This is a genomic window from Gordonia araii NBRC 100433 (assembly GCF_000241265.1).
GTDB lineage: Bacteria > Actinomycetota > Actinomycetes > Mycobacteriales > Mycobacteriaceae > Gordonia > Gordonia araii.
Window position 1 is genome coordinate 111,443 of record NZ_BAEE01000056.1, and the last position, 57,090, is coordinate 168,532.

Consider the following 57,090-nt stretch of genomic DNA (forward strand, 5'->3'; position numbering starts at 1 on the left):
GCTGATGATCTGCCGCGCTTGGGCGGGCGTGATCAGGCCGTCGCGCAAGCACTCGGCCACCTTCGGCAGCCGGTCCCGCAGTGCCAGTCCTTGGCTCAGCAGATTCTCGGCCCAGCTCTGGGAGATGGCCATGCTCATCGCCAACCGGGCCGCGGTTTGGGTGTGGGCGTCGAACAAATCCAACTCGTCGTCGCCGTCGTCGAGCTTTGCCTGGAGTACAGCGTCGAACAACTCCGCGCTGCGCGCGTAGCGCAGCCAGGCGATGAAGGATTCGGCGCGCGCACACGCGCCCGCCCCGACCAGTGTCGCTGTTACGTCCCCGCTTGCTCCCTGGGCGGCGAACGCGGCCATCGCCGCGCTGATGTCGGCCCAATGCGCAGCAGCGTCGTTGGGGCCACCCGCGCCCGCAGCGTCGCCGGCGAGGGCATCGGTGCTGGTGAGGGGGCTCATGAACCGAGTCTATTCGAATATACATACGAATGCAACACATATTGTGAATCAGGTTTGATCTGCGTCGCCGGCACGCCAACAATGTGAAAACGCTGTGAAGTGGATCACGTCTTGGTAACGTCCGCGACGATGTTCGAACGGTGGGGAGCGCGCTAACGCATGTCCCTCACGGGGACGGGGGGAACGAAATGAGATTGCGTCGAAGGCTGCTGTCGGCGGGCGTGTCCGCTCTAGCCCTGGTCGCCGTGCTCGGCACGGGAGCGTCGGTGATCGCCAAGCCGATGCCGAACGAGCCGTTCAACATGGGGCCGGTGCCGAAGGAGGTTCCGGAAGCGGTCAACGGGGTGATTCCGCCGCCTCCGTTCCCCCGGCTCAAGCGTATTCCGCAGCGGGCGAAGACTCCGGGGTTCTCCCATCGCATGCAGGAGCTGCGGGAAGCGGTGCTGCCCGATCCGACCGGCGACCCGTTCTTCGACCGCTGGGCACCCGATCTGGCCAAGCGCAAACCCGGCGAGCTGTTGGCTCGACGGGATGTCACCTGGCCGGCCGGACTGCTTGTCACCGCTCCGATCTCACGGGCGACGCAGGTGAAGTTCGCGACGCGCGACGCCGTCGGTCGCCCGTCGTTCGGGACCGCAACGATCCTGGTGCCGCGTGATGAGTGGCGTGGCAAGGGGCAGCGGCCGATCCTCGTCAACAACCTGCCGATCGACTCGCTCGGCGCCGCCTGTACCGCGGGGATGACGCTGGCCCACGGGATGAGCATCGCGACCGGGTTCACCGACTTCTTCCCGCCCACGACCCAGCTCGCACTCGCCCGGGGCTACACGGTGATCGTCCCCGATCACCAGGGCCCGCGACAGTCCTATGCCGAGCCGGTCGTCGCCGGGCACATCATTCTCGACTCGCTGCGCGCGGCGGCGAACCTGAACACGACGAAGTTCGGGAAGAGCCGGATCGCGATGACCGGATACTCCGGCGGTGCCATCGCGACCAACGGTGCGGCCAAGCTGATCGGCTCCTACGCACCCGAACTGGCACCGCGCATGGTCGGTGCCGCCCTCGGCGGGGTGCCGGCGGACTTCCAGATCCTGGTCGGTTCGATGAACGCCAACCTGGCGACCGGTCTCTTCCACGCCGCGACGCTCGGCATCGCACGTGAACGCCCGGAGATCCTGACGATGGCCAACCATGCGGCGCAATGGTTCGCGACGTCTCCGCTGAAGAACGTGTGCGTGATCCCGGCGGGGATGGCCGGGCAGACCTTCATGCCGATGCAGGTGTTCTCCAACGACCCCGACCCGTTCCACTCGCCGGTCGCGTACAAGATCTACCGCGTCACCAAGATGGCCGACAAGAAGGCCCAGGTGCCGCTCTACATCTACAACGGAACCTACGAGTGGTGGATCCCGGCGGCGGGCGCGCGCAACCTGTACCGCAGCCAGTGCCGCCTCGGTGCCAACGCCGCCTACCGCGAAGTCTTCGGCGAGCACGGGCTCGCGGCGGTCGTCGGCTACCCGGAAGCGGTGATGTGGCTCGACGCGAGGTTGCAGGGACAACCGGCGCGAAACGAGTGTCCGAGAGAACTACGCCCGCGCGGAACGCGGTGACGAGGGGCGTGAGCCGCTACTGCGGGTGATTGCCGCGCACGCCGAGCAGGACTTCTTCCCAGCCGGGCACTTCGGGCTTGCGCTGCTTGCGGCCGCGTTTCGCGGGCTGCTCCGCGGCCGGCTGTTCCGGTGCGGGAGGCTCAGCGGCCGGCTCGGCTGCTGGACGCTTGCGGGCATGCTTGGTGACCGGGGTCGGCTCGTCGCCGCTGGCCCGTTGGGCGCCGATGATCTCGTCGGCGTTCACCGTCACCGACTCGGCGGGGTCGGCGACCGGCTGGAGCTGGTGGCGCGCCCCTGATTCGGGATGCACCAAGTCGTCGGCCGCATTGTCCAGCGGTTCGGCGGTGCCGCCCTGCGAGCCCGGCGCGTAGCGCCAATGGGCGTGATTCTCGGTGTGGCCGACGGTCCACGCGCACTGACCGACCCAGTTTCCGTCATCGCCCTTCCAGGCGTCCCAGGTGGCGACGGCCGGGTTGAGACCGCGGGCGCGCAGCGCGGCGGTGACGACCTCGTCGAGCGTGGCCAATGCCGGGCCGTCCTCGCGCATCGGGTGGCTGGCGCGAATGAGTTCCGCCGCCCGCCCGCGTTCGAGGAGGACCGGGTGGGCGAAGCGCTGGACCCGTTCGGCGGTCGTTCCGGCGGCGGCTGCGACTTCCTCGACGGTCGCTCCGGCCCGGATACGCGCCTGGATCTCGCGCGGGCGCAGTGCCGATTCCATCTCGATCTGGATCTGGCCGAGGCGGGTGACGTCTCCGCGCGCCGCGGCGCGCAGGCGGTCGTCGGCGGGAACGCGGAACTTCTCCCCGGTCTCCGAGTCGACGCAGATCACATAGCTGGCGTCAGCGTCGACGCTGGTGACGCGCAGCTCCCGCATCTGCTGCTCCTCCTCGTCGCTGTCTGCTTGTGCCTCAGGTTAGTGCAATTCCGCGGCACACAGGTGGCGGACACGCAGGTTAGAGGCGTTCGACCACGTACTCGATGCAGGCGATGAGCGCCGAGACGTCGTCGGGATCGATGGCGGGGAACATGCCGATGCGCAGCTGGTTGCGGCCCAGCTTGCGGTACGGCTCGGTGTCGACGACGCCGTTGGCGCGCAGCGCCTTGGCAACGGCTGCGGCATCGACGGAGTCGTCGAAGTCGATGGTCCCGACGACCTGGCTGCGGTGGGCCTCGTCGGCGAACGGCGTTGTGTAGGCGGTCTTCTCGGCCCACGAGTAGAGCCGCGAGCTGGAGTCCGCGGTCCGCGAGACGCACCAGTCCAGACCGCCGTTGGAGTTCATCCACTCGATCTGGTTCGCGAACAGCAGCAGCGATCCGACGGCCGGGGTGTTGTAGGTCTGGTTCTTCCCGCTGTTGTCCACGGCGGTCGCCAGCGACAGGAATTCCGGGATGTAGCGGTCGGTCGCGGCGATCTCGGCGACGCGTTCCAGCGCGGCGGGGCTCATCAGCGCGACCCAGAGGCCGCCGTCGGAGGCGAAGCACTTCTGCGGAGCGAAGTAGTAGACGTCGGTCGTCGACACGTCGACGGGCAGCCCGCCCGCGCCGGAGGTGGCGTCGATGGCGACCAGCGCGTCACCGGCGGCTTCCGGGCGCAACACCGGAACGGCGACGCCGGTCGAGGTCTCGTTGTGCGCCCAGCCGATCACGTCGACGCCGGCGGCCTCGTCGGCGGTGATGGCGGCGGGGTCGGGCGCGGTGCCCGGATCGGTGGAGATCAACTTAGGATCGTCGAGCCACGGCGCCTTCTTGGTGACGGCCGCGAACTTCGACGAGAACTCGCCGTAGGTCAGGTTCAGTGTCTGCTTGCGGACCAGGCCGAAGGCGGCGGCGTCCCAGAAGGCCGTCGTGCCGCCGTTGGACAGGATGACTTCGTATCCGTCGGGCAGCGAGAACAGCTGGCGCAGACCGTCGCGGATCGATCCGACGACGTTCTTGACCGGGGCCTGGCGGTGGCTGGTGCCGAACACCGACGCGCCGGTGTCGACCAGGGACTGGAGCTGCTCCGGGCGCACCTTGGACGGTCCGCAGCCGAAGCGGCCGTCGCCCGGGAGCAGGTCGGCGGGGATGGTGATCTGCGCGGTGTCGGTCATGACCGCCAATCCTAATGCGCGCCGTCCGACGCGGTGTCGGCGCATCCTGTGCCGAGCGTCCGACCTCTTGAATCACGGACTAAACAAGCGTTTAATGAGCTGAACATGGGTTCAATCGGTGATGCACAGGATGACCGGACGACGCGCGCACGCGTGCGCGACGTCGCGATCGACGAGTTCGCGCGGCACGGGTTCGCCACGACCGTGCGCACGATCGCCGACGCGGCCGGCGTCAGCCCCGGCCTGGTCATCCACCACTTCGGGTCGAAGGCAGGTCTGCGCACCGAGTGCGACGACACCGTCCTGGCCGCGCTCGTGAGCAGCAAGCGCTTCCTGATGGACGTCAGCCCGGCCTACGAGGCCTACCTCGACCGGTTGCAGAACGACGACGACAGCCGGACGCACATCGTGTACCTGCTGCGCGCGGTCGCCGAAGGGGGTGACGTCGCGCGTGCGTTCCTCGCCAAGCTCGTCGAACAGACGCGGGAGAGTTTGCGGCTCGGCGTCGACGCCGGGCAGATCCGGCCCTCGGTCGACGAGGACGGCCGCGCGCTCTACCTGGCGTACATCTCGATCGGGGCGCTGCTGCTCGACACGGTGATGCACCCGCCGCCTGACTGGTCGGACCCGGTGGGGATCATCCGCGGCTACATCGATCGAGTCGCGGTCGCCGGAACCGAGGTCGCGGTGCACGGGATCATGACCGACCCGGCCGTGCTCGACGCCGCGCTGGCAATGAAAGACCAAAGCAAGAACCGGGAACGACTGCAAGGAGGAGAAGCCGGATGAGCAACATTATCGAGGTCGAGGGGCTGGTCAAGCGGTTCGGATCGGTTACCGCCGTCGACGGACTGGATCTCGCCGTAGCACAGGGCGAAGTCGCCGGATTCCTCGGACCCAACGGTGCCGGCAAGTCGACGACGATCCGGGTCTTGCTGGGCATGTACCGAAGCAGCGGCGGAACCGCCCGCGTGTTCGGTGCCGACCCGTTCACCGATGCCGTGGCGATCCACTCGCGGCTCGCCTATGTCCCCGGCGACGTGAGCCTGTGGCCGCAGCTCACCGGCGGCGAATGCATCGACGTCCTGCTGCGGCTGCGCGGCGTCGACCCGCGAACCAGCGCTAAGGATGAGGTGATCGAGCGCTTCGAACTCGACCCGACCAAGCGCAGCGGAACCTACTCGAAGGGCAACAGGCAGAAGGTCGCGCTCGTCGCGGCGTTGGCGGCGCCCGCCGAACTGCTGATCTTCGACGAGCCGACGTCGGGCCTCGACCCGTTGATGGCCAAGCAGTTCCAGGACTGCACCCGCGAAGCGGCACAGCGTGGATCGTCGGTGCTGATGTCGAGCCACATCCTGAGCGAGGTCGAGGAGCTGTGCGAGTCGGTGACGATCATCCGGGCGGGTAAGACCGTGCAATCGGGCACGCTCGAACAACTGCGGCACCTGCGCCGCTCACGGGTGCGCGCCACCGTCGCCGGTTCCGACGACAGTGCGCTGCGCGGGATCGACGGGGTGCACGACTTCGAGTCGTCGACGTCCGACGGTGGGGTCGACGTCTCGTTCACCGTCGCCGAAGACGGGCTCGACGCGGTGACGACGGCGCTGGGCAAACTGTCGGTCACGCGGCTGCTCGTCGAACCGCCAAGCCTGGAGGAACTCTTCCTGCACGCCTACGATGCACCCGGCGCCACTGCGGGAGGCGTGAAATGACGGCCGCGACAGTGGCTGCCCGCCCGGGCAACGAGCACTTGGCGTCGACGGGGATCCTCACCCGGCTCAACCTGCGCCGCGAGCGCATCATCGCGCCGGTCACCGTCGGCTTGCTGATCGCCACCAACGCCGCGACCGTCTCGTCGATCCGCACCCTGTACGGCACCGTGGAGGAGCGCCAGGCGCTGGCCGCGGGGGCGGCGGGGAACTCGGCGTTCAAACTGCTGCTCGGGCCGCTCGAGCACGTGCAGTCGGATGCGGCGATCGCGTCGTGGCGCGCGGGTCTGTTCATGATCGCGACCGCCGCCGTATGTGCCGTCCTGATGGTCACGCGTCTGACCCGCAAGGAGGAGGAACTCGGCCGTGTCGAGCTGATCCGCGCCGCGCGCACCGGCCGCCTCGCCCCGATGACCGCGGCCGTTCTGGTCGCGCTCGGGTTCGCCCTCGTCGTCGGCGCCGGTATGGCCGCGCTGATGTCTTCGGGCGGTGCGACCGGCCGGGAGGCGGCCCTGGTCGGCGGACAGTACGCGAGCACCTCGCTGGCCGCGATCGGCCTCGCCGCGCTGACGGCACAGATCGCGACGACGGCCAGGCTGGCCAACCTGCTCGCGGTGTCGGTGGTCCTCGGCGGCTATGTGGTGCGCGGCGCGGGCGACGCGGCCGGATGGGAATGGCTGCATTGGACGAACCCGGTCGGCTGGGCCCAGCGCATGGACCCGTTCGGCGCCGGCAGCTGGTGGCCCGCGCTGCTGAGCGTGGTCGTCTTCGTCGCCGGGGTGGCGGCGGCGACATGGGTCAGCGGGCACCGCGATCTTGAGGGCGGACTGGTCGCCCCGCGCCCCGGACCGCCGTCGTCGGGCATCGCATCGATCGGCGCGCTGACGGCCCGACTCAATCGGGGCGGCTTCTTCGGCTGGATGGCGGGGATCGGCGTGTTCGCCCTGCTCATCGGCATCCTCGTGAACGCGGCGTCCTCGCTCACCGAGGACAACCCGCAGATGGTCGACTATCTGCACAGGCTGGGCGGCCCGGGGGAACTGACCAAGGTGTTCTTCGCCGTGATCATGAGTTACCTCGGCTTCGCCGCGGCGACCTGGGCGGTGACCGCGATGAGCCGGGTGCGCGCCGACGAGAGCGCCGGGCGGACCGAGGTGTTGCTGGCCACGCCGGCGTCCCGCGGCGCCTATCTCGCCAGCCAGCTCGCCCTGGTCATGGTGGGAATCGCGGTTCTGCTGCTCGTGTCGGGCGTGCTCGTCGGGATCGGCGCGGGTGCGGTGACCGGTGACTGGGCGACGATGCTGTCCGATTCCGTCCGCGGTGCCGCCGTCCAGATTCCCGCCGCCCTGGTGATCGGCGTCGGCGTCGTGGCGCTCTACGGGATCGCGCCGCGCCTCGTCGTCGGCGGCGGCTGGGCGATGGTGGTCGGAGCGTTCCTCCTCGGCCCGATGGGAGAGTTGTTCGGTCTGCCGCAGGCGGTGCGCAACCTCTCCCCGTTCACCCACCTGCCCGCGGTGCCGTCGGCACCGATGAGCTGGGGCCCGATCGTGGTGCTGTCGCTGGTCGTGGCGGCATTGGCCGGAGCGGGGTGGTGGTGGTTCCGCCGCCGCGACATCGAGGGAATGTAACCCGGCTCGGCTATTCCGCCGGGATGGCCGCGCGCCGGCGCCCGATCGCCAGAAGCAGGAATCCGGCGAGCACGGCGGCTGCCGTCGAGGCGAAGAGGATCGCGGCCTTGGCATGGGCCAGTTGATCGGCGTCGTCGAAGCTGAGCTCGGCGATCAGCAACGACACGGTGAACCCGATCCCGGCGAGGAGGGAGACCCCGCACAGATCCGACCAGCGGACCGTCGAGTCCAGGCGGCTGCCGGTGAACTTGGTGGTGAGCCAGGTGGCGGACAAGATGCCGATCGGTTTCCCCAGCAACAGGCCCGCGATGATGCCGATGGCGATCGGATCTCGGAAGGCCGCGCCGATCGCCGACGCGTCGCCGACCGTGACGCCGGCCGAGAGGAAGGCGAAGACGGGCACGGCGAACCCCGCCGACAGGGGTCGGAACCGATGCTCGAACTGTTCGGCGAGCCCGCCGTCGCCGCGCCTGAAGGCGCCTCGGTGGACCGGGACGGCGAAGCCCAGCAACACGCCGGCGATGGTGGCGTGGATTCCGGAGGCGTGGACCAGCGCCCAGCACACGATCCCGATCGGCAGCAGGAACACCCAGGCTCCCCACGCGTGCCGGGCGAACCACGAGGCGTACCGGTGCGAGAGGAAGGCGAAGACGGCGAGCGGGATCAGGCTCAGCAGCAGCGGCGCCCAGTCGAGCTTGCTGGTGTAGACGAGCGCGATGATGAGGATCGCGATGAGGTCGTCGACCACCGCGAGCGTGAGCAGAAACAGTCGTAGGGCCACCGGTAGTCGCGATCCGACGACGGCGAGCACGGCTACCGCGAAAGCGATGTCGGTGGCGGTGGGTATCGCCCAGCCGTGGACTCCCGGGCCTTCGCGATTGATCAGGAAATAGATGAGCGCGGGCGCGATCACGCCGCCGCACGCGGCCGCCACGGGGACCAGCGCCGTGCGCGGCGAACGCAACTCGCCCGCGACGATCTCACGCTTGAGTTCGAGGCCGACCAGGAAGAAGAAGATGGCGAGCAGACCGTCGGCCGCCCAGTGGCCCAGTGTCAGGTCCAGGTGCCAGGGCGCATAGCCGACGACGGTGTCGCGCAGCTTCTCGTAGGTCCCGACGAGGGGCGTGTTCGCGGCGATCAGGGCGAGCAGTGCTGCGGCGACGAGCAGAAAGCCGCCGACGGTCTCCTTCCGCAGGATTTCGGTGACCCGCCAGGACTCGGCGGGCGACAGCGGATTGAATGCGTCGTCATCGTCGTCCGGTCGTTCGTAGTAGGCGGGATCGTCCTCCGGCGTAGCCATGGCCCCCAAGGTTAACGTCGGCTGCGGCTACGGCGTCACGCTGTCCCAGCCGGGGACGTCTTCGGGGCGGCGGGGCGGGGGACCGGTGTAGATCGCCGCTGGGCGAACGAGGCGGCCGAGTTTCTTCTGCTCGAGGATGTGGGCGCACCAGCCGGCGGACCGCCCGCAGGTGAACATCGCCGGCATCATCGGCGCCGGCACCTCGGCGAAATCGAGGATCACCGCTGCCCAGAACTCGACGTTCGTCTCGATGGCGCGGTCCGGGCGGCGCTCCCGCAGCTCGGCGAGGGCGGCCTGCTCGAGGGCGGCGGCCACGTCGAAGCGAGGGACGCCGAGGCGGCGGGCCGTTTCGCGGAGCACGCGGGCACGCGGGTCTTCGGCGCGGTAGACGCGGTGCCCGAAGCCCATCAGCTTCTCCTTGCGGTCGAGGATGCCCTTGACCAGGCCGCGCGGGTCGTCGGTCTTCTCCACCTCGGCGATCATCGGCAGCACGCGGGCCGGCGCACCGCCGTGCAGCGGCCCCGACATCGCGCCGATCGCGCCGGACAGCGCGGCGGCAACGTCGGCGCCGGTGGAGGCGATGACGCGCGCGGTGAAGGTCGAGGCGTTCATGCCGTGCTCCGCGGCGCTCACCCAGTACGCGTCGATGGCCTCGGTGTGCTTGGGGTCGGGTTCGCCGCGCCAGCGGGTCATGAAACGCTCGGTCACCGAGGCGCACTCGTCGATCCGGCTTTGCGGGACCGGCGGTGCCTCGCCCCGGGCGGACTGCGCGACGTAGGACAGGGTCATCACCGACGCCTTGGCGAGATCGGCGCGCGCTTGCTCGTCGTCGATGTCCAGGAGCGGCTCGAAGCCCCACAGCGGCGCCAGGGTCGGCAGCGCGGCCTGGACGTCCACGCGGACGTCCCCGGAGCGGGTCACCAACTCCAGCGGAGGCGCCGGGTCGAGCGGTGTGCCGAACCGGCCGTCGACCAGCAGGGCCCACACGTCGCCGAAGGTGACCCGGTTCTCGACGAGATCCTCGATATCGACACCGCGGTAACGCAGGTTACCGCCGTCCTTGTCTGGCTCGGCGATCTCGGTGGTGAATGCGACGACGCCCTCGAGGCCGGGGGTGAAGCCCTCGGGCACGGCTGGGCCGGTTGCGGTCATGCGGGTTCTCCTGAACGTGGGCCGGGTGGCTGAGGCCTGGATCTGATCCTAAGCCGACCGAGAGTAACTTGGGCAGCTATGGAGTCGCCACGTGAAGAGCCGTTCGACCTGGCCGCGATGCGTGTGGGATACGGCCGTCGCGACACGACGGGCGCCGACGGTGTGACCGCCCACCTGGATATCGGCTGGCTGACCGGGACACCGCCGTGGCTGGCGCTCTTCGACCAATGGCTCACCGAGGCGATCGCGGCCGGGATCCCCGAGCCCAACGCGATGGTGCTCGGAACGGTCGACGGGGACGGGCGGCCGGGCACGCGCACGGTCCTGTGCAAGGGGTTCGGCGCGCGCGGTATCACCTTCTTCACCGGCTATGACTCGGTGAAGGGACGGGCGCTGGCGGCCAATCCGTTCGCCGCGCTGACCTTCCCGTGGATCGCGATGGAGCGCCAGGTGCATTTCCGCGGCACCGTCACCAAGGTCGGCATCGACGAGACACAGGCCTACTGGGATTCGCGTCCGCGCGGTTCCCAGATCTCGGCCTACGCGTCGGCGCAGTCGCAGCCGATCGCCGACCGGGCCGAGTTGGAAGCAGCCGCCGCTGCCGTGGCCGAACGGTTCGGCGGGATCGACGGCGCCGAGCCGATTCCCGTTCCGCCTGCGTGGGGCGGATACCTCGTCGAGGTCGACCACGCCGAGTTCTGGCAGGGCCGCGCCGACCGTCTGCACAACCGCGTGCGAGCCGAGTGGACCGAGTCCGGCTGGACCGTCGAGCGGCTGCAGCCGTAGCGCATCATGCGCAGCTTCCTGGCCGATACGCGGCCGTTGGCGAATGACGATTTCCGGCATCTGTGGATCGCGAACATCGTCACGGTCATCGGTGCCCAGCTCACCGTCGTCGCGGTGCCGATGCAGATCTACTCGATCACGCAGAGTTCGGCCTATGTCGGGCTGACCGGCATCTTCGGGTTGGTCCCGCTGATCGGCTTCGGGTTGTGGGGCGGGGCGCTGGCCGATGTCTTCGACCGGCGCAAGATCCTGCTGGTGACGACCCTGGGACTGATCGTCACGGCCTTCCTGTTCTTCGCGCAGGCGGCGGCCGGGCTGAACAACGTGTGGGTGCTGCTCGTGCTGTTCGCCGTGCAGCAGGCATTCTTCGCGGTGAACCAGCCGACCCGCAGCGCGGTCCTACCCCGCATCCTGCCGCTGGCGTATCTGCCGGCGGCGAACTCGCTGAACATGACCGTCATGCAGGCCGGAGCGATCGTCGGGCCGCTGCTCGGCGGGCTGCTGGTCCCGGTCCTCGGCTATTCGATGCTGTACCTGGCCGACAGTCTGTCGTTGCTGACGACGCTGTGGGCAGTGTGGCGGCTGCCCGCGCTGGTGCCCGAGCGCTCCGGCGACGGCGCGCGGCCACGCGCCGGGCTGCGGTCGATTCTGGACGGTTTCAGCTATCTGCGCGGGCACAAGGTGCTGTTGATGTCCTTCGTCGTCGACCTCATCGCGATGGTGTTCGGCATGCCCCGGATTCTGTTCCCCGAGATCGCGCATGAGAACTTCGGCGGGCGCACCGACGGCGGGTGGCAGGTGGCTTTGCTGTTCGCGGCGATCCCGCTCGGCGCGGTGCTCGGCGGCGTCTTCTCCGGATGGGTGTCGCGGGTGCGACGCCAGGGATTGGCGGTGGTGGTGTCGATCCTCGTCTGGGGCGGGTCGATGGCGGTGGCCGGCTTCGCGTTGTTCGGCGCACACGGCACCTGGTTGCCGATGCTGCCCGTGGTGGTCGTCGCGCTGGTGATCGGCGGCGCGGCCGACATGGTGTCCTCGGCGTTCCGGATGACGATGCTGCAGTCGGCGGCCGACGACGCGGTGCGCGGCCGGTTGCAGGGCGTGTTCATCGTCGTCGTGGCCGGCGGGCCGCGCCTGGCCGACGTCGGGCACGGGGCGGCCGCCGCCATGGTCGGGACCGCCGCCGCGACGGCCGGTGGAGGAGTCGCGGTCATCGTCGGAACGGTGATCGCGGCGCTGGCCGTCCCGGCCTTCGTGCGCTACGTCGTCACACCCCGCGTCACCGAGGCTTGACCTCGTTGCTTTGCCAGGGCAGGTTCGCGCGGCGCTCGGCGTGCACCGGGCAGTAGTGGATCGGGTTGTCGCGCTCGGCGCCCGAGGGCAGGTTGCGCAGCGGCGCCTCCAGGACGGGAGCATCCGCGGGCACGCGGCCGGCGAGGCGGTCGTCGGCGTCGCGGGCGCGCGGGTGACGTCGGTAGCGCGGCGGAACGAGTCTCATGCCGGCGTTGACCGCCTTGCCGAACAGGCGGAACAGCTTCTCGTCGCGGGCGGTCCACCGCAGGCCCATCATCTCGCGGATCGGCTCGTCGTAGAGCCCGGTGGTGATCCACATGAACGCCTTCTGGCCCTGCGCCGCCTGGATCCGCCACAGCCACCGCGGCGTCCACGACGGCATGAAGGGCGGTGGCGGGAGCTGGGTGATGTCGAGGACGGTGCGGACCGCCGCGTGGTCGCGCAGCACGTGGCGGCACATGTGGTCCCAGTACTCGAGGAAGTCCTCGTAGGTATCCGGGACCGGGCGCATGGAGACGCCATAGCGCGAATACCAGGTGCGCGACTCCTCGAACAGCCGGCGCTTCTCGGCCTCGCTGATCGGGGGACCGAACGCCTCGGCACAGCGGATGTTGCCGTACCAGAAGGTGGCGTGCGCCCAGTAGAAGACGTCGGGGTCCAGCGCGTGGTACCGGCCGCCGTCGTCCATCCGGCCCTTGATGGTCCGGTGGTAGTCGCGGACCTCCTGGCCGGTCTTCTCCGGATCGGGGTCGAAGACGACGCCGCCGATGGGGTAGATCGATCGCAGGAGCCGTTCCCAGCGTTCACCGAAGAAGTCGGAGTGCTCCCAGACGCCGGCGGCCAGTTTGGGGTGCATGTTCTGCATCGACCCCGACCACAGGCCCATCAGCAGCCCCCGCCAGTCGCCGAAGAAGCGGTAGGTGGCCGAATCCGGGCCGAGGCTCGGAAGGTCGGCGTCGATCCGTTCGGCGGAATCGTCGGTGTCGACGTGGATGGGCTCGAGAACCTCGGTCATGAGACGAAAGTCTAAATTCGTCTCACGAGAGAGTCAATGACCCCGCAACCGAAAGTGTTAGTCGACCCGCCGCAACCGGACCGTCGTTCCCGGAGTGAGCTGCCCGGCACGATCGGCCGCCGACTCGGTCAGCACGGCGACGACCGGGTAGCCGCCGGTGACGGGGTGGTCAGGACCGAACAGGACCGGCTGGCCGCTCGGCGGCACCTGGATCGAGCCGTGCGCGATGCCCTCCGACGCCAACTCGGCCGAACCGGGGCGGTGTTCCACCGGTGGGCCGCTGATCCGGTCGAGTCGCACCCCGACGCGGTTGCTCGCCGGGTTCACTGTCCACAGCCCGACGAACAGCGCGTCCGGGTCGACGAGTCGATCCGCGCGGGGGCCGGGGGAGGCCGCCAGGACGACCGTGGATTCGGTGTCCTCCTTGGCGGGCGCCGACTGCGTGGCCGGCCACGGCGCCGACGACGTGCCGACGTCGAGGAGATCGCCTCGGGCGATGGGCGGCGGGCCGAGCCCGGACAGCGTGTCGGTCGACAGTGAACCGAGAACGGGCTCGGCGACGATGCCGCCGCGCACCGACAGATAGGCGCGGCATCCGTGCCGAGGGGCGCCCACGCGCAGCGTCTGACCGTCGTGGAGCAAGACCGTGGCGTTGCGCCCGGTCGGGCGCTCGTCGACGGCGAGCGACACCGCCGCACCGGTGACCGCGACCCCCGCGTCGCCGATCACTCGCACCGCCAGGCCGCCGTGGGTGATCTCGATGGCGGCCGAGTCCTCCGGGTTTCCCACGAGCCGGTTGGCCAGGCGCAGTGCACCGCGGTCGGCGGCGCCCGAGCGGGGAACGCCGAGGTTGGCGAACCCTTCGCGTCCGAGGTCCTGGATCGTCGCCAACGGTCCCGTGTCCAGCACGGTCAGCGCGGTCACGACCGTTCCTCGCCGAGATCGGCGAATCGCACGATGGTGCCCGCGCGCAGCGGCGTCGGCGGGTCGTCGGCGCTATTCCAGAGGCGGAAGTCTGTGTGGCCCAGCAGGTTCCATCCTCCGGGGCTGGCTCCGGGATAGACGGCGGAGTAGCCGGCGGCGACGGCCACCGACCCGGCTTCCACGCGGGGACGCGATTCGTCGCGACGGGGCAGTTCGCACGGCGGGCAGCGGTCGTCCGGGTCGTCGGGCACGAGGTAGCCGAAGCCGGGGGCGAAGCCCATGAACTCCACCCGCCACCGCGTCTGCACATGGCTCGCGACGACAGCACCGGTCGTCCAGCCGAGGTGCAGCGCGACGTCGTGGAGGTCCGGCCCGTCGTAGCGGACGCCGATGACCACCTGGTCCTCCTCCGCGTCGGAGACGGCCGGGGCCGGGGCCCGCAGTGCCCGGCGCAGTGCCAGCCGGTCGACGCCGACGGGCGGCGAACCCTGAACCAGGATCGTCGTGGCGGCGGGGATCAGATCGACGACACCGGGCAGGCGACCGTCGGCCTTGGCCCGGTGCAGCGCGGCGATCGCGGCACTCGCCGCCGCCGAGGGATCCGGCGTGGACTCGAAATCGAGCAGGACCGCCTCCCGCCCCGCTGCTCGCTCGCGCATGTCGACCACGCTAGTGCTTGGCGGGGTGTCGGCGGGCGGTGAACCGGATCGGTCGGGGGCCGACGGGGACCCCACGTGCGGCCGGGTCGAACCCGGGGCGCTAGTTTGTAGTGGACACTCTCACCTGAGTAAAGGGGTTCTCGTGTCTGCTGAAAACAGCGCAGCGACCGACTCGGCCTCGGCAACGTTCACCTACCCCGGTGGGCAGCTGGAGCTTCCGATCCTCGACGCTACCGAGGGAAGCAATTCGGTGGCGCTGGGGAGTTTCCTGGCACAGACCGGAATGACGACGTACGACGGCGGATTCGTCAACACCGCATCGACGAAGTCGGCGATCACCTACATCGACGGCGACGCGGGGATCCTCCGGTACCGCGGCATCCCGATCGAGCAGCTGGCGGAGCATTCGACGTTCATCGAGGTCAGCTACCTGCTGATCCACGGGGAACTGCCCGACAAGGTTCAGCTCGAGGACTTCACCCAGAAGATCCAGCGGCACACGCTGCTGCACGAGGATCTCAAGCGCTTCTTCGACGGCTTCCCGCGCAACGCGCACCCGATGCCGGTGCTGTCCAGCGCGGTGAACGCCCTCTCGGCCTACTACCAGGACTCGCTGGACCCGAAGGACCCCGACCAGGTCGACCTGTCGACGATCCGACTGCTCGCCAAGCTGCCCACGATTGCCGCCTACGCGTACAAGAAGTCGGTCGGCCAGCCGTTTCTCTACCCGGACAACTCCTTCAACCTGGTGGAGAACTTCCTGCGCATGACCTTCGGCTTCCCCGCCGAGCCGTACGAGGTGAACCCCGAGGTCGCCAAGGCCCTGGACATGCTGTTCATCCTGCACGCCGACCACGAGCAGAACTGTTCGACTTCGACGGTGCGCCTCGTCGGCTCTAGCCAGGCGAACCTCTTCACCTCGATCTCTGGCGGCATCAACGCGCTATGGGGTCCGCTGCACGGCGGCGCCAACCAGGCGGTGCTGGAGATGCTCGACGAGATCCGCGAGTCCGGTGGCGACACCAAGGCGTTCATGACCAAGGTCAAGAACAAGGAAGACGGTGTGAAGCTCATGGGCTTCGGGCACCGCGTCTACAAGAACTACGATCCGCGCGCGGCGATCGTCAAAAAGACCGCCGACCAGATCCTCGAGTCGCTCGGCGTCTCCGACGAGCTGCTCGACATCGCCAAGGGTCTCGAAGAGGTCGCCCTGCACGACGACTACTTCATCGAGCGCAAGCTGTACCCGAACGTCGACTTCTACACCGGCGTCATCTACCGCGCGATGGGCTTCCCCACGCGCATGTTCACCGTGCTCTTCGCGCTGGGACGACTGCCCGGATGGATCGCCCACTGGCGCGAGATGCACAACGACCCGACGACGAAGATCGGTCGCCCGCGGCAGCTGTACACCGGCTACACCGAGCGCGACTACATCGAGATGGGAAAGCGGTAACACCAATGGCCAACCTGGAGAAGCCCGAGATCGAGTTCCCGGAGGGACCGGCGCCCGCCGAGCTGGAGATCAGCGACATCGTCGTCGGCGAAGGCGACGAGGCCCTGCCCGGCTCGACGGTCGACGTGCACTACGTCGGCGTCGAATACGACAGCGGCGAGGAATTCGACTCGTCGTGGGACCGCGGCGAGTCCGCCAACTTCCCGCTGGCGCGGCTCATCCCCGGCTGGCAGCAGGGCATTCCCGGCATGAAGGTCGGCGGACGCCGTCGCCTCGTCGTGCCGCCCGCGCTGGCCTACGGCCCCGAGGGTGCGGGCCACCGCCTCTCCGGAAAGACCCTGATCTTCGTGATCGACCTGCTCGGCGTCAGCTGAGCGGCCGCGGCGGACGGTCGTTCCGCATCGCGCACAGGGCCGAGGCACGTTCGCCGTAGCCGGTCCGCTTGATCTTCAGCTTGTGGTTGACGCTGAGCTTGCAGGTCGCCTTCTTGCCCTCTTGCTGGAGCTTCACCGCGAGAATCTGCTGCGGCACGGCGCTGCGGAACGAGATCTTGCGGTGGTAGCGCCCGTCGGGCAGGCGCTCGCTCTGACGGAAGTTGAAGTGCCGCTGTTCCAGGTGGTTGGTGTGGTTGTAGAACGACACCGTCGCCCAGGTGGTGTCCGAGTACACGTCGAAGATGATCAGATCGCCCTGACCTGGATACCGCCAACTCGCGTCGGCGTCGCCCGCCGTGACGGCACCCGCGCCGACGATCACCCCCAGTCCGACGAAGACGGCGGCTGCTGTGGCTCTCAGGGTCGGCATGCGCATGGGTAGAAAGTGTAACCAGGCGCACAACGGGTGCGGGCGAGACGGTAGGTTATCGGCCATGATCCACAGCTCCTCCCATGATTTCGTCACGACGATCGAGCTGGACCGCGAGGCCAAGCGCAACGCTCTCGATGAGGAAATGGTCGCCGGGCTCGCCGACGCGTTCACCTCCGCGGTAGAGGACGGTGCGCGCGCGATCGTGCTCACCGGTCGCGGTTCGGTGTTCTGCGCGGGCGCGGACCTGTCGGGACCGGTGTACGACCCGCAGTTCCTCGACAAGCTGGTCGCCACGCTGCAGCAGATCGAATCCACGCCGGTGCCGGTGATCGCCGCGCTGAACGGCGCGGCGCTCGGTGCGGGTCTGCAACTGGCGATGGCCGCCGATCTGCGGGTCATGGTGCCCGAGGCGCTGGCGGGCATACCCGCCGCCAAGATCGGCGTCGCCGTCGACGAGTGGACCATCCGGCGCCTGGTCTCGCTCGTCGGCTCCGGGCACGCCCGGGGCATGCTCATCGGCTGCGAGCCGCTCACCGCCGACCGCGCCCTGTCGGTCGGGTTCGCCAACCGCATCGGCGGGCTCGACGAGGCCCAGCAGTGGGCCGCCACGATCGCGTCCCTCGCGCCGCTGACCCTGCAGCACTACAAGATGGTGCTGAACGGCGACGGTGCGCGCGACGAGGCGCCGGCCGAACGCGCCGAGGCGATGATGCGCGCCTGGACCAGCGACGACCTCGCCGAGGGCAGGGCCGCGCGAACCGAGCGCCGGACGCCGGTCTTCCGCGGGCGCTGAGCCCCTCTGGTTCAGTCGCCGAGGACCCGCCGGAGATAGTCGTTGGCGAAGACCCGGTCGGGGTCGTACCGGTCGCGCACGGCCAGAAACTCGTCGAACCGCGGGTACACCGTGCGCAGGTATTCGGCGTCGCGGGTGTGCATCTTGCCCCAGTGCGGACGCCCGGCATGCGCGGTCATGATCTGCTCGACGTCGGCGAAGTACGCGTCCGAGTCGGCCGGATCGTCCTTGAAGTAGCGGTGCACGGCGATGTAGCCGCTGTCGCGCCCGGCTGCGGTCGAGAGCATCAGATCGTCGGCGGCCGCGGCGCGCACCTCGACGGGGAAGCTGACGCGGTAGCCGCGGCGGTCGATCATCGCGCGCACCTCGCGCAGCGCGTCGGGAATCGCCTCGACCGGGATCGCGTATTCCATCTCGCGGAACCGCACCGTGCGCGAGGACACGAAGACGTCGGTCGACGAGTCGACGATGGTGCGGCCCGACAGCGCCCGCCCGCTCAGCTGGTTGATCGTCGGAACGGTGGCGGGAAGCCGCCTGCCGATTGCGCACAGCGCCCCGAAGAGCTTGTTCGACAGCAGTTCGTCGTCGATGTAGCGCCGCACCTTCGACGGGCCGCTGCGTGCGGCCGTGGCGGGCAGCCGGGTGTTCGACTTGATCGAACAGCAGTCGGTGTGGGGAAACCAGTAGAACTCGTAGTGGTCGGTCGAGGCGAGCGACTCGTCCCAGCCGGCCAGGGTCTCGTCGAACTTCCCGGGCGTCTCCACGGCTTCGAGGTGGAAGGCCGGCACGCACTGCAGCGTGACGTCGACCAGCACGCCGAGTGCGCCCAGGCCCAGCGCGACGGCGGACAGGTCGCTGTCGTCGGCTTCCACCCGCACGATCTCGCCGCGGCCGTCGATGACGGTGGCGCCGACGATCTGCGTGCTGATGCCGCCGAACTTCGCGCCGGTGCCGTGTGTTCCGGTCGACGTCGCACCGGAGATGGTCTGTCGGTCGATGTCGCCGAGATTCGGCATCGCCAGGCCCAGCGGCGCCAACAGCGCCGGGATCTCGTGCAGGTGGGTGCCTGCCGCGAGGGTGACCCGATCGGTCGCCGGATCGGACCCGACGAGACCGCGCAACCGGTCGAGCCGCACCTGCACCCCGCCGGGCACGCCGATACCGCTGAAGCTGTGGCCGGCACCGATCGGTTTGACGGTGAGTCCCGCTTCGGCGGCGTCGGCGACGACGGTTCTCAACTCGTCGACGCTGCCGGGCGTGACGACCTTCGACGGAGCGGCCGATTCGGTTCGAGCCCAGTTCTCCCACCGCGGTAGCGCACTGGTCATAGGAAGCATTTCCCTTCTCCACGGTAGGTCGGGACGACGTCGACGACCCGCGGGCCGCCGACGGCCCCGCGGTCGACGATGGCCACCTCGTTCGCGTGCTCGGCGGGTTCGCCCGACTTGGTGTGACGGAACCACACGCGGTCGCCGACATCGAGATGGCGGGCCGCCGCGCCGCGCAGCGGGGTCTGCACCTCGCCGGCGGCCTCGGTGCCGACGAACGAGAGTCCTTGCGGCCACACGGGTTTCGGCAGGCGGTCCGGCGCCGGCACCCCCGAGGCGATCCACCCGCCGCCGAGTGCCGTGACGATGTCGCGGGCCGGCCGGCGCACGATGTCGAGCCCGAAGCCCATCGCGGGGGCCGGCCGGAAATGCGAATAGCCGTCGAACAGGTGCCCGCCGAAGAAGCCGCTGCCCGCGGCGATGTCGGTCACCGACGGATCGGTCGAGGTGACCTCCAGCGACCCGGTGCCGCCGGCGTTGACCATCTCGAGGTCGGCGAACTCGCGGATGGCGCGCACCGCCTTGACGCGGCGCTTGATGAGCTCGTGCATCGACCGCGACTGCACGATCCCGATCGCCTGGTTGCGCAGCGCGCCGGAGGCATCGTTGGCGACGCCGGCGACCTGGGCCTCGTAGGACATCACGCCGACCAGTTCGAAGCCGGGACGCCCGGTGATCGCCTTCGCGAGGTCGCGGGCCTGCGACACCGAATGCACCGGGGAGCGCCGGACGCCGAGATGGACGATCCCGCGCGCATAGCGCAACGACGCGTCGAGGTCGATCGCGACCCGCACCGACTCTCGCTTGGCGGCGGGCACCGCGGCGTCGATGAAGTCGAGGTGATCGGCCGAGTCGACGAGCAACGTCACGCGGGAACGCGCCGTGTCGTCGGCGATCAGTTTGGCGATGGCCGAGGCCGATGTGCACGGGTAGCCGAGCAGCACATCGGGGATTTCGGCGGCGGTCGCCAGCCAATGGGCTTCGTCGACCGTGTAGGCGAGGACGCCGGCGAAACCGTCGCGGCGCAGGATGTCGCTGATCACCGACCGGACGCGCAGCGACTTGGTCGCCACCCGGATCGGCACGCCGCCGGCACGCCGGGCGAGGTCGGCGATGTTGTGCTCAAGGGCGATCGCGTCCAGCGCGAGCACCGGTGCGGGCAGCCGCGCCGCGCGCACGGCGGCGTCGATTCCGGCCCAGTACGCGGGCGGGTCGTCGAACCATACAGCGGGATCGGTACTCATCGGCGCCAATCTATCCGGGTCAGCGGGCCGTCGGCTCGGTGGCCGTCGCATAAGACATCATCCATCGCGCGACGCCGTCGATGACATGCTGGGTCATCTTCTCGTCACCGGTGGTCAGCCAGGTCATGGTGACGGCGTTCGTCGCGGCGATCAGCAGCGGTCCGAGCTCGTCGGGGTCCATGAGCCAGCTCGTCCCGTGTGCTTCGGAGATCGAACGCAACGTGGTCGTCGCCATCCCGCACAGCCGGTCCCACATCTGCCTGCCGGCCTCGCGGAGCTCGGGGTGATTGTGCGAATACAGCGCCAGCGACACGGTCGCCTGTAGCCGGCCGGGGTCGATGACCATCAGGTTGTAGAGGTTCTGCATCGACTCGGTGACCTCCCGCTCGACGCCGCGCAGCCCGTCGGCCGGTGCGTTCTCGCGGATCTCGTCGGCGAGCGACGTCAGGTCGCGGGGCACCGCCTGGTCGATGACGGCGGCGAGCAGTGCCGTTCGCGACTCGAAGGCGTAGTGGAAGCTGGCCAGAGGCATCTGTGCCTGGGCGCAGACTCGTCGCGTAGTGGCGCCCTCCACCCCGTGGTCGCCGATCACCCGATGGGCGGCAGTGATCAGCGCTTCCCGACGCTGATCCACCGTCATACGCGCCATGGGTCACCAACCTTCCACCGGCCCCGACACCGGGGATCGCCAAGTGAATCGATATTAGCCCGCGTCTACTGGCTACATTGGTAACGATGACGACTAACGGCCTGCGCGCACGGGCATCGATGACGGTCCGGGGCGCCGTAATCGCCACCACCGACCGCCTCGCCGGTGCCGGGATGCCCTCGGCGCTGGCGATCGGCGCCACCCCGGCGGAGATCGCCGCCGAGGTCGCTGCCTCGCGGTTCCTCGTCGACGGCCGGTTCGCCAACGCGGATCCACCGTCGCCGATGAAAGGGAATCCGGCGTCGGCGCTGACCGACATGATCCGCCGACCGGGCCGGCCCACCGGCCGGATCATGGTCAGCACCCCGGACTTCGCCCGCGCGTCGCGCGACCTCGCCGTCACCTGGCTGGGACACGCGACCGCCCTGGTCGAGATCGACGGTGCCCGGGTCCTGACCGATCCGGTCTTCTCCCGGCGCTGCTCGCCGTCGCAGCTGGTCGGCCCCGCGCGCATGCATCCGGTGCCGTGCGATGTCGACGAACTGCCTCCCGTGGACGTGGTGCTGATCAGCCACGACCACTACGACCATCTCGACACGGCGACCGTCACCGAACTCGCGCGCGTGCACCCGGCCGCGGTGTTCGTCGCTCCGATCGGCGTCGGCGCCCACCTGCGGGCCTGGGGTATCCCCGCCGAGCGCATTCGCACGGCGCAGTGGCACGACGAGATCCGGGTGACCGGCGCGCACGGCAGCACGATCAGCTTCGTCCCCGTGCCCGCCAGGCATTTCTCCGGCCGCGGGCTCGACCGCGATCTGACGATGTGGGCCAGCTGGGCGATGATCGGCCCGCGCCACCGCGCGTTCTTCTCCGGCGACACCGGGTTCACCGAGTCCTACGAGGACGTGGGTGCCGCGCACGGCCCGTTCCAGCTGACGCTGATCGCGATCGGCGCCTACGACCCGCTGTGGCCCGACATCCACGCGAACCCCGAAGAGGCGCTCACCATCCACCGCATGCTGACCCGCGGCACCGACGCGCTGCTCGTGCCCATTCATTGGGGTACGTTCAACCTCGCGCGACACACGTGGGGCGAGCCCGCCGCGCGGCTGACGCACGCCGCGCAGGGGTCGCCCGGTCAGGCACCGGTCGACATCGTGATCCCCCAACCCGGGGGCGAGCTGGACGTCATCGATCGCACCGGCACCGCCACGGTCGCGCCGGACTGGTGGAAGGAGTCGGCGTGACCGTCGAAGCGCCCGAGAAGACCGACCCGGTCGACCCCGCCCGCGGGTTGACCGCGGCGCAGGTCGCCCAACGCGTGGCCGCCGGCCAGGCGAACGTGTCCGCGGACAAGACCGGCCGCACGGTCGGGCAGATCGTCCGGGCCAACGTGTTCACCCGCATCAATGCGATGCTGGGCGTCCTGTTCTTCCTGGTGATGCTCACAGGTTCGCTCAAGAACGGGCTCTTCGGCCTGATCATCATCGCCAACAGCGGGATCGGCATCATCCAGGAGGTCCGCGCCAAGCGAACCCTCGACCGGCTGTCCATCGTCGGGCAGGCGACGCCGACGGTGCGCCGCGACGGGGTGGCCGTGCAGGTGGCGCCCGAAGACGTGGTGCTCGACGACATCATCGAACTCGGGCCGGGCGACCAGATCGTGGTCGACGGCGAAACCGTCGAATCCGCGTCGCTCGACGTCGACGAGTCGCTGCTCACCGGTGAGGCCGACCCGGTCGACAAGGCGCCCGGCGACCAGATCCTGTCCGGCAGCTTCGTCGTCGCGGGCTCGGGCACGTATCGGGCCACCAAGGTCGGCGCGGAAGCCTACGCGGCGAAACTGGCGGCCGAGGCGTCGAAGTTCACCCTGGTCGACTCCGAGCTGCGCAACGGCATCAACAAGATCCTGCAGGTGATCACCTGGCTGCTGATCCCGGCCGGGATCCTCACGATCATCAACCAGCTGTTCATCGCCGGCGACGGGTCACTCGACTGGGACTCGCTCAAACCGGGGATTCTCGGCATGGTCGCGGCGCTGGTGCCGATGATTCCGGAGGGACTCGTGCTGATGACCTCGATCGCGTTCGCGGTCGGAGTCATCCGTCTGGGCCAGCGCCAATGCCTGGTCAACGAGCTGCCGGCGATCGAGGGCCTGGCCCGCGTGAACATCGTCTGCGCCGACAAGACGGGCACGCTGACCGAAAACGGCATGCGGCTCTCGGAGATCGAGCCGGTCGCCGGTTCCGGCTCCGGGGTCGGGGAGGAGCAGATCCACGCCGTGCTCGCGGCGCTCGCCGCCAACGACCCGCGCCCCAACGCGAGCATCGAGGCCATCGGCGAGGCCTACCCGGATGCGCCGAATTGGCAGACGACCGCGATCCAGCCGTTCTCGTCGGCCCTCAAATGGAGCGGCATGTCGTTCGCCGACGCATCGGGCGCAGACGCGGGCAACTGGCTGATCGGCGCCCCCGACATCCTGCTCGACCCCGCCAGCGACATCTCCGCGCGCGCGACGGCGATCGGCGAGACCGGCCTGCGCGTCCTGCTGCTGGCGCAGGCGTCGGAGGCCGTCGACACCCCGGACGTGCAGGAACGGATGACCCCGGTCGCCCTGGTCGTCCTCGAGCAGCGGGTGCGTCCCGACGCCAAGGACACGCTGGAGTACTTCGCGCGCCAAGACGTCGACGTCAAGGTCATCTCCGGTGACAACGCCCGGTCCGTCGGTGCGGTCGCCGCGTCCCTCGGGCTCGGCTCGGTGGACAACGCGGTGGACGGCCGCGCACTGCCCGGCGACAAGAACGAGCTCGCCGAGGTGGTCACCGACGGCTCGGTGTTCGGCCGGATCCGGCCCGATCAGAAACGCTCGATGGTCAAGGCGCTGCAATCGCGGCACAACACCGTCGCGATGACCGGCGACGGCGTCAACGACGTCCTGGCGCTCAAGGACGCCGACATCGGCGTCGCGATGGGGTCGGGAAGCTCGGCGGCCCGGTCGGTGGCCCAGATCGTCCTGCTGGACAACAAGTTCGCCACCCTGCCGTACGTCGTCGGCGAAGGCCGGCGCGTCATCGGCAACATCGAGCGCGTCGCGAACCTGTTCCTCACCAAGACCGTGTACGCGGTGCTGCTGGCGCTGCTCGTCGGCATCGCCGGGGTGGCGGGCAAGCTCTTCGGCTTCGAATCGCTGGCCTACCCGTTCCAGCCGATCCACATCACCATCTCGGCGTGGTTCACCATCGGCGTCCCGGCCTTCGTGCTCTCGCTCGCACCCAACAACGAACGCGCCCGAACGGGCTTCGTGAAACGCGTCCTGACCCACGCCGTGCCCAACGGCATCATCGTCGGACTGGTCACCTTCATCACCTTCGTGCTGGTCAACCCGGGCGGCCATCAGGGACCGCGCCTCGGCGAGAAGATCGACGTACTGCCGCCCGACGTGGTGCAGGCGTCCACCGCGACGCTGATCGCGCTCATCGCCACCGCCTTCTACGTGCTGGTGGTCGTCGCACGGCCGTACAACTGGTGGAAGCTGCTGCTGCTCGTCGTGTCGGCGCTCGCGTACGTGATCATCTTCTTCTGGCCGCGGGGCGGATGGTTCGACCCCCAGCAGTGGTTCAACCTCGACTCGTCGAACTGGGGCAACATCTCCGTCGCACTGGTGTTGGCCCTGATCGGCATGGTCGCCATCGAGGTCGTCAACCGGGTGCTGCCGCGGTTCGTCCCGGAAGACGCGCCGGCTCCCGAGCCCGAGCACGATCCCGCGGTCGCCGGCTAGGGCACGGTCGGCGGGAAACTGGGCACGGTCGGCGGGAAGCTGGGCACGGTCGGCGGGAAGCTGGGCACGGTCGGCGGAAATCAGGGCACGGTCGGCGCGGCCGCCTTCGGGTGGCGCCGGTAGGCCGACACCGACGGCTCGCCGTCGACCCAGAACCGCCACGGCTCGTCGGCCGCCAGGCGCACGCCCACTCGCGGTCCGCTGCGGATCCGTTCCGGGTCGACCGGATCGTCGCCCGGCCGGTGCAGCGCGACCGGAGCCGGGTCCAGCAGATCGGTGCCGAGATCGTCGATCGTGATGCCCAGCGCTCGCGTGAGGTTGCCCGGGCCGCGCGCCAGCGCATCGTCGTCGGCGGCATTCGGGCGCCGCGAACGCGCCTCGCCGAACCCGTCGACCACGCGCCCGGCGCGGATGAGGACCGCCGACGCCTGCTCGGTCGGCCCGGTGACGACGTTCGCGCAGTGATGCCCGTGGATGCGGTAGACGTACAGCCGCCACGGCGGCCCGTACATGATCTCCGATCGGGGGGTGCGCGTGAACGCGTGCGACGCCGGATCGTTGACCCCGTCGTAGGCCTCGACTTCGGTGATCGCCACGGTGACCCCGTGGCCGACGAGATGGGCGCCCAAGAGTTCGCGGGCGCGCACCGTGACAGTAGGGTTGGCTCTCATGGCGAAGACGAGTGACTCCGTGAATGTCGACATGCCGGTCGAGGAGGCCTGGGAGCACGCCTCGGATCTGTCCCGGTACTCCGAGTGGCTCACCCTGCACGACGGCTGGCGCAGTGAGCTACCCGCCTCCGATGAACTGGCCAAGGGGGTGAAGGTCGCCTCGGTCATCAAGCTTAAGGGAGCGCGCGTCCGGTTCAACTGGACGGTCGAGAAGTACGACCCGCCCAACGAGGTTCGACTCAAGGGCGATGGCAAAGGCGGAGTGAAGGCGAAGCTGGACTTGTCGATCAAGCCCAACGGCGACGGTTCGACGGTAACCTTCCAGGTCGACTTGGGTGGACTGCCGCTCATCGGCCCGGCGGGCAAGGCGGCCGCACTGGCCACCAAGAAGGACCTGCACGCGTCGCTGGAGAACTTTCGCAACGTCTTCGGCGGGGCGAAGGCCTGATCACACTGCGAAGGGGACAAGGCGATGCCTAGCCATGGATCAACGGCCGACGACGATTTCGGCTTCGAGCACAAGGACACCAGCAAGCCGGGACGTGGCGGTCTCCTCTGGGGTCTGGCCGCGGTGCTGGTCGTTCTCGCGCTCGTCGGCGGTTTCGTCGTGCTGCGCGGCGACTCGCTGCTGTGCCGGGCCAAGCCCGTCACGGTCGTCGCCGACGCCGCCCTCGCCGGCCCGCTGAAAGAGATCGCCCAGACCACCGGGCGCTGCTACGAGTTCACCGTCACGCCGGTGGCCGGCCCCGACGTTCCCGCGCAGGTGACCAAGGGCGAGGGCGCGCCCGATCTGTGGGTGGCGGATTCGTCGTCGCAGGTCCGACGGGTCGCGAAGCAGATCCGGCGCCAATTCGACAACGTCGCCGATTCGATCGCGCGCAGCCCCGTGGTCGTTGCGGGTCAGCAGGTTCCACCGCTGAAGAGCTGGGTCGACGTGATGAAGCTGCCGAACCTTCGCATGGGGTCGCCGATCGACACCACGATCGGCGACGCGCCGATCATCGGCGCACTCGCCGAGGTCGACTCCGGCGCCCTCGACCAGAAGCAGCTCATCGACGCGATGACCGTCCTGGCCGTACAGCAGAACAACGTTCGCGGGGTGAAGGAGGCCGAGGGTACCCGCCTGAACATCGCCAACACGACTCCCGATGTTCCGGTGATGACCACCGAACAGCAATTCTCCTACTTCGTCGCGACCCACCAGGGTTCGGCTCTCAAGGCGGCGGTCCCCGAGGACGGAACGGTGATGCTCGACTACCCGCTGGTCAACGTCGCCGGAGCCGACCGGAGCGCGGATGCCGCCAAGGCCGGGCAGGCGCTCGTCGAGGCGGTCAACTCCGACGCGGGGAAACAGGCCCTCGCCCGTGCGTTTCTGCGCGACGCGCAAGGGGCGCCCCTCACAGGTGAAGGAGCCGCGGCCGGCGTCGGCCAGGTGAAGCTGCTGACCCTCAAGGATCCGGCGCAGATCGATCGCGCCCTGCGTCAATGGCAGGTGCTGGCGGTCCCGATCCGGACGCTCGTCGTCGAAGACGTCTCCGGCTCGATGGTGTACCGAGCCGGATCGGGCACGCGTGCCGATCTCCTGCGTGAAGCATCGATCGCGGGTCTGCGGCTCTTTCCCAACAACGCCGAGGTCGGCGCGTGGATATTCAGCATCGACCGGGGCGGACCGGGAGTCGACTACGACGAGCGGGCGCCGATCAGACCGCTCGGCGCCCGGACCGCGGACGGGCGGACCCATCGCGACTTCCTCACCGACGAGGTGAAGCGGGCGATGTCCGACGTCGGCGGCGGGACCGGGCTGTACGATACGACGCTGGCGGCGTTCAAAAAAGTGCAAAGCACCTATAACCCGAACTTCTCCAACTCGGTCATCATCATGACCGATGGTGAGAACGAAGACCCGAACAGTATTAGCCTCGATCAATTGCTGGCCGAGATTAAGCGAATGGAAGATCCGGCCAGGCCGGTGCTCATCCTGACGATCGGCATCTCGGACAGCGCAGACGCCAAGGCGCTCAAAGCGATTGCCGACGCGACCGGGGGAACGTCGTATACGGCGAAGACCCCCGCCGACATCAGAGCGGTGTTCGTGAATGCGATTGCCGCACGTGTGGAGGCGGCTGGTAAGTAGTAGGTAAGCACGGGCGACGTCGCCCGTGGTTAACGCTCCCGTAGCTCAGGGGATAGAGCACGGCTCTCCTAAAGCCGGTGTCGTAGGTTCGAATCCTACCGGGAGCACAGTGAAGTTTTTTTCTGGCGGCTTCTGCGCGGAAATACCAGGTCATCGACGCCGTCGTTTAACCCGTCCCGGGTGAAAATGGTCGTTGATTCTCGCAAGGGTTACGGGGAACCGTCAGCGGCGTTAGGGTAGTTCTGGCTAACGAAGAAGCGGCTTATTCGAGTCAATCCGCCGATTCGGGCTGCGATTGCGCTGCGAGGTCGGCGCTGCTGTAGCAAGCTAAGGAAAGGCATGGATCAGTCGTGCCATGGAGACAAGGAGTTCACGGAGTGAAACCCGTAGGGAAGAAGTCAGGACCCGTGGCCCTGCGCCGCTTGGCCCTTGGCGTAGTGGCCGCCGCAGGCACACTGATGCTTGTTGCGCCACAGGCTTCGGCCGCACCGCAGGACGATGCGCGCGAAGCTATCGACAAAGTCGCCGGACAGATCGAAAGCGGCGAAGCCGACCGTGGTCAACTGAACACCGGTCTCGGTGACAAGGAAGGCGAAGTCACCTCCGCTGGCGACGGCTACGAACAGAAGTACAGCGGCGGCGGGATCTACTGGTCTGAGAAGACCGGTGCGCATTTCCTGTACGGCGCGATCAACGAGAAGTTCGGTGCAGAAGGCGGTCCCGCGGGCAACCTGGGCTTCCCGAAGGCCAGCGAAGGTGTCGCTCAGGCACCGGAAGGCGCTCGCGTCGCCGAGTTCGCCGCCGAGGACAACCCGAAGATCTACTGGACTCCGCAGACGGGTGCATGGGTCGTCCGCGGTCCGTTCGCCGCTGCGCTCGGAGATCCTCAGATCGCCGGCGCGCTCGGCCTTCCGACCGGTGATGCCGTCGTAAACGGCGACATCGTCACGCAGAAGTTCGCCAACGGCGAGCTGTCCTTCGACGCCAAGACCGGCAAGTGGATCAACGTGCCGAACCTCCCGGGCCTCCCGGACCTCGGCGCCAAGCTGGACGGTTTGAAGTGGCCGGCGATCAGCCTGCCCGGTTGGCCGAAGATCAACCTGCCCGGTTTGCCCAACGTGAACGTGCCGGACATCAACGCTCCTAAGGTCGATCTACCGGACGTCAACGCTCCGAACGTCGGCCTGCCGGACGCCCCGAAGGGCTTCAACTGGTGGTGGCTGCTCATTCCGCTGCTGATCGTCGGCGGTCTGCTGCTGCTCGGCTGGCTGTGGCGCCTGCTCACCGGCCGCGGTAAGGGCGGCAACGTTTCCGGTCCGAACCTGAAGGCTCCGAACGTTGACGGCGCTGTCGGTGCCGTCAAGGGCGCGGGCGGCAAGGTCGCTGCCGGCGCCGCTGGTGCCGCGGGTGCTGCCGGAGCCGCTGCCGCGGCTGCCGGCGGCAAGATCAAGGGTGCCGCCGAGGACGCCGTGGGCGCTGCGGAGCGTGCCGGTGACCGCGTCAAGGATGGCGTCGAAGGCGCCTACGACAAGGTGAAGGGCGGCGTCGAAGGTGCCGCCGACAAGGCGGGCGATGCGGCTGGCTCCGCCGGCGACAAGGTCTCCGGACTGGTCGGCGACGCCACCGGCAAGGGTGGCGCTGCCGCTGCCGGCGCTGCTGCGGCAGCCGGTGCTGCCGGAACCTGGGTGCGCGACGGCAAAACCGTCCCGCTGCCCAAGGGCGCTCACCTGCCGCTGCCCGGCGACGCGGAGCCCAAGGGCTTCCCGATCAAGGGCAACGCAGACTCGGGTCTGTACCACACCCCCGCATCGCGCGCGTACGCCGCGACGGTCGCGGAGATCTGGTTCGCCACCGAGTCCGACGCCGAAGCTGCCGGATTCAAGAAGTTCGAGTAGCGACGCAACATCGCCGCGGCCCGGTACCCGATATGGGTGCCGGGCCGCGGTGCTTCGCGGGCCGCAGCCGTCGGCCGTGCCCTACGGTGGGTGCGTGAAACACGAGAGGCCGGTCGAACTCCTGGTGATCGGAGTGGGACCGGGAGACCCGAAACAGATCACCGTCGAAGCGATCGAGGCGATGGGCCGGCTCGACGCCGTGGTCCTCCTCGACAAAGGCGAGTCGACGGACTCGATGCGCCGGCTGCGCACCGAGCTGCTCGACCGCTACGCCCCCGGTTGCGCGGTCCTCACCGTGTCCGACCCGCCCCGGGACCGGCGGCCGGCCGACTACGGCGCCGAGGTGCGCCGCTGGCACGACGCGCGCGTCGAGGCCATTGCCGCGGTCCTGCCGCGGTCCGGCGCGGTCGGGTTCCTCGTGTGGGGGGATCCGTCGCTCTACGACAGCACCTTGCGGATCGTGGACGCCCTGCGGCGGTTGCCCGGACGCGACGTCGCGGTGACGGTCATCCCCGGCGTGACCAGTGCGTCGGCGCTCACCGCCGCCCACGCGATCACCGCCAACCGGATCGGCGAGCCGGTCCACATCACCACCGGGCGCCGGCTGCCGGACACGCCGGAAGCGGTGCGGGGCAATCAGATCGTCATGCTCGACGGCCACGAGGCGTTCCGGACCGCCGCCCGTCCCGGCGACGAGATCTACTGGGCTGCGAACCTCGGCACCGACGACGAGGTACTCATCGCCGGCCCGGTCGACGAGGTGGCCGAGGCCATCGGCGAGGCCCGCGCGGACCTGAAGCGCAGGGTCGGGTGGGCGATGGACATCTATCTGTTGCGCTCACCAGACGCCCCGTAGCGCGGAGAGCACGTCGTCGGCGATTTCGGTCCGGCAGATCACGAAGTCGGGCATGTAGGGGATGCGCTGGTTGTAGACGATCTCCGACCCGTCGAGGCGACTGCAGTGCAATCCGGCGGCCGCGCACACGCCGACCGGGGCACAGTTGTCCCATTCGTACTGCCCGCCCGCGTGCACGTAGGCGTCGACGTCGCCGCGCACCACCGCCATGGCCTTGGCTCCCGCCGATCCGATCGAGACGCGCTGCAGACCAAGGGCGTTGGCGACGTGGGCGGCCTCGTAGCTGCCGCCGAAGCGGGACACGGCGATCCGGTGCGTCAGCGGTCCGCCGACGCCCTCGATGTCGTCGGAGCGGAAAAGCTCTCCGCGAGCCGGAATGGCGACGGCCGCTGCCGTGGGCCGGCCGTCGACCGTGAGCGCGACGTGTACCGCCCAGTCGTCGGTGCCGTGGCGGAACTCGCTCGTGCCGTCGAGCGGGTCGATGATCCAGACGCGATCGTTGGTCGCGCGGTCGCCGACGTCCTCGGCCTCCTCGGACAGCACGGCGTCGTGGGGCCGGCGGCGGCGCAGCGCCGCACCGATCCACGCCTGGGCGAGCTGGTCGCCGGCATTGCCCGCCAGTGCGCCGTCGAGCAGACCGCCGTGCCTCACCCCGAGGAGGATCCGGCCGGCGCCTTCGGCGATCCGGGCGGCCAGCTCGCCGTCGGACAGCCCCGAATCCGGCCCGCTCGCCGATGCTCCCCGCGCAGGTATAGAACTCACCCTCCCACTAGAGCACACTGGGGACATGGTCGAGCGGAGCGAGGGGGAGCTGATGGTGGTGCGGAGCGAGGGGGGTGCCTGATGCCCGAGTTGCCAGAGGTCACGGCGATCGCGAACTTTCTCGACGAACGCACCGCCGGTCTGCCGATCCGGCGGGTCGACATCGCCTCGCTCGCGGTTCTCAAGACGGCCGATCCGCCGTACACCGCACTGGCCGGCCGCACGGTGACCAGCGTCGGACGGATCGGCAAGTATCTCGTCATCACCACCGCGTCCGCCGACGACTCCGAACCCCTGCATCTGGTCATCCACCTGTCCCGGGCCGGGTGGGTGCGCTGGAGCGAGAACCTGTCGCCGAAGCCGCCGCGTCCCGGCGGCAAAGGCCCGATCGCCGTGCGCGTCCACTGCGGTCTGCCCGGCGAGGGGTTCGACGTCACCGAGGCGGGCACGCAGAAGCGCCTCGCCGTGTGGGTGGTGACCGATCCGCTCGACGTCGAGCGGATCGCCGGACTCGGCCCCGACGCGCTGTCGCTGGGCCGCGACGAATTGGCGCAGATCCTGGCCGGCAGCACCGCGCGCATCAAGAACCTGCTCACCGACCAGCGCGTGATCGCCGGCATCGGCAACGCCTATTCCGACGAGATCCTGCACCGTGCGCGGCTGTCTCCGTTCGCCACGTCGAAGGGGCTGTCCGACGATCAGATCGACGCGCTCTACGAATCGATCGGTGCGATCTTGCGCGATGCGGCGCAGCGGCTGGAGGGCCCGGGCGGCGTGTCGACGATGAAAGCCGAGAAGCGCTCGGGTCTGCAGGTCCATGCCCGGACCGGTCTCCCGTGCCCGGTGTGCGGGGACACCGTGGCAGAGGTGTCCTTCGCCGATCGCTCGTTCCAGTACTGCCCGACCTGCCAGACGGGCGGCAAGAAGCTCGCGGATCGCCGGATGTCGCGGCTGCTCAAGTGATCTCGGGTGCGTCCGCGCTGGGCATCGCGGCGCGGTGGCAATAGGGTTGTCGGCGTGAGCAAACGCGAGAAGATTCTGATCACCGGTGCCAGTTCCGGCCTGGGCGAGGGCATGGCCCGCTCGTTCGCGAAGCAGGGCCGCGCGCTCGGCCTCTGCGCCCGGCGCGTCGACCGTCTCACCGCCCTGGCCGACGAGCTGCGCGGCCAGGCGTCGCAGGTGGTGACCGCGGCCCTCGACGTCACCGACTTCGATTCCGTGCCGACGGTGTTCCGCGCCGTACGCGACGAGCTGGGCGGTCTCGACCGGGTGATCGTCAACGCGGGGCTGGGCAAGGGCGCGCCGATCGGAACCGGGAAGGCTCACGCGAACCTGGAGACCGTGCAGACCAACCTGACCGGTGCGCTGGCCCAGGCCGAGGCGGCCCTGGAGATCTTCCGCGAGCAGAACTCGGGGCACCTGGTGCTGATCAGCTCGGTGAGTGCGAACCGCGGTCTGCCCAAGGCGCAGGCCGCGTACTCGGCATCGAAGGCCGGGGTCACCGCGCTGGGCCAGGGATTGCAGGCGGAGTTCGCCGGCAAGCCGATCACCATCACGATCATCGAGCCCGGCTATATCGAGACCGACATCAACCGGGGCGTGAAGACCCGGCTGATGGCGTCGACCGACGACGGCGTCGCCGCCATGGTGGATGCGATCGAGGCGGAGAAGGCCCACGCCGCGGTGCCGCGCTGGCCGTGGGAGCCGCTCTCGGCGGCGCTGCGCCATCTGCCGGAGCCGGTTTCGCGCCGACTCGTCTGATCTCCCGGGCGCTGCTCAGCCCGCGGGCGGCGGGCTGCTCGGCGGCCGGCCGTCGGCGGTCCACGCCACCGGGCGGCTCTTGTAGTCGAAGGCCGGATCGCTGCCGGTGTTGGCCCAGTAGACGACGGCGCGGACCTGCTGACCCTTGTCCACCACGGCGAGCAGGCAGGTCGCGTAGGACTCGCCGCGCTTCATCGTCCGCGGCGGGGTACGAGTCTCGCAGCCGGGCGACTCGCCGGTCGCCCGGATCGTGAGTGCCGGTGTGCGTCCGTCGACGCTGCCGGCGAGGCCGATGATGTCGGGTGCCGGTGCCGGTCGGTCGGCCAGCGACATCACGGTCACGTACACGAAGTAGCCCGCCCCGTCGTTGACCCGTGAATCCGGCAATGTTCCCGCGCGCCGGACGCCGGTGACGGCGTAGGCGGCCAGCGCCGGCTGTCCCGACTGCTGGTGGAAGGTGGCCGCCGGCAGCAGTGCGGCCGCACCGAAGGCGAGTCGATGACCGGGCGGCGTGCGGGCGGTGATGTCGGTCGGCAGGGCGATCGTGGCCGACGTCATGACCTCGGGGCCGGGATCGTCGAGATCGTCGCCGGCGCACGAGGCGGTGGCGATCACGGTCGAGGTCGCGACGAGGGCGGTGAGGAGCCGGCCGGGAAGACGCACGCCTAGACCCTACGGCCGGCCTGCGCCCGGTACCAGGACACCAGCGCGTCGGTCGAGGAGTCGCCGGCCGGTTGCGGCGGTGCCGTCGAGGTGAGCGGCTCCAGCAATTCGATCGCGGCCGCCTTGCCGAGTTCCACTCCCCACTGGTCGAAGGAGTCGATGTCCCAGATCGTGCCCTCGACGAACACCTGGTGCTCGTAGAGCGCGATCAGCTGGCCGAGGGTGCCCGGTGTCAGCTTCGGCGCGAAGATCGTCGTCGACGGCCGGTTGCCCGGCATCACCTTGTGGGCGACGAGGTCGGGGTCGACGCCCTCGGCGGCGATGTCCTCTGCGGTCTTGCCGAAGGCGAGCACCTTGGTCTGGGCGAGGACGTTGCTGATCAGCAGATCGTGCATCGACGTGCCGTCCTCGGTGGTCACATCGCGGAACGGCCGGGCGAAGGCGATGAAGTCGGCCGGGATCATCCGCGTGCCCTGGTGCAGCAGCTGGAAGAAGGCGTGCTGACCGTTGGTGCCCGGCTCGCCCCACCACACCTGGCCGGTATCGCAGGTGACCGGGTGGCCGTCGCGGGTGACCGATTTCCCGTTCGACTCCATCGCGAGTTGCTGCAGATAGGCCGTGAACCGGGCCAGATCGTTGGAGTAGGGGAGGACCGCCCGATTGCCCGCGTCGAAGAAGTTGTCGTACCAGACGGCCAGCAGACCGAGGATCGCCGGAGCGTTGCGCTCCAGCGGCGCGGTCGCGAAATGTTCGTCGATGGTGCGGAAACCGTCCAGGAACTCGGCGAAACCGTCTTTGCCGACGGCGAGCATGACCGACAGCCCGATCGCCGAATCCACCGAATAGCGCCCGCCGACCCAGTCCCAGAACTCGAACATGTTCGATTCGTCGATGCCGAACTCGCGCACCGCGGCCGCATTGGTGCTGACGGCGACGAAATGTCGCGCTACCGCGGCGTCGTCGCCCAGCGCCTCGACGAGCCAGGTGCGCGCCGCCCGTGCGTTGGACAGCGTTTCCAGGGTGGTGAAGGTCTTCGACGAGATGACGAACAGCGTGGTCGCGGGGTCGACGGCATCGAGGGTGGCGAGGATGTCGGCGGGATCGACGTTGGACACGAAGTGCGTCGCGGGCCCGTCGTGATAGTCGCGGAGCGCGCGCGTCACCATCTCCGGTCCGAGGTCCGAGCCCCCGATGCCGATGTTGACGACATCGGTGATCTTCTGCCCGGTGAATCCGAGCCAGGCCCCCGACCGCACGTCGTCGGTGAAGCGGCCCATGGCGTCGAGGACGCGGTGGACGTCGGCGACGGCGTCGCGCCCGTCGACGGTCAGCACCGCGGACCGGGGCAGGCGAAGCGCCGTGTGCAGCACCGCGCGGTCCTCGGAGGTGTTGATGTGTTCCCCGGCGAACATCGCGTCGCGCTGTTCTTCGAGGCCGACCTCGCGGGCCAGGCTGAACAGCAACTCCAGCGTCTCGCGGGTGACCCGGTTCTTCGAGTAGTCGATATGCAGATCGCCCGCGTCGACCACGAGGTCGCTCCCGCGGCCGGGGTCGAGGGCGAACAGTTCCCGCAGTGTCGTGGCGAAGACGTGGGGCTGATGACCGGCCAGTGCGTGCCACGACTGGGTGGCCGTCACATCGCTCATGGCTCCTACCCTATGGGGTTTGGGGCAGGGCCGCTCGAACCGATCTCACCATCCGAACCCGCGTCAGCGGCCCAGCGGTCCCCGGCCGAGGCGGAGCAACAGCATCGCCAGGGTGTGGCCCTCCTGGCCGAGTTCGGCGAACCGGTCGAGGACCTTCACCTCCCGGCTGTGCACCAGGCGCGGACCGCCCGACGCCATGCGAGCGGCCCCGATCTTCTTGGAGACCGCCGAGCGCCGCTTGACCGCGGCGAGGATGATCGCGTCGAGCCGGTCGATCTCGCCGCGCAGCACGTCGATGTCGTCGGGCAGGACGGCGACGTCGTCGTCGAGGCGGTACGCGCTGGCGTCGAACGGGGCGTTGGTGTCGAAGGGCTGCGATTCGTCACTCATCGGGATGATTTTGCCACGTACAGTTCGTGATGTGACCGGTGCTATCGCTCGATTCGCGCTCGCGTTGATCGCGGTGTACGTCGCGGTGCGCCTCGCGCTCGTCGCCAGCGGCGGCTTCTACTGGGATGACCTGATCCTCATCGGCCGCGCCTCGACCCACAACGTGTTCGGCTGGGAATACCTCACCCACAACCACGACGGCCATTTCATGCCCGGTGCCTTCTTCGTCGCCGGGCTGACGACACTGATCGCCCCGACCCAGTGGTGGCCGGCGGCGCTGACGCTGGTGGTGCTCGCGGCGGCGGTGGCGCTGGCCGTCTGGCGGATGATCCGGCTGCTCGCCGGACCCGGTGCCCGCGACTCGTGGGTGACGGTCGGCGTCCTCGCGTTCTTCCTCTTCACGCCGATGACCGTGCCCTCCTTCGTGTGGTGGGCGGCCGGCCTGAATTCGTTGCCGATGCAGTTCGCGATGGCCTGGCTGATCGGCGATGCCGTGCTGCTGTGCCGCGGAAACCTCGACGAGAAGGCCCGGCGACTCGTCGTCATTCGCAGCGCGGTCGTCTACTTCGTCGCGCTGGTGTGTTTCGAGAAGGCGCTCTACGTCGTTCCGGTCGTCTTCGTCGCGACCGTGCTCTGGTGCCGGTACAACGCCGTCCGGGCCGACGGCTGCGAAGTCGACGGTCCGCTGGCCGCCGCGTTCACGCGGGCCAAACCGCTGTGGCTCGTGCTGGTCCCGATGACCGTCGCCTGGGCGGTGGTGTTCCTCTCCGCCACGGGCGGCCAGGGCGCCGCCGGCCAGCACAGCATCACCCAGACGCTGCATCTGGTGTGGCGCTCCGTCAACAACGCGGTGCTGCCGTCGCTCGTGGGCGGGCCGTGGACCTGGGACCGGTGGATTCCGAGCCCGCCGATGGGATTCGCGCCGGTGTGGCAGATCGTCGCCGGGTGGCTGGTACTGATTCTGGTGGTCGGGCTGATCGCGCGCTACCGGCCGGCGGGGCTGATGGCGGTCGGGGCGGCGGCCGTGTACGTATTCGCCGCGCAGATCCCGGTCATGTGGAACCGGTCGAGCGGCAACACCGCCCTCGAGCTGGCGCAAACGATGCGCTATCTGCCCGACGCGGCGCTGGTGATGACGGCGGCCCTGGCGCTGGCGGTTGCTGCCCCGCGCGCACGGGTCGTACCCGCGCCCGCGGCGACCAGGGCGGTGGCCGTCGCGCTCGTCGTGGCGATCGCATCCTCGGGGTGGGGGTTGTGGAACTTCTCCGCGTCGTGGCGGAACAATCCGACGCCGGACTATCTGCGCACCGCGCGGGCGTCGTTGACCTCCGACCCAGAACGGACCATGTTCGACCAGGCCTTGCCGCTGGAGGTGCTGACCCCGGTGGCGAATCCCGAGAACCAGATCAGCCACACCTTCGGCCGCGTCCGGCCGCCGGTTCGCTTCGGCACGGTCACCGACGATCTCAAGGTGCTCGACCAGCGCGGGCGGCTCGTGCCCGGGGGCGTGACCCCGGCGCGCACCTTCGCCGCCGGAGCGGGGGACTGCACGCGTCCGGAGGTGCGCAGGCTCACGCGCGTCCCGCTGTCCGGACCGCTGCTGAACTGGACCTGGACCATCGCGCTGAGCTACTGCGCGAACCGCGACGGCCGGCTGTCGGTGCAGTTGGCCGGGGGCCAGCCGGTGACCGTCGATCTGCGCGCCGGGTTGCACGTCGTCTACATCCAGACCACCGGGCGGGGCACCGCGATCACGCTGCGCCCGCTGACCCCCGGGTTGGCCGTGCACACCGGTGAAGGCCGCGTCGGCGAGGTCGCCGAGGCCGCGCTGCTGAAGTAGCCCTCGCCGGAGATCCGGTCGCCGCGCGCCGGACGCCGGGGCTGTCGGAGCATCCCGGTAATCTGGACGTCGAGATGAGTGCTGAGGAACTGCTGCGCGGACTGAACCCACAGCAACGCGAGGCGGTGGTGCACACCGGATCTCCGTTGCTGATCGTCGCCGGCGCGGGATCGGGGAAGACCGCGGTGCTGACGCGGCGCATCGCCTACCTGCTGGCCGAGCGCGACGTGCACCCCGGCCAGATCCTCGCCATCACGTTCACCAACAAGGCGGCGGCCGAGATGCGCGAGCGCGTCGTCGGCCTGGTCGGCGGTGCCGGCCGGGCCATGTGGGTGTCGACTTTCCACTCCATGTGCGTGCGGATGCTGCGCGCCCAGTCCGGGCTGCTCGGCGAGACGATGAACTCCAACTTCTCCATCTACGACGCCGACGACTCCCGCCGGCTGCTGGGGATGATCATCCGCGACCTGGAACTGGATCCCAAGAAGTACTCGGCGCGCGGTCTCGCCGTCGCCATCTCGAACTTCAAGAACGAACTGGTCGGCCCCGAGGACGCCAAGCCGGCCGACGCGGCGGACGACTCCGCCGACGTGGTCGTCGCCCAGGTGTACGACCTCTACCAGCGCAGGCTGCGCGCGGCCAACGCGTTCGACTTCGACGACCTGATCGGCGAGACGGTGGCGCTGCTGCAGCGGCATCCGGAGGTCGCACAGTATTACCGGCGTCGGTTCCGGCACATTCTCGTCGACGAGTACCAGGACACCAACCACGCCCAGTACGTCCTGATCCGCGAGCTGACCGGCGATGACGAGGGGGCCGATCCGCCGCCGGCCGAGCTGTGCGTCGTCGGTGACGCCGACCAGTCCATCTACGCCTTCCGCGGTGCGACGATCCGCAACATCGAAGAGTTCGAGCGGGATTTCCCGAAGGCGCACGCCATCCTGCTCGAGCAGAATTACCGGTCGACGCAGACCATCCTGTCCGCGGCGAACGCGGTGATCGCGCAGAACCCCAACCGGCGGCCGAAGCGGCTGTGGACCGATTCGGGGGACGGCGACCCGATCGTCGGCTACGTCGCCGATTCCGATCGCGACGAGGCGACGTTCATCGCCGGCGAGATCGATTCGCTGACCGACTATTCCATCGGCGGGTCGTCGAGCCGGGCGTATTCCGACATCGCCGTCTTCTATCGCACCAATACCGGGTCACGATCGCTGGAGGAGGTGTTCGTCCGGCACGGTATCCCCTACAAGGTCGTCGGCGGCACCAAATTCTACGAGCGCAAGGAGGTGCGCGACGTCATCGCCTACCTGCGCACCGTCGCCAACCCGGACGACACCGTCAGTCTGCGCCGCATCCTCAACACACCGCGCCGCGGCATCGGCGACCGGGCCGAGGCGTGCGTCGCGGTACACGCCGAGAACCGGGGAATCAGCTTCTATCAAGCGTTGCTGGACGCCACGCAGGGTTCGGTACCGCTGCTGAACACCCGCGCGGTCAACCAGATCGGCGGCTTCGTCGATCTGATCGAAGGGCTGCGCCGCGAGTTCCTGGCGACCTTCGGGTCGGGCGAGGATGCCGACGCGATCACCCTGGACGCGACCGCGGAGGGTGCCGACGTCGGCGAACTCGTCGAGGCGATCGTCGACCGCACCGGGTACCGCGCCGAGCTGGAGGCGTCCCGCGATCCGCAGGACGGCGCCCGCCTGGACAACCTGAACGAGCTGGTCGCCGTCGCCCGCGACTTCAGCGCGACCGCGGCCGAGGAGGCGGCCGTCGCGCCGGTGGCCGATGACGGGCCAGCGGTCGGCGCGCAGGACGAGGGCGAACCCGAGCCCGGCTCGCTGGCGGCGTTCCTCGAACGTGTCTCGCTGGTCGCCGACGCCGATCAGGTGCCCGATTCCGAGGCGGGCGTCGTCACGCTGATGACCCTGCACACCGCGAAGGGGCTGGAGTTCCCGGTCGTGTTCGTCACCGGTTGGGAGGACGGGCATTTTCCGCACATGCGCTCGCTCGGCGATCCGGTCGAGCTCAGCGAGGAGCGGCGGCTGGCCTACGTCGGCATCACCAGGGCCAAGGAGCGGCTGTATCTGACGCGCGCGCTGGCCCGCGCGTCGTGGGGTCAGCCCGTGTCCAACCCGGAGTCGCGGTTTCTCGCCGAGATCCCTGGGCACCTGATCGACTGGCGGCGCACCGAGCCGAAACGCTCGGCGTCACGGCACCGCGCGTCGGGCGCGTTCGGGTTCGACTCGGGCGGCGGCGGGTTCGACCCGTACCGGTCGCGCGGACGCGACTCGTACGGCGAGCCGACGCGCGGGCGCAACCGCCGCGAGAACTACGACATCGGCGACCGGATGAACCACCCCAAGTACGGGCTGGGCAAAGCAGTCGGCAAGGAGGGCAGCGGCCCGACCGAGCGGATCACCTTCGACTTCGGCGGCAGCGTCGGCCGGATGACGTTCATGACGCTCGGCGGGCTGCCTGGCGAGAAGCTGTAGCCGCCGCGCGCCTGCGCAAACCCGACATTAAGCGACATACCCGACACGGAAACCGTGTCGGGTATGTCGCTAAGTGCGGGGTTTTGCGGATCTAGCCGGTGTAGCCGGACATCCGCACGCCGTGCTGGGCGAGCCAGGGCATCGGATCGATCTTGGTCGAGCCGTTCTTCCAGACCTCGAAGTGCACGTGCGGGCCGAAGGAGAAGCCCTCGTTGCCGACCAGGGCGATGACGTCGCCGGCGGTGACGTGCTGGCCCTTCTGGACGAGGACGCCCGACGAGGACATGTGGCCGTACATGGTGACGGTGCCATCGGCCGCCTGGACCTGAACCCAGTTGCCGTAGCCCGACGCGGGACCCGCGGCGATCACGACGCCGTCGTGGACCGCGTGGATCGGGGTGCCGAGCGGAGCGGCGAGGTCGAGACCGCCGTGGAAGGAGCCCCAGCGGGGACCGAAGGCGGAGGTGAACGAGTACACGCCCATCGGAATGGGGGAGGTGTACATCGGGCGGCGCTTGAGGTTCTCCCGCGCGGCCTCGGCGGCGGCGAGGGCCTTGCCCTTCTCCAGGCCGCGGGTGTACGCGCTCATGTCGGTGTCGGTCGTCCCGGCGACGACGCCCGGCCCCTGGTCGGGGGTCCCGTCGGCGGCGGTCGCCGTGGTCGAGGACTTGTCCGCCGAGGTCGCTTGGGCCGCGGCGGCGACAGCGGCACCCGCGGCGAGGGCGACGAGCGCGGCCCGGCCGCCCTTGAGCGTGGTCGGGGGTGCGCTGATGCGGTGCTTGCCGCTCTTGCGCGCCGGACGAGTCGTCGTGCGCTTGATCGGCAGTTCGTCGATCTCGCCCGATTCGACGAGGTCGGTGGGCTGCGAAGGCGTGAGGGTGGTGGAGGGGTTCGCGGCCTCGCGGCGGAACTCGCTCTCCGGGATGGCGATGTCCTGGGTGATCTCGGAAGTCGTGACGGCGTCCGAATCAAGGCTTCGGCCACTGCGTACGGTGCCCGTCCAGCTCGGTCGGTCGAGCGTCAGATCGTCCAGGTCATCGTCGAATTCACTGGGGAAAACGGTGGTAGCGCGAGAGGCGACGACTGCCGAAGCGTCGACTGGGGTGACGAAGCGACGCCCTGCGTGCTCGATAACCCCGTTCCGTTCGTGGGCCACTGATCCCTGCCTAACTGCCATATTCACACGGTCTTCGTAATCATTTCGTGACTTGGCACCTCAACGAAGGTATCGGAGTCGATGCGTCAAGTCCAACGAACCGCCAGATTTGTTGGAAGTCAGTGACAAGTTCCACAGTTGGGCCCGAGCCCGGCGCCGGTCCCACGACTGTCCTATCGTGCCTGTTGGGGAGCCGGGCGAATGACCCGTCCGGCCGGGGATTAAAGTCCGAGTATCGCCCGCGTCACATCCAGAAGGCGGGCGCACACAGAAATGGTGAGCCGAATGGATCTCTTCGAATACCAGGCGAAGGAATTGTTCGCCAAGCACGGGGTTCCCACCACACCGGGACGGGTGACCGACAGTGCTGCCGACGCACGAGCCATTGCCGAGGAGATCGGCAAGCCCGTGATGATCAAGGCGCAGGTCAAGACCGGCGGTCGTGGCAAGGCCGGCGGCGTCAAGTTGGCGCCGACCCCCGACGACGCGCAAACCCACGCCGAGAACATCCTCGGCCTCGACATCAAGGGCCACATCGTCAAGAAGCTCCTGGTCGCCGAGGCCAGCGACATCGCCGAGGAGTACTACATCTCCTTCCTGCTCGATCGCGCCAACCGCACCTACCTGGCCATGTGCTCGGTCGAAGGCGGAATGGAGATCGAGGAGGTCGCCGCGACCAAGCCCGACCGCCTCGCCCGCGTCGCGGTCGACGCCGTGAAGGGCGTCGACCTCGCGACGGCCCGCTCGATCGCCGAGCAGGGCCATCTGCCCGCCGAAGTCCTCGACGCCGCCGCCGTCACGATCCAGAAGCTGTGGGAGGTCTTCGTCGCCGAGGACGCCCTGCTGGTCGAGGTGAACCCGCTGGTCCGTACTCCCGACGACCAGATCCTGGCGCTCGACGGCAAGGTCACGCTCGACGGGAACGCCGATTTCCGCCAGCCGGGTCACGTCGAGTTCGAGGATCGCGACGCGACCGATCCGCTCGAACTCAAGGCCAAGGAGCACGACCTCAACTACGTCAAGCTCGACGGCGAGGTCGGCGTGATCGGCAACGGTGCCGGACTGGTGATGTCCACCCTCGACGTCGTCGCCTACGCCGGTGAGAACCACGGCGGCGTGAAGCCCGCGAACTTCCTCGACATCGGCGGCGGCGCCTCGGCCGAGGTGATGGCCGCCGGACTCGACGTCATCCTCGGCGACGAGCAGGTCAAGAGCGTCTTCGTCAACGTCTTCGGCGGCATCACCGCCTGCGACGCGGTCGCCAACGGCATCGTCGGCGCGCTGAACACCCTGGGCGACACCGCGAGCAAGCCGCTCGTCGTCCGCCTCGACGGCAACAAGGTCGACGAGGGCCGCAAGATCCTGGCCGACGCCAACCACCCGTTGGTGACCCTGGCCGAAACCATGGACGACGGCGCCGACAAGGCCGCCGAACTGGCGAGCAAGTAAGGGGCGCGCAGAACATGTCGATCTATCTGAACAAGAACAACAAGGTCATCGTCCAGGGCATCACCGGCGGTGAGGGAACCAAGCACACCGCACTCATGCTCAAGGCCGGCACCAACGTCGTCGGCGGCGTCAACGCGCGCAAGGCCGGCACCACGGTCAGCCACGTCGACGCCGACGGCAACGCCGTCGAACTACCGGTGTTCGCCACCGTCGCCGAGGCGATCGAGAAGACCGGCGCCGACACCTCCATCGCCTTCGTGCCGCCGGCCTTCTCCAAGGACGCGCTCATCGAGGCCATCGACGCGGAGATCCCGCTGCTGGTGGTCATCACCGAGGGCATCCCGGTGCAGGACAGCGCCTACGTGTGGGCCTACAACGTCGATAAGGGCGAGAAGACTCGCATCATCGGCCCGAACTGCCCGGGCATCATCACGCCCGGCGAGTCGCTGGTCGGGATCACGCCGAACAACATCACCGGCAAGGGGCCGATCGGCCTGGTGTCCAAGTCGGGCACGCTGACCTACCAGATGATGTACGAGCTGCGCGACCTCGGATTCTCCACCGCCATCGGCATCGGCGGCGACCCGGTCATCGGCACCACCCACATCGACGCCATCGAGGCCTTCGAGAAGGACCCGGAGACCAAGCTGATCGTCATGATCGGCGAGATCGGCGGCGACGCCGAGGAGCGGGCGGCCGACTACATCAAGGCCAACGTCACCAAGCCGGTCGTCGGCTACGTCGCCGGGTTCACCGCGCCCGAGGGCAAGACGATGGGCCACGCCGGTGCGATCGTGTCCGGCAGCTCGGGCACCGCGCAGGCGAAGAAGGAAGCGCTCGAAGCGGCCGGGGTCAAGGTCGGCAAGACGCCGAGTGAGACCGCGCAGCTGGCCCGCGAACTCTTCGAGAACCTGGCCTGATACCCGGGCCCCGCGCCCAAACCCAGCAGATCGCGTCTTACCCCGCACCGAAACGGTGCGGGGTAAGACCTTTTTCTGCAGGGTTTGCCGGTGAACCGCCACTACGATGACCGGGTGTCCGACGTTTCAGTGCCGCGGGTTGTCGACGGCGAGGTAGTCGCTCAGCGCACCGCCGAGAGGTCGGTGTGGTCGGGCCCGCTCGGGCTTCCCGGCCGGGTGGCAGGTGGAGCGGTACGAGCCGTGTCGCGCGTCCCCGTCGTCGGGCGTGCCGTCGATGCCTCGGTCGGCCTCGCGGTCACCGCGGCACAGGATGCCCTGACCGTCACGCGCGACACCGCGGCCGCGATCGCCCGGGAAGCGGTGTCGATCCTCACCACCGAGACCGACCTGACCGGGTTGATCGAGAGCATCGACCTCGACCGCCTCCTCGGCGGGATCGACCTCGACCGGGTACTGCGCCGCATCGACGTCAACGCGCTGGTCGAGGGGGTCTCGACGTGGACGCAGTGGTGCGGCGGGTGGATCTGAACCGTGCGCTGGCCGGCGTCGACATCGAGGAACTGCTGGCCCGCATCGACCTCGATGCGCTGGTGGCCCGGCTGGACATCGACGCGATCGTCGACCGGATCGACCTCGACCGCGCGGTCGGCCGGATGGATCTCGACCGCGTCGTGCATTCGATCGATCTGGTCGCGCTGGCCAACGAGGTCATCGACGGGGTGGACCTCCCCGAGATCATCCGGGCGGCGAGCACGTCGGTGACGGCAGATGTGATGACTGACGTCCGAAGCAGCGGTGAGCGCGCCGACGACGCCGTCGCGAACGCGATCGGCCGGTTGCTGCGGCGCAAAGCCGCCGTCGATACCGTCGCGCCGGACGGACCGGAGAGCGGCGGCGATGTCTGAGCACCGCGAGTCCGACGCCGACCGCCCGGCCGGGATCGTCAGCCGCGGCATCGCGGCGCTCGTCGACACGGCCGTCGTCGTGGCGATCCTGGTCGCCGTCTACCTGGGCATCGTGTTGTTCCGGCTGGCGGTGCAGGTGCGCGAGTTCGCCTTCCCGGCCGTCCACGTCGCGTTCACCACGACGGGCTTTATCGTCGTCGCGATTCTGTATCTCTGCGCGTGCTGGGCGGTCTCGGGGCGCACGGCGGGATCGGCGGTGATGGGTCTGCGCGTCACCGGTCACGACGGTGCGCAGATCAGCGCTCCGGTCGCGCTGGCGAGGGCGGTGATCAGCGTCTTGTTCGCCATCGGTTTGGCCTACTCGGCGATCGACGCCCGCCGCCGATCGGTCGCCGACGTCGTGCTGCGCACCCGCGTCGTCTATTCGCGGTGAGCGCCGTATCGGCGGCGGTGCCGGGCCGCGGGGGGGCGGGTCGGAACGGTGGGAGAGTGGAGTCATGACCGAACTGCTGCCACTGGATCCCGATCAACTGCTGACGACGACGAGGTCGGTGCGCAAACGGCTCGACCTGAATCGCCCGGTGTCCCTCGACATCATCCGCGAAGCACTCGACGTGGCGCTGCAGGCACCCAGCGGAAGCAACAGTCAGGGCTGGCACTGGATCGTCATCGACGACGCCGAGAAGAAGCGCCGGATCGCCGACCTGTACCGGAAGTCCTTCGCGCCGTACATCGCCGCACAGGGCGAGCGCGACGAGACCGGGAAGCGCGTCGCGTCGAGCGCCAGCTATCTCGCCGAGGTGCTCGAGCGGGTTCCGGTGTTCGTCATCGGCGCCATCCACGTCGGGAAGAAGGGCCTGCCGGAAGGCAACCAGGCGGGCGTCTGGGGCTCGCTGCTACCCGCGGCGTGGAGCCTGCAACTGGCGCTGCGCGCCCGCGGTCTCGGTTCGGCCTGGACGACGCTGCACCTGGTCTACGAGCGGGAGGTCGCCGAGATCCTCGGTATCCCCGACGGCATCGCCCAGGGTGTCCTGTTGCCGGTCGCGTACTACACCGGAACGGACTTCAAACCGGCACCGCGCCGGCCGATCGACGAGGTGCTGCACATCAACGAATGGTGACGCGGACCTACGATGAGTCCATGCCGGATTCACCGTCGGAGGCTCCGATCACCTCGCGCGGCCGTGCGAAAGCGGCGCGGCGCGCCGAGATTCTCGCCGCCGCGGCCCGGTTGATGGCGAAAAGCGGCTTCACCGGTGTCCGTCTCGAGGACATCGGGGCCGCGGTCGGCATCAGCGGGCCGGCCATGTACCGGCATTTCGAGTCCAAGTCCGCCCTGCTCGACGAAATGCTGGTCGATATCAGCGAACGCCTGCTCTCGGGCGGGGAAGCGGCCATCGCCGAGGGCGGCACCGGCATCGACATACTGCGCCGGCTCATCGATTTCCACATCGACGTGCTGGTCACCAAACCCGACCTCATCACCGTGCAGGACCGGGACCTGTCCTCGCTGACCTCCGAGGCGAATCACCGGGTCCGCCTGCTCCAGCGGCGCTATGTCGAGCGGTGGGTCGACGTCGTTCTCGACTGCGCGGCCGTCGGCGAACTCCCAGACGTCAGCCGGGACGAGGCCCGGGTCCGCGTCCACGCGATGTTCGGCCTGCTCAATTCGTCGCCGATGCTGCCGGCGTTCCCGGCGGCGCAGTTGCGCCGGCTGCTGACCGCGATGGCCCTCGCCGCGCTCGGGGCGCGGACCGACGCGGACGGCTGAACTCCCGCCTGCAAGTGTGAGACCGGGTCACAGCGCGTCCAGCCGGCGCGCGAGTTCGGTGCGGTACTTGGCGACGTTGCCCATCTTGATGCTCTCGTACCCGCGCACCAGGTCGGGCAGTTCGGCGATGGCCACGGCCGCGGCCAGTCGATCCGGGGACGGCGCGTTCCCCAGACGGGCCAGCAGGTCCGCGACGACGCCTCGGTACTCGGCGACGAGTTCGCGCTCGGTGCGCCGGACCTCGGTGCGGCCGAAGGGGTCGAACGGCGTGCCGCGCAGCCGCTTCATCGTCGACAGCACGTGCAGCACGGGCCGGGCCCATCGGCCGAAGGCGATCTTCTCCCGCTTGCCCAGCGCTCGCAGGACCGGCGGATGCAGCCGGACGGCCGTCCTGGCATCGGCGCCGAAGGTGTTGGCGACGCTCGCGGCGAACTCCTCGTCCTCGGTCAGCCGCGCCACCTCGTACTCGTCCTTGTAGGCCATCAGCTTGTAGAGATTGCGCGCCACCGCGTCGCTCAGCTCCTCGCCCAGCCCGCTCGCGTGCACCTGTGCCACCTGCGCCAGATATTCGCGGGCGTAGGCCTCGCTCTGATAGGCGATCAGTTCGTCGTAGCGGCGGGCCACGGTGGCGGCGAGTTCGCCGCCGACGCCGGGCAGGGTCGTGACGGCGGCTCGCGCGGCGTCGCTCGGCTCATAGGCGGGCGGTGTCACCCGGACCGAATCGGCCGCCCGGGTGAGAGCCGCGGGATCGGCGACGACCTGGCGACCGCGGCGGAAAGCCTGGATGTTCGCTTCGACGGCCACCCCGTTGAGTTCGACGGCGCGCTCGATCGATGCCGCGCTGATTCCGACCGCTCCGGTCTGATACGCCGCGCCGACCATCAGCATGTTGGCGTATTGCTCGTCGCCGAACAGGTCTTCGGACACCGCGCCGGCGTTCAGATAGACCGCTCGTGCGACATTCTCGTCGATGGTGGAGTGCACCCGCTGTGCGCTGGGGAAGCCGACCTCGGTCGACGTGACCATCGCGCCCGTCGGCACCCTGGTCGTCGACATGACGGCGACGGTCTTGGCGGGCGAGGCCACCTTCAGGTGGGCCGGGTCGGTGGCGACCAGTTGATCGCACGCCAGATAGACGTCGCAGTCCCCTGCGGCGACCTTCGCCGCCTGCTCGACCGGTTGTGCCGAGACCTTCAGATCGCTGACCACCGCGCCGCCCTTCTGGGCGAGTCCGGTCATGTCGACGGTGCGGGCGCTGTGTCCGTCCAGGACCGCGGCGGTCGCCAGGATCTGTGACACCGTCACCACGCCGGTGCCGCCGATACCGGTCACCCGGACGGTGAAGCCCCGGTTCGCCGACGCCCGGCCGGACGGCTCGGGTACGGCCCGCGCGGACAACGGCGGTACCCGTCGTCGTTCCTGCCGTTCGCCCGGCGTCACGGTCACGAAGGCCGGACAGTCGCCGGCCAGGCAGGAGAAGTCGTAGTTGCAGGAGCTTTGGTCGATCTGGGTCTTGCGGCCGAATTCGGTCTCCACGGGATGCACCGACAGACAGTTCGATTTCTCGCCGCAGTCCCCGCAACCCTCGCAGACGCGCTCGTTGATCATCACGCGCTGGGCCGGGGTGTCATAGGCGCCGCGCTTGCGCTTGCGGCGCTTCTCGGCCGCGCAGTACTGGTCGTGCACCAGAACCGTGACGCCGGGGACGGCGGCGAGTTCGCGCTGCACGTCGAGCATGTCGTCGCGATGACGGACCGCCGCCGCGTGCGGCAGGCCGAGCGAGCGCGTGCGCTTGACGTCGTCGGTGGTGACGACCACCCGCGACACTCCTTCGGCGAGGAGCAGCGTGACGATCTCGGGCAGCGTCATCTCGCCGACCGGGTCCTGCCCTCCGGTCATCGCGACGGTGCCGTTGTAGAGGAGCTTGTAGGTGATGTTTTCGCCCGATGCCACCGCGGCGCGCAGGGCCAGCGACCCGGAGTGCAGGAAGGTTCCGTCGCCGATGTTCTGCACGAAGTGGCCTTCGTCGACGAACGGCGCCATCCCGATCCACTGCGCGCCCTCGCCGCCCATCTGGGTGATGCCGGTGACGTCGCCGACCTGGTGCGGATCCATCAGCAACGCCATGGCGTGGCAGCCGATCCCGGCCCCGACGAGGGAATCGGCACCGACCTTGGTGGAGCTGTTGTGCGGGCAGCCGGAGCAGAAGTAGGGCGTCCGCACCGCGAGGGGGAGCAGCATGCGCTCGCGTCGATCGGCGTGCTCGTCGAGCCACCGCGCCGCGGATTCGATCCGGTGGCGGCGGCCGAGGCGATCGGCGAGCCCGCGGGTCACCGCATCGACGTCGAGTTCGCCGAACCGGGAGAACAGCGTCGAGCCGTCCTCGTGCGCCTTGCCGACGATGGCCGGCACGCCGGGGCGCCGGAAGAGGATGTCGCGCATCATCGTCTCGATGAAGTCGCGCTTCTCCTCCACGACGATCACCTCGTCGAGGCCGTCGATGAACCGGTCCAGCACGTCGGTCGTCATCGGGTAGACCATGCCGAGTTTGAGGATGCGGATGCCGAGGCGGGCCAGGTCCCCGTCGGCAATGCCGAGGAGACGCAGCGCCTCGCGCACGTCGAGGTAGGTCTTGCCCGCCGCGACGATGCCGATGCGGTCGTCGGCGGTGCGGGCGACGATCTGGTTGAGACCGTTCAGGCGCGCGTACTCCACCGCTCGCGGGAGCCGGATGGTGAGCTGATTCTGCTCGAGTTCCATGAGATTCGCGCCGAGGAGAGTTCCGCTCGGGATGTGCGGACTGGCGCCCAGACCGCCGTATTCGGGGACGACCAGGTTTGGGCCGACGATCGCGGTCGATGCGCCGTCGGCGACGTGCGCGGAGATCTTGAGCGAGGTCCACAGCCCCGACACCCGGCTCATCAGCGCGGCGTGCACCCCGAAGTCGAGGATGTCGGCGCTGTCGGCGGGGTAGAGGATCGGAATGTAGAGGTCGGCCAGGGCCATCTCGGATGCGCACGGCACCGTCGAACTCTTCGCGCCCGGATCGTCGCCCACCAGCGCGACCGCGCCGCCGCTCGGATGCGTGCCGATGAGATTCGCGTGACGCAGGGCGTCGGTCGCGCGGTCGAGGCCGGGCGCCTTGCCGTACCAGTAGCCGACGACGCCGTCGCGCCGCTCGCCGGCCGGGTCGGCGGCCAGGTGGCCGGCGCGGGCCGCGATCTGCGAACCCATCACCGAGGTCGCCGCGATCTCCTCGTTGAGGCCGGGCCGGTGCACGATGTCGAGGGGTGCCAGTAGTGCCCGTCTGCGGGCGATCTCCAGGTCGTAGCCGGCGAGCGGTGACCCTTCGTATCCGGAGATGAACGAGGCGGTCCGCAGACCGTCGCGGCGGTCGACGACGGCGCGGTCGCGAATCATGCGGACCAGCGCCTGGATCCCGGTGAGGTAGACGGTGCCCGATTCGCGGGTGTAGCGGTCGTCCAGCGAAAAGGCGGCGGGCGGCGCAGAGGGGGCTGAAGCGGTGAGGCTGAGGCGGTGCGCGCGGTCATCAGCGAGGGTCATGGGATCACCCGGCCTTCGTATTCAGCTCCGGCGCCGGAGTCCATCGGTGGCGGCGCCCGGCGGCGAGGCGGTGTGTTCGTCGGTCCGCGGGGTGTGCGGGCCTGCCCCAAGCCTACGAAGATTTGTGATCCACGTCACGCACCGCGAGAGAATCGGCAGCGGGCGTGACAAGTGTGGGGTGCGTCACCTAAACTCATCTCAGTTAATCACTACTAACTGAAAGGCGTGTGGTGGCCAGCACCAACGACGAAGCCGCTGCCGGCGCGACGTCTGCCGGACAGTCGTCGGCTGCGCCGCGCCGCGCCGCGCACGAAGCGAACATCGGCACCTTGCGCCATCGCCTCGCCACGGCCGCTGCCGGCGGCGGTGAGAAGGCGCGCGAACGTCACCTGTCGCGCGGCAAGCTGCTAGTCCGGGACCGTATCGACGTCCTGCTCGACCCGGGTTCCCCCTTCCTCGAGATCGCCCCGCTCGCCGCGTTCGGGATGTACGACGACAAGGCGCCGAGCGCGGGAGTGGTGGCCGGAATCGGCCGGGTCCACGGCCGCGAATGCATGATCGTCGCCAACGACGCCACGGTGTCCGGGGGCACCTACTATCCGGTCACGGTCAAGAAGCACCTGCGTGCCCAAGAAGTGGCGGCCGCCAACCGTCTCCCGTGCGTCTATCTCGTCGACTCCGGCGGGGCGATGCTGCTCCAGCAGGACGAGGTCTTCCCCGACCGCGAGCACTTCGGGCGGATCTTCTTCAACCAGGCGACGATGAGCGCCGCGGGCATTCCGCAACTCGCCGCCGTCCTCGGCTCGTCGACGGCCGGCGGCGCGTACGTCCCGGCGATGAGCGACGAGAACGTCATCGTGGCCGAACAGGGCACGATCTTCCTGGCCGGTCCGCCGCTGGTCAAGGCGGCAACCGGCGAAGACGTCAGCGCCGAGGACCTCGGCGGCGGCGCCATGCACTCGTCGGTCTCCGGTGTCACCGACCACCTCGTCGACAACGACGAGCAGGCGCTGGCGAAACTGCGCGAGATCGTCGCCACCCTGGGTCCGCGCGAGCCCGCCCAGTGGGAGACGGAGCCGACCCGGGAGCCGTCGCGCCCGCAGGCCGACCTCTACGACGTCGTCCCGACCGACCCGCGAATCCCCTACGACGTGCACGAGGTACTCGAAATCCTCTCCGACGGCGGCGAGTACACCGAGTTCAAGGCGAACTACGGCACGTCGCTGGTCACCGCGTTCGCCCGCATCCACGGCCACCCGGTCGGTTTCGTCGCCAACAACGGCGTCCTCTTCTCCGAGTCCGCGCTAAAAGGCGCCCACTTCATCGAACTGTGCGACCGCCGCCGGATTCCGCTCGTGTTCCTGCAGAACATCACCGGGTTCATGGTCGGCCGCGCCTACGAGGAGGGCGGTATCGCCAAGAACGGCGCCAAGATGGTCACCGCCGTCGCGTGCGCGCGCGTGCCGAAGCTGACCGTGATGATCGGAGGCTCCTTCGGTGCGGGCAACTACTCCATGTGCGGCCGTGCCTATTCGCCGCGCTTCCTGTGGTCCTGGCCCAATGCGCGGATCTCGGTGATGGGCGGTCCGCAGGCCGCCGACACCCTCGCCACCGTGCGCCGCGCACAGCTGGAGCGCTCGGGCCAGACGTGGCCGGATGCCGACGAAGAGGCCTTCAAGGAGCCGATCCGCCGGCAGTTCGAGCAACAGAGCGACGCCTACTACTCGACGGCGCGCCTGTGGGACGACGGCATCATCGATCCCGCCGACACCCGCACGGTGCTCGGCCTGGCGCTGGAGGCCTGCCGGTACGCGCCCCTCGACCCTGTCAGCAACGGCGTCTTCCGGATGTGACGACATGACTACCGCAACCACCGCTTCCGCCGCTCCCACGCGGACCATCCGCAGCGTCCTCGTGGCCAACCGGGGTGAGATCGCGTGCCGCGTGATCGCATCGCTGCGCGCCATGGGAATCCGTTCCATCGCCGTCTACTCCGACGCCGACGCGCACGCCCCGCATGTCGCCGCCGCGGACGTGGCCGTGCGCCTCGGACCGGCCCCGGCGGCGCAGAGCTATCTCGACATCGACAAGGTCGTGCGCGCCGCGGCGCAAACCGGTGCCGACGCCGTTCACCCCGGCTACGGCTTCCTCTCGGAGAATCAAGAGTTCGCCGGGGTCCTGGCCGCGGCCGGCATCGTCTTCATCGGTCCGCCCGCGACGGCCATCGCGACCATGGGCGACAAGATCGCGGCGCGGGAGGCGGTGACGCGGCGCGACGTTCCGGTGGTCCCGGGACTGTCGCGGCCCGGACTCACCGACGACGACCTGATCGCCGCCGCACCGGATATCGGCTTCCCGGTGCTCATCAAGCCGAGTGCGGGCGGCGGCGGCAAGGGCATGCACCGCGTCGAGAACCCCGCGGACCTGCCCGCGGCGCTGGCCACCGCGCGCCGGGAGGCGTCGGCCGCCTTCGGCGACGACACGCTGTTCCTCGAGCATTTCGTCGATACGCCCAGGCATATCGAGGTGCAGGTTCTCGCCGACGAGCACGGCACGGTGATCCATCTGGGCGAACGCGAGTGCTCGCTGCAGCGCCGCCACCAGAAGGTGATCGAGGAGGCGCCGTCGGCCCTCCTCGACGCCGCGACGCGCGCCCGGATCGGCGAAGCGGCCTGCGATGCCGCGCGCAGTGTCGGCTACACCGGTGCGGGCACCGTCGAGTTCATCGTCTCCGCGCACCGGCCCGACGAGTTCTTCTTCATGGAGATGAACACGCGCCTACAGGTCGAGCATCCCGTCACCGAGATGGTCACCGGGATCGACCTGGTGGAACAACAGATCCGCGTCGCCCGGGGCGAAGCCCTCACCATCGCCCAGGAGGACGTGGTGCTGAGCGGACACGCCGTCGAGGCGCGGGTGTACGCAGAGGATCCGGTACAGGGGTTCCTGCCCACCGGCGGAACCGTCCGGACGCTCGTATGGCCGGGGGGAGCCGGCGTACGCGTCGATGCCGGCATCGAAACCGGATCGGTCGTCGGCACCGACTACGACCCGATGCTCGCGAAGATCGTCTGTCACGGCGCCGACCGCACCGAGGCGCTCGACCGGCTCGACGAGGCGCTGGCCAAGGCCGTACTCGTCGGCGTCGGCACCAATATCGAATTCTGCCGTTACGTCCTGGGCCGGCCCCAGGTCCGTGACGGCGACCTCGACACCGAACTGCTAGACCGCCTCGTCGCCGACTACGAACCTCCGGCGCCCACCCCCGCGGCGCTCGTCGCCGGGGCATTGGGCACGCTGTCCCTCGGCCGTCCCGACGACGTGTGGAGCAGCGCCGTCGCGTTCCGGATCGGAGCGCCGTCGCCGATCGTGACGCGCCTGGTCTGCGACGGCCGGAAGTACACGGTGTCGGCGCTGGTCACCGAATCGGACCTGCGCACCGTGCACGCGGAGACGACGATCACCGACGAAGACGCCGGCGGCGAACCGTGGCACGGGTCGGTCTATCTCAAACCGCGCGACGGCCACGCCGTCACCGTGCGCTGCGACGGAATCGGCTCGCGATGGGTCGTCGAGCCGACGGGCGGACTCGCCCAGCGCTGGGTGTGCGGCGAAGAGGGCACCTGGATCATGCAGCAGGCGCACGTGCTCGAATCCTCCGGCGACGCCGACGCGGCCGGCGACGTGCGCAGCCCGATGCCCGGCACCGTCGTCGACGTCCCCGGTGTCGACGGGAGCACCGTCGAGGCGGGCGACCCACTGGTCGTCGTCGAAGCGATGAAGATGGAGCACACGCTGCGCGCGCCGGTCGCCGGCACGGCGTCGATCACGGTGACCGCCGGTGAGAAGGTCGACGCGTCGCAGGTTCTCGCGCATGTGACGGCCGTGCCGGCCGGCACCGAAGAAGACCGAACCGAATGATGGAGGAGCGCCGCAGATGGAACTGACGAGCGAGTACACCGACCTGATCGCCAGCGTGCGCGACTTCACGCGCCAGGTCGTCGCGCCGGTGTCCTACGAGCACGACCGGGAGAAGACCTTCCCCTACGAGGTCGTCGCGCAGATGGGCGAGATGGGGCTGTTCGGCCTGCCCTTCCCCGAGGAGTACGGCGGGATGGGCGGCGACTACTTCGCCCTGGCCCTGGCGCTGGAGGAGCTGGGCAAGGCCGACCAGTCGGTGGCGATCACGCTGGAGGCGGGGGTCGGGCTCGGCGCCATGCCGATCTACCGGTTCGGCACCGAGGAACAGAAGCAGCGGTGGCTGCCCGACCTCGTCGCCGGAAAGCGGTTGGCCGGGTTCGGCCTGACCGAGCCGGGCGCGGGCAGCGACGCGGGCGCGACGGCCACGACGGCGGTCGCCGACGGCGACGAGTGGGTGATCAACGGGGCCAAGCAGTTCATCACCAACTCCGGGTCCGACATCACGTCGCTCGTCACGGTGACCGCGGTGACCGGCACGGGCGACGACGGCAAGAAGGAGATCTCGACGATCATCGTCCCGGCCGGCACGCCCGGCTTCGTCGCCGAACCCGCCTACGACAAGGTCGGCTGGCACGCGTCGGACACGCACCCGCTCAGCTTCACCGACGTCCGCGTGCCGGCGGAGAACCTGCTCGGCACGCGCGGACGCGGCTACGCGAACTTCCTGTCGATCCTCGACGAGGGGCGCATCGCGATCGCCGGCCTGGCAACCGGCGTGGCACAGGGCTGCGTCGACGAGTGCGTCAAATACGCCGGGGAGCGCAAGTCCTTCGGCAAACCCATCAACTCCTACCAGTCCATCTCCTTCGCCATCGCGCGGATGGAGGCCAGGGCGCACGTCGCCCGCACCGCCTACTACGACGCCGCCGCCAAGATGCTCGCCGGCAAACCGTTCAAGAAGGAGGCGGCGATCGCCAAGATGATCTCCAGCGAGGCGGCGATGGACAACGCCCGGATGGCCACGCAGATCCACGGCGGCTACGGATTCATGAACGAGTACCCGGTCTCCCGCCACTACCGCGATTCGAAGATCCTGGAAATCGGCGAGGGCACCACGGAGGTGCAGCTCATGCTCATCGCCCGCGCGCTGGGACTGCCGTCGTGACCGGCGCCGCCCTCCCGCCGGCCAAACGGGTCACCCAGCGCGGACTCTGGTTCGAGGAGTTCGAGATCGGTGCGGTCTACGAGCACCGGCCGGGCCGCACCGTCACCGAGGCCGACAACGTCCTGTTCACCACGCTGACGATGAACACCCAGGCGCTGCATCTCGATGCGGCCTGGTCGGCGGAACAGCCGGGATTCGACGGGCAGCGGCTCATCAACTCGATGTTCACGCTCTCGACCATCGTCGGCCTGTCGGTGGCCCAGCTGACCCAGGGCACCCTGGTCGCCAACCTCGGCTTCTCCGATATCGCGTTCCCCGCGCCGATGTTCGCCGGCGACACGCTCTACGCCGAGACCGAGTGCACCGGAAAGCGGGAATCGAAGTCCCGGCCGGGGGAGGGCGTGGTCAGCTTGACTCACATCGGACGTAACCAGGACGGCGTCGTCGTCGCCCGGGCGTCGCGGTCCACCCTGGTGCGGCTGCGACCGGAAACAGACTGAACAACGAACAAAGGGTGAGGTGAGACCGGTGGACGAGAAGGCCCCCGCAACCGTCGAGCAGTCGTATTCGCGCGGCGAGCCGCAGCCGCAGCTGCTGGACGAGACGATCTACGACAACTTCGTCGCCACCGCGGAGAGACTCGGCGAGAACCTGGCGATCGCCGACGCCGCCGCCGGCCGCACGTGGACCTACCGCGAGATGGCCCGCGACGTGCGCGCCCTCGCCGCCGGGCTCCTGCGCTCGGGCGTCGGCCGTGGTGACCGGGTGGGTGTGTGGTCGCCCAATCGCGCCGAGTGGGTGCTGGCGCAGTACGCCACGGCGGCGATGGGCGCCATCCTGGTCAACATCAATCCGTCCTACCGGCAGAACGAGCTCGACTTCGCGCTCGGCCACGCCGGCATCTCGCTGGTGCTCGCTTCGCCGGCCTTCAAGGACTCGGACTATCCGACCATGGTCGCCCGGGCCGCGGATTCGCTGCCCGAGCCCGTTCCGCTGGTCGTCTTCGGCAGCCAGGAGTGGGCGGCGCTGCTGGCCGATCCGTCCGACGCGGAAGTCGCCGCCGTCGCGGAAGCCGCCGCCGGCCTCGACCCGGACGACCCGATCAACATCCAGTTCACCTCCGGAACCACCGGGGCGCCCAAGGGGGCGACGCTCACCCACCGCAACATCCTCAACAACGGGTATCTGGTCGGGGAACTGCTTGGCTACACCGACGCCGACCGCATCTGCATCCCGGTGCCCTTCTATCACTGCTTCGGCATGGTCATGGGCAACCTCGCCGCGACCACGCACGGGGCCGCAATGGTCATTCCGGCGCCCGCCTTCGACCCGGCGGCGACACTGACGGCTGTCGCCGAGTTCGGCTGCACCAGCCTGTACGGGGTGCCGACGATGTTCATCGCCGAACTCGCGCTGCCCGACTTCGGCGACTACGACCTGTCCAGCCTGCGCACCGGCATCATGGCCGGATCGCCCTGTCCCGAGCAGGTCATGCGCGAGGTCGTCGACCGGATGCACATGGAGGAGGTGTCGATCTGCTACGGCATGACCGAGACCTCCCCGGTCTCCACGCAGACCAGGACCGACGACGAGCTGGGGCTGCGCGTGGGTACCGTCGGCCGCGTCGGGCCGCACCTGGAGATCAAGGTCGTCGATCCGGCCACCGGGGACACCGTGCCGCGCGGGGTCGCCGGCGAGTTCTGCACGCGCGGCTACAGCGTGATGAAGGGCTACTGGAACCAGCCGGAGAAGACCGCGGAAGTACTCGACGAGCAGGGCTGGATGCACACCGGGGACATCGCGGTGATGGGCGAGAACGGGTACGTGCAGATCACCGGCCGCATCAAGGACATGGTGATCCGCGGCGGCGAGAACATCTACCCGCGCGAGATCGAGGAATTCCTCTACACCCATCCCGACATCCTCGACGCGCAGGTGATCGGCGTCCCCGACGAGCGCTACGGCGAAGAGCTGATGGCATGGGTGCGCCTGCGCGACGGTGTCGCCGACTTCACCGTCGAGGACCTCCGCGCCTTCGCCGACGGGAAGATCGCCCGCCACAAGATCCCGAAATACGTCCACGTGGTCGACGAATTCCCGATGACGGTGACGGGCAAGGTGCGCAAGGTCGACATGCGCGCCGAGGCGATCGAGCTGCTCGGCCTGGCTTAGCTCACGCCCACCGCCGTCTTCGTCGCGAACTCGCCTTGGGCTGACCAGCGCCGGCGTTCCTCGTCCCGGGCCAGAGTCATCGCATGGCGACGGGCGGCGATGTCCTCGGCGTTCGCGTCGAGGAAGCGCTGGTGCTGCGCCAGGGAGAACGTGCCGTCGGTGATGCGCGTGCTGGTTCCGCGCCCGGCCGCGACGTCGGCGCGCATGTCGAGGAGTTCCTCGGCGCTGACCGGGTACCACCGGATCTGGTCGAAGAAGCGGAGCAGCCACGGATGCTCGGGAT

50 protein-coding genes, 1 tRNA gene and 1 pseudogene (2 of these 52 only partly in view) are annotated in these 57,090 nt (G+C 69.2%); 32 read left to right on the plus strand and 20 right to left on the minus strand.

What is annotated here, in order from left to right:
* Positions 1-450: pseudogene (locus GOARA_RS20845) on the minus strand (DUF222 domain-containing protein); its annotated part reaches 207 nt to the left of the window's first position; the annotation flags it as partial.
* A 188-nt stretch (positions 451-638) separates the two neighbouring features.
* Here GOARA_RS20845 and GOARA_RS10995 point away from each other — a divergent pair.
* A complete protein-coding gene (locus GOARA_RS10995) occupies positions 639-2,060 on the plus strand; it encodes a lipase family protein (protein ID WP_170265507.1) in 1,422 nt (473 codons plus the stop codon).
* A 16-nt stretch (positions 2,061-2,076) separates the two neighbouring features.
* Here the strand turns inward: GOARA_RS10995 and sepH are convergent, their stop codons facing one another.
* Positions 2,077-2,934, minus strand: coding sequence for a septation protein SepH (sepH, locus tag GOARA_RS11000; protein WP_007322445.1), 858 nt, complete (start codon positions 2,932-2,934; stop codon positions 2,077-2,079).
* Between the two features lie 79 nt (positions 2,935-3,013).
* Positions 3,014-4,150, minus strand: coding sequence for a phosphoserine transaminase (serC, locus tag GOARA_RS11005; RefSeq protein WP_007322446.1), 1,137 nt, complete (start codon positions 4,148-4,150; stop codon positions 3,014-3,016).
* Positions 4,151-4,255: 105 nt separating this feature from the next.
* Between serC and GOARA_RS11010 the strand changes: the two genes are divergently transcribed.
* Genes GOARA_RS11010 through GOARA_RS11020 form a run of 3 tightly spaced genes read left to right on the plus strand, consistent with a single transcriptional unit; the run spans position 4,256 to position 7,487 of the window.
* Positions 4,256-4,939 carry a TetR/AcrR family transcriptional regulator gene (locus GOARA_RS11010; RefSeq protein WP_007322447.1) on the plus strand — a complete coding sequence of 228 codons (684 nt, stop codon included), beginning with the start codon at positions 4,256-4,258 and terminating at the stop codon, positions 4,937-4,939.
* Positions 4,936-5,862: an ABC transporter ATP-binding protein gene (locus tag GOARA_RS11015; RefSeq protein ID WP_007322448.1), complete on the plus strand. Its 927-nt coding sequence runs from the start codon at positions 4,936-4,938 to the stop codon at positions 5,860-5,862. Before GOARA_RS11010 ends, GOARA_RS11015 begins: the two co-directional genes overlap by 4 nt.
* Complete coding sequence (locus GOARA_RS11020) at positions 5,859-7,487, plus strand: ABC transporter permease (protein WP_050947249.1); 1,629 nt, start codon at positions 5,859-5,861, stop codon at positions 7,485-7,487. The genes GOARA_RS11015 and GOARA_RS11020 overlap by 4 nt, the downstream gene beginning before the upstream one ends.
* 10 nt (positions 7,488-7,497) lie before the next feature.
* Here GOARA_RS11020 and nhaA read toward each other — a convergent pair whose 3' ends face one another.
* A complete protein-coding gene (gene nhaA / locus GOARA_RS11025; protein ID WP_083834851.1) occupies positions 7,498-8,787 on the minus strand; it encodes a Na+/H+ antiporter NhaA in 1,290 nt (429 codons plus the stop codon).
* Positions 8,788-8,814: 27 nt separating this feature from the next.
* Positions 8,815-9,939, minus strand: coding sequence for a citrate synthase 2 (locus GOARA_RS11030; protein WP_007322451.1), 1,125 nt, complete (start codon positions 9,937-9,939; stop codon positions 8,815-8,817).
* A 78-nt stretch (positions 9,940-10,017) separates the two neighbouring features.
* On the opposite strand from GOARA_RS11030, the gene pdxH reads away from it, so the two are divergent.
* The gene (pdxH, locus tag GOARA_RS11035; protein WP_007322452.1) at positions 10,018-10,725 is read left to right on the plus strand and encodes a pyridoxamine 5'-phosphate oxidase; all 708 of its coding nucleotides are present in this window, start codon (positions 10,018-10,020) and stop codon (positions 10,723-10,725) included.
* A gap of 6 nt (positions 10,726-10,731) precedes the next feature.
* Entirely contained in the window at positions 10,732-12,015 is a 1,284-nt protein-coding gene (locus GOARA_RS11040) for an MFS transporter (protein ID WP_007322453.1), read from the plus strand.
* On the opposite strand, the gene GOARA_RS11045 is transcribed toward GOARA_RS11040, so the two are convergent.
* Genes GOARA_RS11045 through GOARA_RS11055 form a run of 3 tightly spaced genes read right to left on the minus strand, consistent with a single transcriptional unit; the run spans position 12,002 to position 14,613 of the window.
* On the minus strand, positions 12,002-13,030 hold the full coding sequence (locus GOARA_RS11045) for an oxygenase MpaB family protein (protein WP_007322454.1): 1,029 nt from the start codon (positions 13,028-13,030) through the stop codon (positions 12,002-12,004). The genes GOARA_RS11040 and GOARA_RS11045 overlap by 14 nt on opposite strands.
* A 57-nt stretch (positions 13,031-13,087) precedes the next feature.
* The gene (locus GOARA_RS11050) at positions 13,088-13,954 is read right to left on the minus strand and encodes a 5-oxoprolinase subunit C family protein (protein WP_007322455.1); all 867 of its coding nucleotides are present in this window, start codon (positions 13,952-13,954) and stop codon (positions 13,088-13,090) included.
* Entirely contained in the window at positions 13,951-14,613 is a 663-nt protein-coding gene (locus GOARA_RS11055) for a 5-oxoprolinase subunit B family protein (RefSeq protein WP_040522866.1), read from the minus strand. Before GOARA_RS11055 ends, GOARA_RS11050 begins: the two co-directional genes overlap by 4 nt.
* Positions 14,614-14,755: 142 nt before the next feature.
* Between GOARA_RS11055 and GOARA_RS11060 the strand changes: the two genes are divergently transcribed.
* Together GOARA_RS11060 and GOARA_RS11065 are read left to right on the plus strand one after the other, a co-directional pair.
* Positions 14,756-16,069 (plus strand): citrate synthase, encoded by a 1,314-nt coding sequence (locus GOARA_RS11060; RefSeq protein WP_007322457.1) that lies wholly within the window; start codon positions 14,756-14,758, stop codon positions 16,067-16,069.
* Positions 16,070-16,074: 5 nt separating this feature from the next.
* Positions 16,075-16,443, plus strand: coding sequence for an FKBP-type peptidyl-prolyl cis-trans isomerase (locus GOARA_RS11065; protein ID WP_007322458.1), 369 nt, complete (start codon positions 16,075-16,077; stop codon positions 16,441-16,443).
* On the opposite strand, the gene GOARA_RS11070 is transcribed toward GOARA_RS11065, so the two are convergent.
* Positions 16,436-16,879 carry a hypothetical protein gene (locus GOARA_RS11070; protein WP_007322459.1) on the minus strand — a complete coding sequence of 148 codons (444 nt, stop codon included), beginning with the start codon at positions 16,877-16,879 and terminating at the stop codon, positions 16,436-16,438. The two genes, GOARA_RS11065 and GOARA_RS11070, sit on opposite strands and share 8 nt — an antisense overlap.
* Before the next feature lie 58 nt (positions 16,880-16,937).
* Between GOARA_RS11070 and GOARA_RS11075 the strand changes: the two genes are divergently transcribed.
* Entirely contained in the window at positions 16,938-17,669 is a 732-nt protein-coding gene (locus tag GOARA_RS11075) for an enoyl-CoA hydratase (RefSeq protein WP_007322460.1), read from the plus strand.
* A gap of 11 nt (positions 17,670-17,680) precedes the next feature.
* Here the strand turns inward: GOARA_RS11075 and GOARA_RS11080 are convergent, their stop codons facing one another.
* The 3 genes from GOARA_RS11080 to GOARA_RS11090 are packed head-to-tail and all read right to left on the minus strand — an operon-like array spanning position 17,681 to position 20,890.
* Positions 17,681-18,997 (minus strand): D-arabinono-1,4-lactone oxidase, encoded by a 1,317-nt coding sequence (locus GOARA_RS11080; RefSeq protein WP_007322461.1) that lies wholly within the window; start codon positions 18,995-18,997, stop codon positions 17,681-17,683.
* Positions 18,994-20,241, minus strand: coding sequence for an alanine racemase (locus GOARA_RS11085; RefSeq protein ID WP_007322462.1), 1,248 nt, complete (start codon positions 20,239-20,241; stop codon positions 18,994-18,996). Before GOARA_RS11085 ends, GOARA_RS11080 begins: the two co-directional genes overlap by 4 nt.
* A 19-nt stretch (positions 20,242-20,260) precedes the next feature.
* On the minus strand, positions 20,261-20,890 hold the full coding sequence (locus GOARA_RS11090) for a TetR/AcrR family transcriptional regulator (RefSeq protein ID WP_007322463.1): 630 nt from the start codon (positions 20,888-20,890) through the stop codon (positions 20,261-20,263).
* An 86-nt stretch (positions 20,891-20,976) separates the two neighbouring features.
* On the opposite strand from GOARA_RS11090, the gene GOARA_RS11095 reads away from it, so the two are divergent.
* Positions 20,977-22,137, plus strand: a complete 1,161-nt coding sequence (locus GOARA_RS11095; protein WP_007322464.1) for an MBL fold metallo-hydrolase — start codon at positions 20,977-20,979, stop codon at positions 22,135-22,137.
* The gene (locus GOARA_RS11100; RefSeq protein ID WP_007322465.1) at positions 22,134-24,668 is read left to right on the plus strand and encodes an HAD-IC family P-type ATPase; all 2,535 of its coding nucleotides are present in this window, start codon (positions 22,134-22,136) and stop codon (positions 24,666-24,668) included. The genes GOARA_RS11095 and GOARA_RS11100 overlap by 4 nt, the downstream gene beginning before the upstream one ends.
* An 80-nt stretch (positions 24,669-24,748) precedes the next feature.
* Here GOARA_RS11100 and GOARA_RS11105 read toward each other — a convergent pair whose 3' ends face one another.
* Positions 24,749-25,339 (minus strand): DNA-3-methyladenine glycosylase, encoded by a 591-nt coding sequence (locus GOARA_RS11105; protein WP_007322466.1) that lies wholly within the window; start codon positions 25,337-25,339, stop codon positions 24,749-24,751.
* On the opposite strand from GOARA_RS11105, the gene GOARA_RS11110 reads away from it, so the two are divergent.
* The 5 genes from GOARA_RS11110 to cobF all read left to right on the plus strand — a co-directional run bounded on the left by GOARA_RS11110 (position 25,338) and on the right by cobF (position 30,224).
* Positions 25,338-25,787: a type II toxin-antitoxin system Rv0910 family toxin gene (locus GOARA_RS11110; protein WP_007322467.1), complete on the plus strand. Its 450-nt coding sequence runs from the start codon at positions 25,338-25,340 to the stop codon at positions 25,785-25,787. The two genes, GOARA_RS11105 and GOARA_RS11110, sit on opposite strands and share 2 nt — an antisense overlap.
* A gap of 24 nt (positions 25,788-25,811) precedes the next feature.
* The gene (locus tag GOARA_RS11115) at positions 25,812-27,473 is read left to right on the plus strand and encodes a VWA domain-containing protein (RefSeq protein WP_007322468.1); all 1,662 of its coding nucleotides are present in this window, start codon (positions 25,812-25,814) and stop codon (positions 27,471-27,473) included.
* Between the two features lie 34 nt (positions 27,474-27,507).
* Positions 27,508-27,580 (plus strand) — tRNA-Arg (locus GOARA_RS11120).
* A gap of 351 nt (positions 27,581-27,931) precedes the next feature.
* Positions 27,932-29,368: an LGFP repeat-containing protein gene (locus GOARA_RS11125; RefSeq protein WP_138947656.1), complete on the plus strand. Its 1,437-nt coding sequence runs from the start codon at positions 27,932-27,934 to the stop codon at positions 29,366-29,368.
* 94 nt (positions 29,369-29,462) lie between these two features.
* Positions 29,463-30,224, plus strand: coding sequence for a precorrin-6A synthase (deacetylating) (gene cobF, locus GOARA_RS20230; protein ID WP_040522877.1), 762 nt, complete (start codon positions 29,463-29,465; stop codon positions 30,222-30,224).
* Here cobF and GOARA_RS11135 read toward each other — a convergent pair.
* Positions 30,207-31,013 (minus strand): 3'(2'),5'-bisphosphate nucleotidase CysQ, encoded by an 807-nt coding sequence (locus tag GOARA_RS11135; RefSeq protein WP_083834853.1) that lies wholly within the window; start codon positions 31,011-31,013, stop codon positions 30,207-30,209. The two genes, cobF and GOARA_RS11135, sit on opposite strands and share 18 nt — an antisense overlap.
* 54 nt (positions 31,014-31,067) lie before the next feature.
* Between GOARA_RS11135 and GOARA_RS11140 the strand changes: the two genes are divergently transcribed.
* Both GOARA_RS11140 and GOARA_RS11145 read left to right on the plus strand, forming a co-directional pair.
* The gene (locus tag GOARA_RS11140; RefSeq protein ID WP_007322472.1) at positions 31,068-31,949 is read left to right on the plus strand and encodes an Fpg/Nei family DNA glycosylase; all 882 of its coding nucleotides are present in this window, start codon (positions 31,068-31,070) and stop codon (positions 31,947-31,949) included.
* Positions 31,950-32,003: 54 nt separating this feature from the next.
* Positions 32,004-32,747 (plus strand): SDR family oxidoreductase, encoded by a 744-nt coding sequence (locus GOARA_RS11145; RefSeq protein ID WP_007322473.1) that lies wholly within the window; start codon positions 32,004-32,006, stop codon positions 32,745-32,747.
* Between the two features lie 15 nt (positions 32,748-32,762).
* On the opposite strand, the gene GOARA_RS11150 is transcribed toward GOARA_RS11145, so the two are convergent.
* The 3 genes from GOARA_RS11150 to GOARA_RS11160 form a co-directional block, all read right to left on the minus strand.
* A complete protein-coding gene (locus GOARA_RS11150) occupies positions 32,763-33,410 on the minus strand; it encodes a hypothetical protein (RefSeq protein ID WP_007322474.1) in 648 nt (215 codons plus the stop codon).
* Positions 33,411-33,412: 2 nt separating this feature from the next.
* A complete protein-coding gene (gene pgi, locus GOARA_RS11155) occupies positions 33,413-35,056 on the minus strand; it encodes a glucose-6-phosphate isomerase (protein WP_007322475.1) in 1,644 nt (547 codons plus the stop codon).
* A 63-nt stretch (positions 35,057-35,119) separates the two neighbouring features.
* Positions 35,120-35,446: a chorismate mutase gene (locus GOARA_RS11160; protein ID WP_007322476.1), complete on the minus strand. Its 327-nt coding sequence runs from the start codon at positions 35,444-35,446 to the stop codon at positions 35,120-35,122.
* 31 nt (positions 35,447-35,477) lie between these two features.
* Here GOARA_RS11160 and GOARA_RS11165 point away from each other — a divergent pair, with 31 nt between their 5' ends.
* Both GOARA_RS11165 and GOARA_RS11170 read left to right on the plus strand, forming a co-directional pair.
* Positions 35,478-37,286 (plus strand): hypothetical protein, encoded by a 1,809-nt coding sequence (locus GOARA_RS11165; protein ID WP_245548411.1) that lies wholly within the window; start codon positions 35,478-35,480, stop codon positions 37,284-37,286.
* Positions 37,287-37,360: 74 nt separating this feature from the next.
* On the plus strand, positions 37,361-39,784 hold the full coding sequence (locus GOARA_RS11170) for a UvrD-helicase domain-containing protein (protein ID WP_007322478.1): 2,424 nt from the start codon (positions 37,361-37,363) through the stop codon (positions 39,782-39,784).
* A gap of 91 nt (positions 39,785-39,875) precedes the next feature.
* Here the strand turns inward: GOARA_RS11170 and GOARA_RS11175 are convergent, their stop codons facing one another.
* Complete coding sequence (locus GOARA_RS11175; RefSeq protein ID WP_007322479.1) at positions 39,876-40,940, minus strand: M23 family metallopeptidase; 1,065 nt, start codon at positions 40,938-40,940, stop codon at positions 39,876-39,878.
* Between the two features lie 285 nt (positions 40,941-41,225).
* On the opposite strand from GOARA_RS11175, the gene sucC reads away from it, so the two are divergent.
* From sucC to GOARA_RS11205, 7 genes are all read left to right on the plus strand, one after another.
* Positions 41,226-42,389 (plus strand): ADP-forming succinate--CoA ligase subunit beta, encoded by a 1,164-nt coding sequence (gene sucC, locus GOARA_RS11180; protein WP_040522882.1) that lies wholly within the window; start codon positions 41,226-41,228, stop codon positions 42,387-42,389.
* A 14-nt stretch (positions 42,390-42,403) separates the two neighbouring features.
* The gene (sucD, locus tag GOARA_RS11185) at positions 42,404-43,309 is read left to right on the plus strand and encodes a succinate--CoA ligase subunit alpha (protein ID WP_007322481.1); all 906 of its coding nucleotides are present in this window, start codon (positions 42,404-42,406) and stop codon (positions 43,307-43,309) included.
* Positions 43,310-43,423: 114 nt separating this feature from the next.
* A complete protein-coding gene (locus GOARA_RS19835; protein WP_138947657.1) occupies positions 43,424-43,837 on the plus strand; it encodes a hypothetical protein in 414 nt (137 codons plus the stop codon).
* The gene (locus GOARA_RS19840; RefSeq protein WP_007322483.1) at positions 43,807-44,214 is read left to right on the plus strand and encodes a hypothetical protein; all 408 of its coding nucleotides are present in this window, start codon (positions 43,807-43,809) and stop codon (positions 44,212-44,214) included. The genes GOARA_RS19835 and GOARA_RS19840 overlap by 31 nt, the downstream gene beginning before the upstream one ends.
* On the plus strand, positions 44,207-44,647 hold the full coding sequence (locus GOARA_RS11195) for an RDD family protein (protein ID WP_007322484.1): 441 nt from the start codon (positions 44,207-44,209) through the stop codon (positions 44,645-44,647). The genes GOARA_RS19840 and GOARA_RS11195 overlap by 8 nt, the downstream gene beginning before the upstream one ends.
* A 64-nt stretch (positions 44,648-44,711) precedes the next feature.
* Positions 44,712-45,335: a nitroreductase family protein gene (locus tag GOARA_RS11200; RefSeq protein ID WP_007322485.1), complete on the plus strand. Its 624-nt coding sequence runs from the start codon at positions 44,712-44,714 to the stop codon at positions 45,333-45,335.
* Between the two features lie 20 nt (positions 45,336-45,355).
* On the plus strand, positions 45,356-45,985 hold the full coding sequence (locus GOARA_RS11205) for a TetR/AcrR family transcriptional regulator (protein ID WP_040522888.1): 630 nt from the start codon (positions 45,356-45,358) through the stop codon (positions 45,983-45,985).
* A gap of 27 nt (positions 45,986-46,012) precedes the next feature.
* On the opposite strand, the gene GOARA_RS11210 is transcribed toward GOARA_RS11205, so the two are convergent.
* On the minus strand, positions 46,013-49,549 hold the full coding sequence (locus tag GOARA_RS11210) for an indolepyruvate ferredoxin oxidoreductase family protein (RefSeq protein ID WP_007322487.1): 3,537 nt from the start codon (positions 49,547-49,549) through the stop codon (positions 46,013-46,015).
* Positions 49,550-49,779: 230 nt separating this feature from the next.
* Here GOARA_RS11210 and GOARA_RS11215 point away from each other — a divergent pair, with 230 nt between their 5' ends.
* Genes GOARA_RS11215 through GOARA_RS11235 form a run of 5 tightly spaced genes read left to right on the plus strand, consistent with a single transcriptional unit; the run spans position 49,780 to position 56,807 of the window.
* Positions 49,780-51,402, plus strand: a complete 1,623-nt coding sequence (locus tag GOARA_RS11215; RefSeq protein ID WP_007322488.1) for a carboxyl transferase domain-containing protein — start codon at positions 49,780-49,782, stop codon at positions 51,400-51,402.
* A 4-nt stretch (positions 51,403-51,406) separates the two neighbouring features.
* Entirely contained in the window at positions 51,407-53,470 is a 2,064-nt protein-coding gene (locus GOARA_RS11220) for an acetyl/propionyl/methylcrotonyl-CoA carboxylase subunit alpha (RefSeq protein ID WP_007322489.1), read from the plus strand.
* A gap of 16 nt (positions 53,471-53,486) precedes the next feature.
* Entirely contained in the window at positions 53,487-54,635 is a 1,149-nt protein-coding gene (locus tag GOARA_RS11225; protein ID WP_007322490.1) for an acyl-CoA dehydrogenase family protein, read from the plus strand.
* Entirely contained in the window at positions 54,632-55,135 is a 504-nt protein-coding gene (locus GOARA_RS11230; protein ID WP_007322491.1) for a MaoC family dehydratase, read from the plus strand. Before GOARA_RS11225 ends, GOARA_RS11230 begins: the two co-directional genes overlap by 4 nt.
* A 28-nt stretch (positions 55,136-55,163) precedes the next feature.
* The gene (locus GOARA_RS11235) at positions 55,164-56,807 is read left to right on the plus strand and encodes an AMP-binding protein (RefSeq protein ID WP_007322492.1); all 1,644 of its coding nucleotides are present in this window, start codon (positions 55,164-55,166) and stop codon (positions 56,805-56,807) included.
* Here GOARA_RS11235 and GOARA_RS11240 read toward each other — a convergent pair.
* On the minus strand, positions 56,804-57,090 hold the 3' portion of the coding sequence (locus tag GOARA_RS11240) for a 5-oxoprolinase/urea amidolyase family protein (protein WP_007322493.1). 1,723 nt of this gene lie beyond the right edge of the window; 287 of the gene's 2,010 nt are visible here — the last part of the coding sequence; the start codon falls outside the window, past its right edge — the gene reads right to left on this strand; the stop codon is at positions 56,804-56,806. The genes GOARA_RS11235 and GOARA_RS11240 overlap by 4 nt on opposite strands.

Bases quoted from the DNA above. Each gene is read 5' to 3' on its own strand.
- GOARA_RS11170 (WP_007322478.1), top strand. From the start codon at position 37,361: ATGAGTGCTGAGGAACTGCTGCGCGGACTGAACCCACAGCAACGCGAG.
- GOARA_RS11040 (WP_007322453.1), top strand. From the start codon at position 10,732: ATGCGCAGCTTCCTGGCCGATACGCGGCCGTTGGCGAATGACGATTTC.
- sucC (WP_040522882.1), top strand. From the start codon at position 41,226: ATGGATCTCTTCGAATACCAGGCGAAGGAATTGTTCGCCAAGCACGGG.
- GOARA_RS11195 (WP_007322484.1), top strand. From the start codon at position 44,207: ATGTCTGAGCACCGCGAGTCCGACGCCGACCGCCCGGCCGGGATCGTC.
- GOARA_RS11135 (WP_083834853.1), bottom strand. From the start codon at position 31,013: ATGTCCCCAGTGTGCTCTAGTGGGAGGGTGAGTTCTATACCTGCGCGG.
- GOARA_RS11085 (WP_007322462.1), bottom strand. From the start codon at position 20,241: ATGAGTACCGATCCCGCTGTATGGTTCGACGACCCGCCCGCGTACTGG.
- GOARA_RS10995 (WP_170265507.1), top strand. From the start codon at position 639: ATGAGATTGCGTCGAAGGCTGCTGTCGGCGGGCGTGTCCGCTCTAGCC.
- GOARA_RS11115 (WP_007322468.1), top strand. From the start codon at position 25,812: ATGCCTAGCCATGGATCAACGGCCGACGACGATTTCGGCTTCGAGCAC.
- pgi (WP_007322475.1), bottom strand. From the start codon at position 35,056: ATGAGCGATGTGACGGCCACCCAGTCGTGGCACGCACTGGCCGGTCAT.
- GOARA_RS11055 (WP_040522866.1), bottom strand. From the start codon at position 14,613: ATGCGCGAGCGAGCAGCGGGGCGGGAGGCGGTCCTGCTCGATTTCGAG.
- serC (WP_007322446.1), bottom strand. From the start codon at position 4,150: ATGACCGACACCGCGCAGATCACCATCCCCGCCGACCTGCTCCCGGGC.
- GOARA_RS11200 (WP_007322485.1), top strand. From the start codon at position 44,712: ATGACCGAACTGCTGCCACTGGATCCCGATCAACTGCTGACGACGACG.
- GOARA_RS11015 (WP_007322448.1), top strand. From the start codon at position 4,936: ATGAGCAACATTATCGAGGTCGAGGGGCTGGTCAAGCGGTTCGGATCG.
- GOARA_RS11210 (WP_007322487.1), bottom strand. From the start codon at position 49,549: ATGACCCTCGCTGATGACCGCGCGCACCGCCTCAGCCTCACCGCTTCA.
- GOARA_RS11205 (WP_040522888.1), top strand. From the start codon at position 45,356: ATGCCGGATTCACCGTCGGAGGCTCCGATCACCTCGCGCGGCCGTGCG.
- GOARA_RS11090 (WP_007322463.1), bottom strand. From the start codon at position 20,890: ATGGCGCGTATGACGGTGGATCAGCGTCGGGAAGCGCTGATCACTGCC.
- GOARA_RS11080 (WP_007322461.1), bottom strand. From the start codon at position 18,997: ATGACCAGTGCGCTACCGCGGTGGGAGAACTGGGCTCGAACCGAATCG.
- GOARA_RS11110 (WP_007322467.1), top strand. From the start codon at position 25,338: ATGGCGAAGACGAGTGACTCCGTGAATGTCGACATGCCGGTCGAGGAG.
- GOARA_RS11065 (WP_007322458.1), top strand. From the start codon at position 16,075: ATGGCCAACCTGGAGAAGCCCGAGATCGAGTTCCCGGAGGGACCGGCG.
- GOARA_RS11225 (WP_007322490.1), top strand. From the start codon at position 53,487: ATGGAACTGACGAGCGAGTACACCGACCTGATCGCCAGCGTGCGCGAC.
- GOARA_RS11140 (WP_007322472.1), top strand. From the start codon at position 31,068: ATGCCCGAGTTGCCAGAGGTCACGGCGATCGCGAACTTTCTCGACGAA.
- GOARA_RS11010 (WP_007322447.1), top strand. From the start codon at position 4,256: ATGGGTTCAATCGGTGATGCACAGGATGACCGGACGACGCGCGCACGC.
- GOARA_RS11105 (WP_007322466.1), bottom strand. From the start codon at position 25,339: ATGAGAGCCAACCCTACTGTCACGGTGCGCGCCCGCGAACTCTTGGGC.
- pdxH (WP_007322452.1), top strand. From the start codon at position 10,018: ATGGAGTCGCCACGTGAAGAGCCGTTCGACCTGGCCGCGATGCGTGTG.
- nhaA (WP_083834851.1), bottom strand. From the start codon at position 8,787: ATGGCTACGCCGGAGGACGATCCCGCCTACTACGAACGACCGGACGAC.
- GOARA_RS11075 (WP_007322460.1), top strand. From the start codon at position 16,938: ATGATCCACAGCTCCTCCCATGATTTCGTCACGACGATCGAGCTGGAC.
- GOARA_RS11125 (WP_138947656.1), top strand. From the start codon at position 27,932: ATGCTTGTTGCGCCACAGGCTTCGGCCGCACCGCAGGACGATGCGCGC.
- GOARA_RS11220 (WP_007322489.1), top strand. From the start codon at position 51,407: ATGACTACCGCAACCACCGCTTCCGCCGCTCCCACGCGGACCATCCGC.
- GOARA_RS11030 (WP_007322451.1), bottom strand. From the start codon at position 9,939: ATGACCGCAACCGGCCCAGCCGTGCCCGAGGGCTTCACCCCCGGCCTC.
- GOARA_RS11020 (WP_050947249.1), top strand. From the start codon at position 5,859: ATGACGGCCGCGACAGTGGCTGCCCGCCCGGGCAACGAGCACTTGGCG.
- GOARA_RS11070 (WP_007322459.1), bottom strand. From the start codon at position 16,879: ATGCGCATGCCGACCCTGAGAGCCACAGCAGCCGCCGTCTTCGTCGGA.
- GOARA_RS11095 (WP_007322464.1), top strand. From the start codon at position 20,977: ATGACGACTAACGGCCTGCGCGCACGGGCATCGATGACGGTCCGGGGC.
- sepH (WP_007322445.1), bottom strand. From the start codon at position 2,934: ATGCGGGAGCTGCGCGTCACCAGCGTCGACGCTGACGCCAGCTATGTG.
- sucD (WP_007322481.1), top strand. From the start codon at position 42,404: ATGTCGATCTATCTGAACAAGAACAACAAGGTCATCGTCCAGGGCATC.
- GOARA_RS11045 (WP_007322454.1), bottom strand. From the start codon at position 13,030: ATGACCGAGGTTCTCGAGCCCATCCACGTCGACACCGACGATTCCGCC.
- GOARA_RS11160 (WP_007322476.1), bottom strand. From the start codon at position 35,446: ATGAGTGACGAATCGCAGCCCTTCGACACCAACGCCCCGTTCGACGCC.